General features: G+C 62.6%; 63 protein-coding genes and 1 tRNA gene (1 of these 64 running past the window's edge). 26 read left to right on the top strand and 38 right to left on the bottom strand.

The genetic code is table 11. The features are described 5' to 3' along the window. Nucleotides 1–702, bottom strand: partial view of a LacI family DNA-binding transcriptional regulator gene (locus AC1D2G_RS31725; protein WP_477397036.1) — the 5' portion only. The gene continues 297 nt to the left of window position 1, outside the view; the window shows 702 of its 999 coding nt (coding positions 1–702); the start codon lies at nt 700–702; its stop codon lies off the left edge, out of view. Between AC1D2G_RS31725 and AC1D2G_RS31720 the strand changes: the two genes are divergently transcribed. The 3 genes from AC1D2G_RS31720 to AC1D2G_RS31710 all read left to right on the top strand — a co-directional run bounded on the left by AC1D2G_RS31720 (nt 701) and on the right by AC1D2G_RS31710 (nt 3,164). Continuing rightward, nucleotides 701–1,186: a hypothetical protein gene (locus AC1D2G_RS31720; RefSeq protein WP_477418966.1), complete on the top strand. Its 486-nt coding sequence runs from the start codon at nt 701–703 to the stop codon at nt 1,184–1,186. The two genes, AC1D2G_RS31725 and AC1D2G_RS31720, sit on opposite strands and share 2 nt — an antisense overlap. Beyond that, complete coding sequence (locus AC1D2G_RS31715; protein ID WP_477418964.1) at nt 1,183–2,757, top strand: FAD-dependent monooxygenase; 1,575 nt, start codon at nt 1,183–1,185, stop codon at nt 2,755–2,757. The genes AC1D2G_RS31720 and AC1D2G_RS31715 overlap by 4 nt, the downstream gene beginning before the upstream one ends. Before the next feature lie 77 nt (nt 2,758–2,834). Next, nucleotides 2,835–3,164, top strand: coding sequence for a hypothetical protein (locus tag AC1D2G_RS31710; RefSeq protein ID WP_457150672.1), 330 nt, complete (start codon nt 2,835–2,837; stop codon nt 3,162–3,164). Here the strand turns inward: AC1D2G_RS31710 and AC1D2G_RS31705 are convergent. Continuing rightward, entirely contained in the window at nt 3,140–4,675 is a 1,536-nt protein-coding gene (locus tag AC1D2G_RS31705) for a winged helix-turn-helix domain-containing tetratricopeptide repeat protein (RefSeq protein WP_477418962.1), read from the bottom strand. The two genes, AC1D2G_RS31710 and AC1D2G_RS31705, sit on opposite strands and share 25 nt — an antisense overlap. A gap of 154 nt (nt 4,676–4,829) precedes the next feature. Between AC1D2G_RS31705 and AC1D2G_RS31700 the strand changes: the two genes are divergently transcribed. Further along, nucleotides 4,830–5,663, top strand: coding sequence for a GyrI-like domain-containing protein (locus AC1D2G_RS31700; protein ID WP_457150670.1), 834 nt, complete (start codon nt 4,830–4,832; stop codon nt 5,661–5,663). 6 nt (nt 5,664–5,669) lie between these two features. Here AC1D2G_RS31700 and AC1D2G_RS31695 read toward each other — a convergent pair whose 3' ends face one another. The 3 genes from AC1D2G_RS31695 to AC1D2G_RS31685 are packed head-to-tail and all read right to left on the bottom strand — an operon-like array spanning nt 5,670 to nt 9,289. After that, on the bottom strand, nt 5,670–6,815 hold the full coding sequence (locus tag AC1D2G_RS31695; RefSeq protein ID WP_477418960.1) for an alanine racemase: 1,146 nt from the start codon (nt 6,813–6,815) through the stop codon (nt 5,670–5,672). Next, nucleotides 6,812–8,092, bottom strand: a complete 1,281-nt coding sequence (locus AC1D2G_RS31690) for a D-arabinono-1,4-lactone oxidase (protein ID WP_477418958.1) — start codon at nt 8,090–8,092, stop codon at nt 6,812–6,814. The genes AC1D2G_RS31695 and AC1D2G_RS31690 overlap by 4 nt, the downstream gene beginning before the upstream one ends. 9 nt (nt 8,093–8,101) lie before the next feature. Continuing rightward, nucleotides 8,102–9,289 (bottom strand): MFS transporter, encoded by a 1,188-nt coding sequence (locus AC1D2G_RS31685; protein WP_477418956.1) that lies wholly within the window; start codon nt 9,287–9,289, stop codon nt 8,102–8,104. Nucleotides 9,290–9,413: 124 nt separating this feature from the next. Between AC1D2G_RS31685 and AC1D2G_RS31680 the strand changes: the two genes are divergently transcribed. The 3 genes from AC1D2G_RS31680 (at nt 9,414) to groL (ending at nt 12,228) form a co-directional block, all read left to right on the top strand. After that, nucleotides 9,414–10,040 carry a TetR/AcrR family transcriptional regulator gene (locus AC1D2G_RS31680; protein ID WP_095086073.1) on the top strand — a complete coding sequence of 209 codons (627 nt, stop codon included), beginning with the start codon at nt 9,414–9,416 and terminating at the stop codon, nt 10,038–10,040. A gap of 173 nt (nt 10,041–10,213) precedes the next feature. Next, entirely contained in the window at nt 10,214–10,510 is a 297-nt protein-coding gene (gene groES / locus AC1D2G_RS31675; RefSeq protein WP_006203049.1) for a co-chaperone GroES, read from the top strand. 62 nt (nt 10,511–10,572) lie between these two features. Beyond that, the gene (groL, locus tag AC1D2G_RS31670) at nt 10,573–12,228 is read left to right on the top strand and encodes a chaperonin GroEL (protein ID WP_095086076.1); all 1,656 of its coding nucleotides are present in this window, start codon (nt 10,573–10,575) and stop codon (nt 12,226–12,228) included. Nucleotides 12,229–12,398: 170 nt separating this feature from the next. On the opposite strand, the gene AC1D2G_RS31665 is transcribed toward groL, so the two are convergent. After that, nucleotides 12,399–13,007, bottom strand: a complete 609-nt coding sequence (locus AC1D2G_RS31665) for a TetR/AcrR family transcriptional regulator (protein WP_457150666.1) — start codon at nt 13,005–13,007, stop codon at nt 12,399–12,401. 101 nt (nt 13,008–13,108) lie between these two features. Here AC1D2G_RS31665 and AC1D2G_RS31660 point away from each other — a divergent pair, with 101 nt between their 5' ends. Genes AC1D2G_RS31660 through AC1D2G_RS31650 form a run of 3 tightly spaced genes read left to right on the top strand, consistent with a single transcriptional unit; the run spans nt 13,109 to nt 15,005 of the window. Beyond that, complete coding sequence (locus AC1D2G_RS31660) at nt 13,109–14,119, top strand: zinc-dependent alcohol dehydrogenase family protein (protein ID WP_477418954.1); 1,011 nt, start codon at nt 13,109–13,111, stop codon at nt 14,117–14,119. A gap of 34 nt (nt 14,120–14,153) precedes the next feature. Further along, on the top strand, nt 14,154–14,603 hold the full coding sequence (locus AC1D2G_RS31655; protein ID WP_477418952.1) for an OsmC family protein: 450 nt from the start codon (nt 14,154–14,156) through the stop codon (nt 14,601–14,603). Nucleotides 14,604–14,618: 15 nt separating this feature from the next. Beyond that, complete coding sequence (locus tag AC1D2G_RS31650) at nt 14,619–15,005, top strand: nuclear transport factor 2 family protein (RefSeq protein WP_477418950.1); 387 nt, start codon at nt 14,619–14,621, stop codon at nt 15,003–15,005. 20 nt (nt 15,006–15,025) lie between these two features. Here AC1D2G_RS31650 and AC1D2G_RS31645 read toward each other — a convergent pair whose 3' ends face one another. The 8 genes from AC1D2G_RS31645 to AC1D2G_RS31610 form a co-directional block, all read right to left on the bottom strand. After that, nucleotides 15,026–15,637: a LysE family translocator gene (locus AC1D2G_RS31645; protein ID WP_477418948.1), complete on the bottom strand. Its 612-nt coding sequence runs from the start codon at nt 15,635–15,637 to the stop codon at nt 15,026–15,028. Between the two features lie 139 nt (nt 15,638–15,776). Further along, on the bottom strand, nt 15,777–16,160 hold the full coding sequence (locus tag AC1D2G_RS31640; protein ID WP_477418946.1) for a YkgJ family cysteine cluster protein: 384 nt from the start codon (nt 16,158–16,160) through the stop codon (nt 15,777–15,779). 4 nt (nt 16,161–16,164) lie between these two features. Beyond that, entirely contained in the window at nt 16,165–16,320 is a 156-nt protein-coding gene (locus AC1D2G_RS31635; protein WP_477418944.1) for a hypothetical protein, read from the bottom strand. A 1-nt stretch (nt 16,321) separates the two neighbouring features. Continuing rightward, nucleotides 16,322–16,729, bottom strand: a complete 408-nt coding sequence (locus tag AC1D2G_RS31630) for a hypothetical protein (RefSeq protein WP_095086093.1) — start codon at nt 16,727–16,729, stop codon at nt 16,322–16,324. Continuing rightward, nucleotides 16,729–16,956: a hypothetical protein gene (locus tag AC1D2G_RS31625; RefSeq protein ID WP_095086096.1), complete on the bottom strand. Its 228-nt coding sequence runs from the start codon at nt 16,954–16,956 to the stop codon at nt 16,729–16,731. Before AC1D2G_RS31625 ends, AC1D2G_RS31630 begins: the two co-directional genes overlap by 1 nt. A gap of 383 nt (nt 16,957–17,339) precedes the next feature. Then, a complete protein-coding gene (locus tag AC1D2G_RS31620; protein ID WP_010915421.1) occupies nt 17,340–17,549 on the bottom strand; it encodes a cold-shock protein in 210 nt (69 codons plus the stop codon). Nucleotides 17,550–17,944: 395 nt separating this feature from the next. Beyond that, nucleotides 17,945–18,724, bottom strand: coding sequence for an SRPBCC domain-containing protein (locus AC1D2G_RS31615; protein ID WP_477418942.1), 780 nt, complete (start codon nt 18,722–18,724; stop codon nt 17,945–17,947). After that, a complete protein-coding gene (locus tag AC1D2G_RS31610) occupies nt 18,724–19,044 on the bottom strand; it encodes an ArsR/SmtB family transcription factor (RefSeq protein WP_095086102.1) in 321 nt (106 codons plus the stop codon). The genes AC1D2G_RS31615 and AC1D2G_RS31610 overlap by 1 nt, the downstream gene beginning before the upstream one ends. 80 nt (nt 19,045–19,124) lie before the next feature. Between AC1D2G_RS31610 and AC1D2G_RS31605 the strand changes: the two genes are divergently transcribed. Further along, entirely contained in the window at nt 19,125–19,289 is a 165-nt protein-coding gene (locus AC1D2G_RS31605; protein WP_477418940.1) for a hypothetical protein, read from the top strand. Between the two features lie 42 nt (nt 19,290–19,331). Here the strand turns inward: AC1D2G_RS31605 and AC1D2G_RS31600 are convergent, their stop codons facing one another. Further along, the gene (locus AC1D2G_RS31600) at nt 19,332–19,991 is read right to left on the bottom strand and encodes a glutathione S-transferase family protein (RefSeq protein WP_477305959.1); all 660 of its coding nucleotides are present in this window, start codon (nt 19,989–19,991) and stop codon (nt 19,332–19,334) included. 164 nt (nt 19,992–20,155) lie between these two features. On the opposite strand from AC1D2G_RS31600, the gene AC1D2G_RS31595 reads away from it, so the two are divergent. Continuing rightward, a complete protein-coding gene (locus AC1D2G_RS31595; RefSeq protein WP_167392156.1) occupies nt 20,156–20,344 on the top strand; it encodes a CsbD family protein in 189 nt (62 codons plus the stop codon). 50 nt (nt 20,345–20,394) lie between these two features. Here the strand turns inward: AC1D2G_RS31595 and AC1D2G_RS31590 are convergent, their stop codons facing one another. Both AC1D2G_RS31590 and AC1D2G_RS31585 read right to left on the bottom strand, forming a co-directional pair. Next, complete coding sequence (locus tag AC1D2G_RS31590) at nt 20,395–21,528, bottom strand: metallophosphoesterase (protein WP_477418938.1); 1,134 nt, start codon at nt 21,526–21,528, stop codon at nt 20,395–20,397. Nucleotides 21,529–21,623: 95 nt separating this feature from the next. Continuing rightward, nucleotides 21,624–22,184: a TetR/AcrR family transcriptional regulator gene (locus AC1D2G_RS31585; protein WP_477418936.1), complete on the bottom strand. Its 561-nt coding sequence runs from the start codon at nt 22,182–22,184 to the stop codon at nt 21,624–21,626. A 148-nt stretch (nt 22,185–22,332) separates the two neighbouring features. On the opposite strand from AC1D2G_RS31585, the gene AC1D2G_RS31580 reads away from it, so the two are divergent. Next, nucleotides 22,333–23,112: an NIPSNAP family protein gene (locus tag AC1D2G_RS31580; RefSeq protein ID WP_477418934.1), complete on the top strand. Its 780-nt coding sequence runs from the start codon at nt 22,333–22,335 to the stop codon at nt 23,110–23,112. A gap of 76 nt (nt 23,113–23,188) precedes the next feature. Here AC1D2G_RS31580 and AC1D2G_RS31575 read toward each other — a convergent pair whose 3' ends face one another. Together AC1D2G_RS31575 and choX are read right to left on the bottom strand one after the other, a co-directional pair. Beyond that, nucleotides 23,189–24,028, bottom strand: coding sequence for an alpha/beta fold hydrolase (locus AC1D2G_RS31575; protein WP_477418932.1), 840 nt, complete (start codon nt 24,026–24,028; stop codon nt 23,189–23,191). Then, nucleotides 24,025–24,963, bottom strand: coding sequence for a choline ABC transporter substrate-binding protein (gene choX / locus AC1D2G_RS31570; protein WP_477418930.1), 939 nt, complete (start codon nt 24,961–24,963; stop codon nt 24,025–24,027). The genes AC1D2G_RS31575 and choX overlap by 4 nt, the downstream gene beginning before the upstream one ends. Nucleotides 24,964–25,046: 83 nt before the next feature. Here choX and betI point away from each other — a divergent pair, with 83 nt between their 5' ends. The 5 genes from betI to AC1D2G_RS31545 all read left to right on the top strand — a co-directional run bounded on the left by betI (nt 25,047) and on the right by AC1D2G_RS31545 (nt 29,242). Further along, entirely contained in the window at nt 25,047–25,706 is a 660-nt protein-coding gene (gene betI / locus AC1D2G_RS31565; RefSeq protein WP_477226344.1) for a choline-binding transcriptional repressor BetI, read from the top strand. Nucleotides 25,707–25,773: 67 nt separating this feature from the next. After that, nucleotides 25,774–26,532: an SDR family NAD(P)-dependent oxidoreductase gene (locus tag AC1D2G_RS31560; protein WP_477418927.1), complete on the top strand. Its 759-nt coding sequence runs from the start codon at nt 25,774–25,776 to the stop codon at nt 26,530–26,532. A gap of 126 nt (nt 26,533–26,658) precedes the next feature. Continuing rightward, a complete protein-coding gene (gene fumC, locus AC1D2G_RS31555) occupies nt 26,659–28,056 on the top strand; it encodes a class II fumarate hydratase (protein WP_477418925.1) in 1,398 nt (465 codons plus the stop codon). 180 nt (nt 28,057–28,236) lie between these two features. Continuing rightward, a complete protein-coding gene (locus tag AC1D2G_RS31550) occupies nt 28,237–28,656 on the top strand; it encodes a DoxX family protein (protein WP_095086128.1) in 420 nt (139 codons plus the stop codon). Nucleotides 28,657–28,837: 181 nt separating this feature from the next. Continuing rightward, nucleotides 28,838–29,242 carry a DoxX family protein gene (locus AC1D2G_RS31545; protein WP_477418923.1) on the top strand — a complete coding sequence of 135 codons (405 nt, stop codon included), beginning with the start codon at nt 28,838–28,840 and terminating at the stop codon, nt 29,240–29,242. Nucleotides 29,243–29,245: 3 nt separating this feature from the next. Here AC1D2G_RS31545 and ppx read toward each other — a convergent pair whose 3' ends face one another. Together ppx and AC1D2G_RS31535 are read right to left on the bottom strand one after the other, a co-directional pair. Then, nucleotides 29,246–30,781, bottom strand: coding sequence for an exopolyphosphatase (gene ppx, locus AC1D2G_RS31540; RefSeq protein WP_095086131.1), 1,536 nt, complete (start codon nt 30,779–30,781; stop codon nt 29,246–29,248). Next, nucleotides 30,781–32,982: an RNA degradosome polyphosphate kinase gene (locus tag AC1D2G_RS31535; protein WP_477305941.1), complete on the bottom strand. Its 2,202-nt coding sequence runs from the start codon at nt 32,980–32,982 to the stop codon at nt 30,781–30,783. The genes ppx and AC1D2G_RS31535 overlap by 1 nt, the downstream gene beginning before the upstream one ends. Nucleotides 32,983–33,221: 239 nt before the next feature. On the opposite strand from AC1D2G_RS31535, the gene AC1D2G_RS31530 reads away from it, so the two are divergent. Then, a complete protein-coding gene (locus tag AC1D2G_RS31530) occupies nt 33,222–33,467 on the top strand; it encodes a zinc-finger domain-containing protein (protein ID WP_477418921.1) in 246 nt (81 codons plus the stop codon). 19 nt (nt 33,468–33,486) lie between these two features. Then, on the top strand, nt 33,487–34,725 hold the full coding sequence (locus AC1D2G_RS31525) for an FAD-dependent monooxygenase (protein ID WP_477418919.1): 1,239 nt from the start codon (nt 33,487–33,489) through the stop codon (nt 34,723–34,725). Nucleotides 34,726–34,753: 28 nt separating this feature from the next. Here the strand turns inward: AC1D2G_RS31525 and AC1D2G_RS31520 are convergent, their stop codons facing one another. The 7 genes from AC1D2G_RS31520 to AC1D2G_RS31490 form a co-directional block, all read right to left on the bottom strand. Continuing rightward, entirely contained in the window at nt 34,754–35,422 is a 669-nt protein-coding gene (locus AC1D2G_RS31520) for a TIGR02117 family protein (RefSeq protein ID WP_477418917.1), read from the bottom strand. 115 nt (nt 35,423–35,537) lie between these two features. Beyond that, complete coding sequence (locus AC1D2G_RS31515; RefSeq protein ID WP_184872215.1) at nt 35,538–36,287, bottom strand: amino acid ABC transporter ATP-binding protein; 750 nt, start codon at nt 36,285–36,287, stop codon at nt 35,538–35,540. Nucleotides 36,288–36,365: 78 nt separating this feature from the next. Continuing rightward, nucleotides 36,366–37,523: an amino acid ABC transporter permease gene (locus AC1D2G_RS31510; protein ID WP_477418915.1), complete on the bottom strand. Its 1,158-nt coding sequence runs from the start codon at nt 37,521–37,523 to the stop codon at nt 36,366–36,368. 4 nt (nt 37,524–37,527) lie between these two features. Next, on the bottom strand, nt 37,528–38,715 hold the full coding sequence (locus AC1D2G_RS31505) for an amino acid ABC transporter permease (RefSeq protein WP_477418913.1): 1,188 nt from the start codon (nt 38,713–38,715) through the stop codon (nt 37,528–37,530). A gap of 62 nt (nt 38,716–38,777) precedes the next feature. Beyond that, a complete protein-coding gene (locus AC1D2G_RS31500; RefSeq protein WP_095086162.1) occupies nt 38,778–39,806 on the bottom strand; it encodes an amino acid ABC transporter substrate-binding protein in 1,029 nt (342 codons plus the stop codon). 426 nt (nt 39,807–40,232) lie between these two features. Beyond that, entirely contained in the window at nt 40,233–41,123 is an 891-nt protein-coding gene (locus tag AC1D2G_RS31495) for a DUF2182 domain-containing protein (RefSeq protein WP_477418911.1), read from the bottom strand. 9 nt (nt 41,124–41,132) lie between these two features. Further along, the gene (locus AC1D2G_RS31490) at nt 41,133–41,768 is read right to left on the bottom strand and encodes a DUF1326 domain-containing protein (protein WP_477418909.1); all 636 of its coding nucleotides are present in this window, start codon (nt 41,766–41,768) and stop codon (nt 41,133–41,135) included. A 328-nt stretch (nt 41,769–42,096) separates the two neighbouring features. Here AC1D2G_RS31490 and AC1D2G_RS31485 point away from each other — a divergent pair, with 328 nt between their 5' ends. The 5 genes from AC1D2G_RS31485 (at nt 42,097) to AC1D2G_RS31465 (ending at nt 46,245) form a co-directional block, all read left to right on the top strand. After that, nucleotides 42,097–43,266, top strand: coding sequence for a cystathionine beta-lyase (locus AC1D2G_RS31485; RefSeq protein WP_095086170.1), 1,170 nt, complete (start codon nt 42,097–42,099; stop codon nt 43,264–43,266). 167 nt (nt 43,267–43,433) lie between these two features. After that, on the top strand, nt 43,434–44,519 hold the full coding sequence (locus AC1D2G_RS31480) for an HPP family protein (protein WP_477418907.1): 1,086 nt from the start codon (nt 43,434–43,436) through the stop codon (nt 44,517–44,519). A 101-nt stretch (nt 44,520–44,620) separates the two neighbouring features. After that, nucleotides 44,621–45,295 carry an RNA polymerase sigma factor gene (locus tag AC1D2G_RS31475; protein ID WP_477305928.1) on the top strand — a complete coding sequence of 225 codons (675 nt, stop codon included), beginning with the start codon at nt 44,621–44,623 and terminating at the stop codon, nt 45,293–45,295. Between the two features lie 106 nt (nt 45,296–45,401). Beyond that, nucleotides 45,402–45,926: a DUF4142 domain-containing protein gene (locus AC1D2G_RS31470; RefSeq protein ID WP_477418905.1), complete on the top strand. Its 525-nt coding sequence runs from the start codon at nt 45,402–45,404 to the stop codon at nt 45,924–45,926. Between the two features lie 10 nt (nt 45,927–45,936). Then, nucleotides 45,937–46,245, top strand: a complete 309-nt coding sequence (locus tag AC1D2G_RS31465) for a cupredoxin domain-containing protein (protein ID WP_477418903.1) — start codon at nt 45,937–45,939, stop codon at nt 46,243–46,245. On the opposite strand, the gene AC1D2G_RS31460 is transcribed toward AC1D2G_RS31465, so the two are convergent. Then, on the bottom strand, nt 46,191–47,087 hold the full coding sequence (locus AC1D2G_RS31460; protein WP_477418901.1) for a crotonase/enoyl-CoA hydratase family protein: 897 nt from the start codon (nt 47,085–47,087) through the stop codon (nt 46,191–46,193). The genes AC1D2G_RS31465 and AC1D2G_RS31460 overlap by 55 nt on opposite strands. A gap of 87 nt (nt 47,088–47,174) precedes the next feature. Between AC1D2G_RS31460 and AC1D2G_RS31455 the strand changes: the two genes are divergently transcribed. Continuing rightward, a complete protein-coding gene (locus AC1D2G_RS31455) occupies nt 47,175–47,762 on the top strand; it encodes a TetR/AcrR family transcriptional regulator (protein ID WP_477418899.1) in 588 nt (195 codons plus the stop codon). Nucleotides 47,763–47,857: 95 nt separating this feature from the next. Here AC1D2G_RS31455 and AC1D2G_RS31450 read toward each other — a convergent pair whose 3' ends face one another. The 9 genes from AC1D2G_RS31450 to AC1D2G_RS31410 form a co-directional block, all read right to left on the bottom strand. Then, a complete protein-coding gene (locus AC1D2G_RS31450; RefSeq protein WP_477418897.1) occupies nt 47,858–49,084 on the bottom strand; it encodes an anion transporter in 1,227 nt (408 codons plus the stop codon). A gap of 119 nt (nt 49,085–49,203) precedes the next feature. Beyond that, entirely contained in the window at nt 49,204–50,166 is a 963-nt protein-coding gene (locus AC1D2G_RS31445) for a glycosyltransferase family 4 protein (RefSeq protein ID WP_477418895.1), read from the bottom strand. 243 nt (nt 50,167–50,409) lie between these two features. Beyond that, entirely contained in the window at nt 50,410–51,192 is a 783-nt protein-coding gene (locus AC1D2G_RS31440) for a GGDEF domain-containing protein (protein ID WP_477418893.1), read from the bottom strand. A 178-nt stretch (nt 51,193–51,370) separates the two neighbouring features. Next, nucleotides 51,371–51,595, bottom strand: coding sequence for a hypothetical protein (locus AC1D2G_RS31435; protein WP_477418891.1), 225 nt, complete (start codon nt 51,593–51,595; stop codon nt 51,371–51,373). Between the two features lie 272 nt (nt 51,596–51,867). Further along, nucleotides 51,868–51,932 (bottom strand) — tRNA-Ser (locus tag AC1D2G_RS31430). A 252-nt stretch (nt 51,933–52,184) separates the two neighbouring features. After that, nucleotides 52,185–52,544, bottom strand: coding sequence for a DUF7674 family protein (locus tag AC1D2G_RS31425; RefSeq protein WP_457155689.1), 360 nt, complete (start codon nt 52,542–52,544; stop codon nt 52,185–52,187). A gap of 116 nt (nt 52,545–52,660) precedes the next feature. Beyond that, nucleotides 52,661–52,876, bottom strand: coding sequence for a hypothetical protein (locus AC1D2G_RS31420; protein ID WP_477418889.1), 216 nt, complete (start codon nt 52,874–52,876; stop codon nt 52,661–52,663). A 207-nt stretch (nt 52,877–53,083) separates the two neighbouring features. Next, nucleotides 53,084–53,290, bottom strand: coding sequence for a hypothetical protein (locus tag AC1D2G_RS31415; protein WP_477418887.1), 207 nt, complete (start codon nt 53,288–53,290; stop codon nt 53,084–53,086). 4 nt (nt 53,291–53,294) lie between these two features. Then, nucleotides 53,295–53,537, bottom strand: a 243-nt coding sequence (locus tag AC1D2G_RS31410) for a hypothetical protein (RefSeq protein ID WP_477418885.1), incomplete at its 5' end; no start/stop codon positions are given.

The raw sequence follows: 53,537 nt of genomic DNA, 5'->3' as shown, positions 1-53,537 counted from the left end.
AGGCAATGACAGGATGGCGTGGGTCGATGCCGTTGCGCTCGCCGTGTCGACGTTCTCCGGCGAGACATAGTGCGGCAGGCACTCGAGTCCATTGGCGGCCAGCGAACCGCGAAAAGCGTCGATGCGTTCGCGCGTCGTCGCCAGATCCGGCTGGCCGGCGATGTAGCCGATGCGCTTGTGGCCGAAAGAGGCGACGTGATCGATCAGCGCGCGCATCGACGACTGGTTCTCGACGCCGATCTGGTCGAAGCGGTCGTCGGCGAAGCGGTCGATGAGCACGCAGGGCAGCTTCTTCTCCGCCAGATAGTCGATGGCCCGCTGCGGCGCGCCCGACGGCGCCAGGATGACGCCGTCGACCCGCCGCTGGTGGAAGGCGCGCACCACCGAAAGCTCGCGGTCGGGATCCTCCTGCGTATCAGAGAGGAAGACCATGAGGCCAAGGCGTGCGCATTCGGCCTCCACCGCGCAGATGATGTCGGTGAAATAGGGGTTGGAAATCGCCGAGATCGCCAGGCCCACGCTGTTGGTCGAGGCTACTTTCAACGATCGCGCCAGCTCGTTGGGCTGATAACCCATGGCGGCGATCGCATCATTGATGAGCTGCGCCTTCTGCGGCGAGACAAAGCGGGTGCGGTTGATAACATGCGAAACGGTCGAAACCGACACGCCGGCGCGGCGCGCGACCTCAGCCATTGTCGGCATGGTCACTCAAACGGAGTGCTGGCAAGCGCTCCTCCCTGATGATGCGTTCCAGTCCGCTCTCATTGGTCTTGGCGGATTTTGGGAAACCATAGGACCATCGAAACGTTTGCGCAATCGCTTCGATAGCCTTTTCCGGCCCAATTCTCGTCGCCCCCAAAAGATGGGCGTCTTGCAGGATCGGCCGATCACCTTCGTTTCGATTTTGCTCGATGCGCATTCGATGAAACTGACCGGGGTATCCCTTGGCGCTGTCAAGCGACGCTCTTCCGAGGCTTGTCCGCTCAAGGCAACAGCGCCGTTCCGCCGTGTCGCGATCCTTGCCGCGCCGATAGCTCCAGGCGGTGGCAGTGCCCGCGCAAGCAGACGACCAACTCAACCAAACATCGGAAAATTTTCAGAAACGAATCGGGATTTTTCGGCCCCGAAATCGCAAGACCATGCGGCTGGCGAAAAAGTCCGCACTGTTCAAGGAGAAGAAAAATGAGCATGTCAAAGACCAAGGTCCTCATTGCCGGCGCCGGGCCGACCGGGCTGACGCTTGCGCTCTGGTTGACGCGGCTCGGCGTGCCGGTCCGCATCTTCGACAAGGCGTCCGGCCCGGGCGAAACCTCGCGTGCGCTGGCCGTCCAGGCACGTACGCTGGAGTTCCATCGCCAGATCGGCATCGTCGAGGACGTGCTCGCCGCCGGCGTGCGGATCGAACAGCTCACCGTGCACACGCCGGCCGGCATAGCAGCCAGGCTGCCGCTGGCCGACTTCGGCCGCGGCATCAGCCCCTACCCGTTCGCTTTCGCGTTACCGCAGGATATCCACGAGCACGTGCTGATCACGCACCTGGAACGTGCCGGCGTCGAGGTCGAGCGCGACACGGAGCTGGTCGCCTTCGAGGACAAGGGCGATGCTGTCGTCGTTACCTTGAACAGGGGCGGCCGCACTGAAACGGTCAGTGCCGCCTACCTGGCCGGTTGCGATGGCGCTCGCAGCGCCGTGCGCCACGGGCTGAACATCGGCTTTCCCGGCGGCACCTACGAACAATCCTTCTACGTCGCCGACGTCGACGGTCGTGGCGACGTCACACGCAATGGCATGGACACTGTCATCAGCGCCTATGGCTTCGCCATCGTCATGCCAGTCCGGCAATCGGGCTCCCTGCGCCTGATCGGCATCGTGCCGAAAGCGCATGAGGCCGACGAGTCGATCACCTTCGAGACGATCCGCGCCGGTGTCGAGCGTGACACCGGCGTCAAGGTTCATCAAGTCAACTGGTTCTCGACCTACCGCGTGCATCATCGAGTCGCCGAGAATTTCCGCATCGGCCGGGTGTTCCTCGCCGGCGATGCCGGCCACATCCACAGCCCGGCCGGCGGCCAGGGCATGAATACCGGCATGGGCGATGCGGTTAACCTCGCCTGGAAACTCGCTGCAGTGGTGCAGGGGCGCGCCGACCAGCGCCTGCTCGACAGCTACGAGCCGGAGCGCATCGCCTTCGCCCGCAAGCTGATCGACAGCACCGACCAGGCGTTTCGGGTCGCCACCAGCCGCTCGCGGCTGGTCGGGCTGTTCCGCCGCTACCTGATGCCGAAGATCCTGCGCATAGCGCTCGGGACGACGGTGGGATCGCGCGCGTTTTTCGGGCTGATTTCGCAGACCCGCATCCGCTACCGCGAAAGTCCGATCAGCAGCGGCAAGGCCGGTAAGATCGAGGGTGGCGACCGCCTACCCTATATCGCCGGCACCAGGGACGACAATTTCGAGCCGCTGCGATCGCTGGATTGGCAGGTGCATGTCTATGGCGAACTCAATGCCGAGTTCCGGGCGATGCTTGCGCCCGCCGGCATCCCAATCCATGCCTTCGCTTGGTCGGACATGGCCAAGGCCGCTGGCCTGCAGCGCGACAGCGCCTATCTGGTGAGGCCGGACGGCCATGTCGCGCTGGCCTCACCGGTCCAGGAAGCAGCCTCCTTCCAGCGGTACATCGCGGGCCTCGCCATCAGGCCTCGGATCGCCGAGCGCGCTCCCTATCGCATCTCAGGCACCATGCACAGCCTGGCTTGAATCCGCCAACGCAACGGCGTGCGCTTTCGCGCGTACTGAAAAGACGTTTCATCATGACCAAAATCAGGAGAGAGAAAATGCCTATAGAATCCGTGAATAAGATCAGCCTGATCGCCACGGCGGCCGCTATTGGCCTCGCCGTAGAGATCATCGGCAGCACCTTGCCGGCGCTGTCATTCATCAGCCAGGCCGAGGCGCGTATCGGTCAGCCCTGGACGCCCCGCAGTGCCGCAGGCGTGGCGCGGCGGACCACAGCATGGCGCGTTCTGAGACACACCACGGCTTGGGTCGCCACACTGCCGACAGGCTGCGTGCGCACCAAGGTCAACGGCTTCGATGTCTGGCGTTGCGGCGGCACATACTACCGTGCCTATCAGGGCCGCTATATCGTGGTGGTCGTCGATTGACCGGCCTCGGACGTGGTCTCGCCGAGTGCGAGTCTGACGCCTTCCGCAAGGTGCTCGGCGTCGACCTTGTTCTCGAATGGCACGCCGCGCAGCGCGTAGTCGATCGGCGAAAACGGATCGCCCTGCTCGATGAGGGCGATCTGCCGCCGCGCCCGCTCCATGTCGCCTATCTGGGCATAGCAGGCCGCCAGCCTGGTGCGTATCCAGGGCGCGGGACGCGTGGCTAACTCCAGCGCCTCCGCCGCCTGCCGGTATTCCCCCATCATGTAGAGTGCCAGAGCCCTGTCAAACTGGTACCAGTGCGGGTGCAAGGGATCGATGCGGATGCCGCGCGCCAGCCACGTCAGCGCATCCAGCGGCCGGCCGCGCATGGTGAGCAGCATGCCCATCTGCTCGATGCAGTCGGCATCGTAGGGATTGAGCTGCAGCGCGATGCGCATGTGATGCTCGGCCGCTTCATGGTCGCGCATATACAGCCTGATCAATGACTGCACACGGTGGCCGGTCGGCTGGTCCGGCGACAATGCCAGGCCCTTGTCGGCGAGATCGCGCGCATTTTCCAGCACTGCGTCGCTGGCGCGCCCGAATTCTCCATCCAGCGCCCGCGTCAGAGCGAGATAAGTGTAGGCCAGTCCATAGTTCGGATCCTTGGCGATTGCCGCCTCGAACAGAGCCTCCGCACCTTTCTGGTCGGTCTGGGCCGGGTCGCGCAACAGCGCAAAGCCGCGCAAAGCCAGTTCATAGGCGGCAAGGCTGGTGACCGGCTTGCGCGATGCCTGTTGCAGCCCTGCATTGGTGACCCGCGTAACCAGCCTGCCGACGATCTGCTCGACGACCTCCTGCTCGATGGCGAACAGGCCTGTGCCCTGCGACTGGTAGCGGTCGCCCCAGAGTTGGCTCGCAGTCGCGATATCGATCAGGTTCACGGCCGTTATCACTTGCTCGCCTTGGCGTCGCAGCGATCCTTCGACAAGATAATCGGCGCCGATGCGGGCGCGGATTTGAGACCACTCGTCGCGTCCGAAGGAGGCGAACGAAAAACTCGAATTGCGGGCGAGCACCGTGACCGTCCCAAAGCGCGCCAGGCCGTTGATGATATCCTCGGCAAAGCCGTCGACCACCGCCTCGTCGGCCGGATCACCGCTGTCGTTGCGAAAGCGTATCACGGCCACGACCGGTTGCGCCCCGATCTCCGGCGCGGTCTCGGCTTCAGCGGCGAGCATATAGCCGCGCTTGGATACAGTACGCACCATATCGTCGCCGAGCACCTTGCGGATTTCGCGGATCGACTGGGTCAGCGAATCCTCGGTGACGTAGACACCCGGCCATACGACATCCATCAGTTCCGATTTCGGAACGACGCGGCCCATGTTGCGGGCAAGGTGCGAAAGCAGCGCGTAGGCCTTCGGGCGCAGGAACAGCGGCTCGTTGACGCCACGCAACGTTCCCCTGTCTAGGTCGAGAGTGTATCCGCCGAACCGGAAAAGCTGACCGGCAGTCGCCGTCGTCATTGGGACCCCTCCCCGGACACTGCACATCATGCCGCGTCGAACCCACATCAACGCGGCACGGGATTTGGTGCATTATTGCCCAGTGCGCAATTTCAATCAAACTGGCCGCTTGGAGAGACAGCAAGATGATCTGGCCAACGCGGGAAGGAACTCGATGAATCCGACGGAAAAAGCGCTGTGGTTCGTCGAGAGCCATCTGCCCGAGGCGGTCTCGCTCGACGATATCGCCCAAAGCAGTGGCGTGTCGCGCTTTCATGTGACGCGGGCTTTCGGGGCCGCCACCGGCCGCTCGGTGATGGGCTACATGCGCGCACGCCGGCTGACCGAAGCGGCGCGCAAGCTGGCCCGCGGGGCGCCCGACATCCTCTCGCTCGCGCTCGACGCCGGCTACAACTCGCATGAGGCTTTCACCCGCGCCTTCCGCGACCAGTTCGGCACCACGCCGGAACTGGTGCGCGCGCGAGGCACGCTCGACAACCTCGATCTCGTGGAGCCGATCCTGATGGACCAGTCCTTCCTTGCCCACCTCGAACCACCGCGCTTCGAAACCAGCCGGCCGTTCCTGATCGCCGGCCTCGGCGAACGCTACAGCTGCGAATCGAGCGCCGCCATTCCCATGCAGTGGCAACGTTTCGGTCCCTATATCGGCAACATTCCGGGCGAGACCAGCGACGTCGCCTACGGCGTCTGCGTCAACGGCGACGATGCCGGCAATTTCGACTACATCGCCGGCGTCGAAGTGTCGGATTTTTCCGACCTGCCGAAGGAGCTCAGCCGGGTGCGCGTGCCAGCGCACAAATATGCCGTCTTTGCCCATCGCGAGCACATCTCGACCATCCGCCGGACCGTCAACACGATCTGGAACAAATGGCTGCCGGCCTCCGGTCACGAGATCGCGGATGCTCCCGAATTCGAGCGCTACGGCCCCGAATTCGATCCGCGCAGCGGCAATGGCGGGCTGGAGATCTGGATACCGATCAAAGCGTAGTCAGGATTACATCATCGGCAGTGCCGGCCAGCGATCGGTTATCCTGCCACCGGAGAACACCGCGATCGATCCGAACTGCTGTAGCACCGCCTCGCTCTGCGTCGGGCGCAGGAAGGCGTAGTCGCCGGGCCTCGCGGTCGCATCAGCCGGCAGGCCCATGAATTGCTGGTTCGAGGAGAGACCGAGAAGGCCGTTCGTCTTCATGCCTTCGGGAAAGGCCGGCTCGGCCATCCACTTGCCGCCATAGAGATAGCAGCCCTTGCGTGGAAAGCGGCCGAGCGCCTGCAGCAGGCGGGTGACGGCCGGCGGGCCGGGCAGCTTCGGCTCTACCACTTTCAGGATCGGCGTCGCGATAAAGGCCGCCGGCTGGAAGCCTTCGAGGCCGGGCGTATCGAAATCGCTCGGCAGCACAAAGGCCGAGCCCATCGACACCTCGTTGGCAGCGCTGCGATGGTGTAGCAGCGCGGTCTTGCTGCCGCCGATGTTGAGGATGCGGCGCTGGTCGGCGCCGAGGCACGCGACGAAGGCGGTGGCCCGTTCCGAAGCTTTCGCCAACGCCTTGGCCGGCCCGCCGAACAGGCCGGGGATGAGCGGCGCATGCGCCTCGTAAGCCATGACGCCTTCGCAATGCAGCCGTTGATGAGCCGGTAGCGCGCCTAATGCTTTCGACAAGGCCTCCGGGCTGGCAAAGCCGCCGCGATGCAGCCCGACATCGATCTCGAAGGCGATGCGCAGCTCGACGCCGAGTTCGGCCGCGAGTACGCCATACTCGGCCAGCCTCTCCTGGGTATCGATCAGCCAGCAGACACGCGACCAGTCGGCGTCCCCTTTCACCAGTGCCGCCCTTGCCGCTTCGACCAGCATCGGCTTGCCATAAAGCAGATCGGCATCTGGAAATGCCTTCAACACCGCTCCGCTGATCGGTGGATGGAAAGTCATGAATCGATTGGTGCCTAGAGCCTTGCCGATGTGCGACAGCAGCGGCAGGCAAGCGAGCGACTTGTCGACCAGCCGCACGGCAAGGCCGGCGTCAAGCCTCTCTTTCACCAGGTCAATGTTTCGGTCCAGCCGATCGCGATCGAGCAGCAGGCAGGGCTGGAAGATACCGGCTTCCTTCAACGCATCCGAAAGAGCGACGAAATAGGCGCTCATTGGTCGATGCCGAACAGGCCGGCCATGTAGGGCGATATAAATCGGTTTTGCGGGTCGATGTCGCGGCGCACCGCCATCGCATCGTCCCAGCGCGGATACAGCCTCTTCAGGTCCGCCGCCTTCAGGCTGTGCATCTTGCCCCAATGCGGCCTGCCGCCATATTTGCGGAAGATCGGCTCGGCCGCCCGCATGAACGGCAGCGGATCGCTTGCCGCGTCATGGTGGATGGCGATCGAGCAGGTCAGCCTGTTGTGGAATGGCGACAGCCAGAACTGATCCGGTGCGACGGAGCGAACCTCCATCGGGAAATAGACTTCGGGAAAGCGCTTCTCCGTCAGCTCGATGATCTCGGCCAGCGCCTTCGGCCCCTCCTCGAACGGCAGATGATATTCCATCTCGTTGAACTTGGTCTGCCGGTCGCTGGCATAGACGTTGAGCCAGTCCTGCACATAGTCCTCGGCAGGCACTTTCGCGACAGCGCCGCGGATCAGCCGGCGGCGGAGCGACGGCAGCCAGGCGAGCCCGGTGCGCAGCCGGCGCAGCGTCCTCAACCCGCCCTCGTCATCCTCGGTCGGGCGCGTGGTGGTCGCCGCAGTGCTGAAATCGCTCGCGATGAACTGCGCATAGCCGGAAAACGGAATGTAGTAGAATTCGGCCGAACGATGCGCGGCCATCATCGTTTCGAAATCGCGCAGCATGTCGGCGATCGGCAGCACCCATTTGCGGCGGCGCAGCCGGTAGGTCGCAATGTTGTTCAGCGACACCTCGGTCATCACGCCGAAGGCGCCAAGTGCGACGCCGACGGCATGGATCATCTCCTGATCCCCTGCCCGCTTGAAGTCGCGGAGTTTGCCAAGCCCGTCGACGATCTGCACCGTTTCAAGCTGCGTGTGGTAGGCACCGAGCGTCGGTCCAGAGCCATGCGTGGCGGTGCCGAGCGCGCCACCGATCGCCTGGCGGTCGATGTCGCCCATATTTGGCAGGCCCTGGCCGATGCCTTGCAGGATGTGCATGAGCGGGCCGAGCCGGGTCCCTGCCCGCACGCTTGCCTGATGTTTTTCGACGTCGTGCGAGACCAGCCCTTCCAGTCTCTCCAAGGACAGGATCGTGCCCTCGGATTTCACCAGCGGCGTAAAGGAATGACCGGCTCCGACGACGCGGACCGGACCGGGTGCGGTGCGAACGAGATCACCGAGTTCGCCAGCATCAGTTGGGGTGGCAATCAGCTGCGGTTCAGCGCTGACGTAGCCGGACCAGTTGCTCCAGGTGTTCGACATGTTGCCTCCTCAGGCAACGGCGCGGCGACGCCGGGACACAAGGATGAACAGGCCAAGCAGCGCCGCGCTGGCAATGGCGCTGGTGGCGGCGAATTCCGGCACGGGGCGAAAATCCTTGCCGTCGATGAGCAGCGACGCCGCGACCGGCCCGATCGCCAGGCCAAAAAGCTGCGCCGCCGGCACCAGCAGCACGGCGGTGCGCGTCTCATCGGCGGTGATCGCCAGCCGTATCTGGTAGGGCACGATGAACAAGAGGATGAAACCCATGACCAAGGCGGCAACCCAGAATGTGATGAGGTCAGGTCCGCTGGCGAGGACCAGGGAACTGACAAACGCGACGGCGCCGATCGCGGCGATGGCAAGGCGGTAATCGATGCGCGCCTCGAACACGGTCGCTGTCATCGCGCCCAGGACCTGAACCGCGAGGCTGGCCGAGACGATCAGGCCGACGGTGCGGCCATCGATGCCGTATTGTGCGCCAAGCGGCTCCAGAAAGGCCCACACCGCGCCGAAGAACATGAAGTAGCAGAAGACCGACAGCAGCGCGGTCATCGAAGGGACCGTCAGCACATTGGCCAGATTCTCTTCCTTGGGCAGATCGGCATAGTCACTGGGAACGGTGAAGGCGATCGCCACCGAGGCAACGCAGACGACGGCGAGAACGATGAAGCCGCCCGCCGACCCGGCTGCCGGGATGACATAGAGCGCCAGCATTAGGGCAAGCGCGCATTGCGCCAGCGTTTGCATGGTAACGAAATACCCGCCAATGCGCTCGGCCCGCCGCGAGCGGGCAATGAGTTCGGTTGCGACCGCCACCAGGCCGCCTTCGGCCAGGCCTGCCAGGGCGCGAGCCGCAATCAGCATGTTGGCGCCGGCGGCATAGGCCGTCCAAACATTCGCCATCGCCAGCAGGAGCAGAAGGGCCGCACTTTTCCAGCGCATGTTGTGGGCCGAAAGCAGCATCGCCACGATTGCCGAGCCGATGGCAATGGCGATCATCTCGGCGGTGGCGACCAGCGCCAGCTCATCGCCGCTGACATGGCCCTCGGTGAAAAGGGCGCCGAGCAGCACCGGCTGCAGTCCGAGGATGAGCAGGCCGACCGAACCGATCCACAGCGCCGAGGCAAGCTGCCGGCCGGTCGGATTGCCGACCAGCCAGTCGCCGCTTCCGGTGTGCCCGGTATCTGTCGAAGTCAAAGGCGTCTCCCAAGGTCCTTGCCGTGCGGCAAAAAAACTGACAACCTGTCAGCATTTCAGAAACTGATACTTGATCATATTTTTTGTCAATCAGAATTTGGAAACTCGTGCGAAAGACCCGTGCATGATGGAAGCAACGCGAACGGCCACCGAACCCAGGCGCAAACCCAAGCAGGAGCGCAGCCGCGAGCGCATTGACGCGATCCTGTCGACAACCATGCGGCTGATCGGCGAAAAGGGCATCGACGCCGTGACAATGAAGGAGGTCGGCATGCTGGCGGGCGGACCGATCGCCACCGTCTACCATTACTTCCCCAACAAGTCGGCGATCCTGGCAATGCTCTACGAGCGGTTTTCCGAGGTCAGCCGCACGCGGCTGACAGCGATCATCAGCGACATCCGCGAGGCCAAGGACGTGATCGTGGCCGCCGACCGGCTGCTTGACGACTATCACAGCCGTGTCGCCGGCGATCCGGCCATCCAGGATTTGCAGAACGCCATCCAAGCCGACAAGGCGCTCAAGAATCTCGACATCGCCGAAACCCGGCATCAAGCCAAGATGTTCTGCGACCGCGTCAGTCCCCTGCTCGCCCCCGAGAAGCGCGAGCAGTTCGAACGCATCGTTCTGCTGATCTTCCAGCTAGCCGGTGGTGTGGTGCGCCTGGCACTTGCCGAGGGCGAAGCGGAAAGTCGGCAAACCATCGAGGATTACCGGTCGATCATCCACACTCAGTTGCGGCTCTTTCTCTAGCCGCCGCCTCATGCGAATTTCGCGTGTTTCGACAGCGTGTCGCGCCTTGACTCTGGCAGGCCGGCGGCCTATTTCAGCGCCACGTTAGCACTCGCCATTGGTGAGTGCTAACCATATGTCCGGCGTCGCCGGACGGAGGAACTGTTCTCACCGTTCTCATCGAGGAAGAAAAAATGGCAAAGTCGAAGTTCCGCCCGCTTCATGACCGCGTGGTCGTTCGCCGGGTCGAATCCGAATCCAAGACCGCCGGCGGGATCATCATCCCCGATACGGCAAAGGAAAAGCCGCAGGAAGGCGAGATCATCGCTGTCGGCTCCGGCGCTCGTGACGAAGCCGGCAAGCTCGTTCCGCTGGACGTCAAGGCCGGCGACCGCATCCTGTTCGGCAAGTGGTCGGGCACCGAAGTCAAGCTCAATGGCGAAGACCTTCTGATCATGAAGGAATCCGACATCATGGGCATCATCGGCTGATATCAGCACTTTCCGTCAACTGAATTCCCGGGCTCAATCCAAGCCCTTGCCAGGAGTTAAAAATGGCTGCCAAAGACGTAAAATTCTCCCGTGATGCCCGCGAGCGCATGCTGCGCGGCGTCAACATCCTCGCCGACGCGGTGAAGGTCACGCTCGGCCCCAAGGGCCGCAACGTCGTCATCGACAAGTCGTTCGGCGCCCCGCGCATCACCAAGGACGGCGTCACCGTCGCCAAGGAGATCGAGCTCGAGGACAAGTTCGAAAACATGGGCGCGCAGATGGTCCGCGAAGTTGCTTCGAAGACCAACGACATTGCCGGCGACGGCACCACGACCGCGACCGTTCTGGCGCAGTCGATCGTCCAGGAAGGCCACAAGTCGGTTGCCGCCGGCATGAACCCGATGGACCTGAAGCGCGGCATCGATCTGGCCGTGACCGAAGTCGTCGCGGCGCTTGGCAAGGCTGCCAAGAAGATCAAGACCTCCGAGGAAGTTGCCCAGGTCGGCACGATCTCGGCCAATGGCGACGAGTCGGTCGGCAAGATGATCGCGGAAGCGATGCAGAAGGTCGGCAACGAGGGCGTCATCACGGTCGAGGAAGCCAAGACCGCCGAGACCGAACTCGAAGTCGTCGAAGGCATGCAGTTCGACCGCGGCTACCTCAGCCCCTACTTCGTCACCAACGCCGACAAGATGGTTGCCGAGCTCGAGGACGTCTACATCCTCCTGCACGAGAAGAAGCTCTCCAACCTTCAGGCCATGCTGCCGGTTCTCGAAGCCGTCGTGCAGACCTCGAAGCCGCTGCTCATCATCTCGGAAGACGTCGAAGGCGAGGCTCTGGCCACGCTGGTCGTCAACAAGCTGCGTGGCGGCCTGAAGATCGCCGCCGTCAAGGCGCCGGGCTTCGGTGATCGCCGCAAGGCCATGCTGGAAGACATCGCCATCCTCACCGGTGGCCAGGTCATTTCGGAAGACCTCGGCATCAAGCTCGAGAACGTCGGCCTCAACATGCTCGGCCGCGCCAAGAAGGTGTCGATCTCCAAGGAGAACACCACCATCGTCGACGGCGCCGGCAAGAAGGCCGAGATCCAGGGCCGCGTCGCCCAGATCAAGCAGCAGATCGAAGAGACCACCTCGGACTACGACAAGGAGAAGCTGCAGGAACGTCTCGCGAAGCTCGCGGGCGGCGTTGCGGTGATCCGCGTCGGCGGTGCGACGGAAGTCGAAGTCAAGGAAAAGAAGGATCGCGTCGATGACGCCCTCAACGCGACCCGCGCGGCCGTGGAAGAAGGCATCGTTGCAGGCGGCGGCGTCGCCCTGCTGCGCGCTTCGGCCAACATCAAGGCCACCGGCGCCAATGCCGACCAGGCCGCTGGCATCAACATCGTTCGTCGTGCACTGCAGGCTCCGGCCCGCCAGATCGCGGCCAACGCCGGTGCGGAAGCATCGATCGTTGCCGGCAAGATCCTCGAGAACAAGGGCGCGACCTTCGGCTACAACGCCCAGACCGGCGAGTATGGCGACATGATCGCCATGGGTATCGTCGATCCGGTCAAGGTCGTGCGTACGGCTCTCCAGGACGCGGCCTCGGTCGCCGGCCTGCTCGTCACCACCGAAGCCATGATCGCGGAGGCTCCGAAGAAGGAGTCGGCTGGCGGCGGCATGCCTGGCGGCATGGGCGGCGGCGGCATGGGCGGCATGGGCGGCATGGACTTCTAAGAAGTCCATAAAGCACGCCCATGAATCCAAGTTGCTCAAGCCCGCAAGCGGGCTTGAGTGGCGGCATGGACTTCTAATCCAGCCCCTATCAACCTTCAGATACGGAAAGGGCGCCGAAAGGCGCCCTTTCTGTTTGCGTGTACCTTAAATCGTCGCGCCTTGACCGGCCCTCAGACCGCGGCATCCGCGCGTCGCCGTGCCTCTCCAGCCAGCACCGCGCCTTCAATCAGTGCCGCGACTTCGTCGGCGACCGCCTGCAACGGGGCGCGGTCGCGGGTGGCGCGCGCGATCACCATCAGCCCTTCCAGCGACGATTCGACCAGCAGCGCCAAAGCATGCGCGCGGCGCTCGGGCACCCCTGCCCTGACGAAGGCCTCTCGCAGCAAGCCGATCCATTGCTCGAAGGCCGATCTGCACAATTCGGCCAGCTCCGGCACATCGACCGGTGAATCCAACACCACGGGTGCGATCGGGCAGCCGAGCGTGAATTGGTTCTCCTCGAGCATGTGTCCGACCTCCTGGTAGATATGGTGGACGGCCACTGCCGGATCCTGCTCGGCGGCCAATGCCGCGCCCAGCCTTTGCGTCACCTTGTCGACGCTGTCACGCGTCACCTCGATGACCAGTTGGTCCTTGCCGCCGGGAAAGTGGAAGTAGAGCGAGCCGCGCGGCGCACCGCTGGCGCTCAAAATGTCATTGAGCGAGGTGCCGTGATAGCCACGCTGCCTGAGCAGCAGCGCTGTCGTCTCGAGTATGCGGGTGCGGGTGTCGTTGGCCATGTCAACCTCTGTCAGTAGCAATCATTATAGGCCTTGCATCAAATATGACAATCGGTCTACATAATATGTAGATCAGTCTACATATTATGGGAAAAGCAGACATGCACGCCTATCGTCTTGAAGGATCCGGCGGGACGGAATGCCTGGTGATGCGCGACGAAGCGCGCCCGGAGCCGAAACCGCATGAGATCGTCGTGCGCGTTCGCGCCACCTCGCTCAACCGACGCGACACGATGATCCTCAACGGCACCTATCCGCTGACGCCGCGCCAGGGCGTCGTTCCCCTGAGCGACGGGGCTGGCGAGATCGTCGCCATCGGCGATGCCGTCACCCGCTTTGCCGTTGGCGATCGCGTCACCGGCAGTTATTTCGCCCGCTGGATCGACGGCCGCATCAACGCCGGCCTCATCGACCAGCTCGGCTGCACGCTTGACGGCATGCTGGCCGAGTATGCCGTTCTCGACGAGCAATGGGCCGTGCGCCTGCCAGATCATCTCGACTGGCATGAAGCAGCAACGCTGACCTGCGCCGGCCTGACCGCCTGGAATGCGGTGACCGGCGCCGGAATTCCGAAGCCTGGCCAGTGGGTTCTGGTCATAGGCTCGGGCGGCGTCTCGCTGTTTGCGCTACAGTTCGCCAAGCTGCTCGGCTGCCGCGTCGTCGCCGTCACCTCACGTGGCGAGAAGGCCGAGAGGCTGCGGATGCTGGGCGCCGACCTTGTGATCTCGACTTCGGAGATGCCCGAATGGGGTGCGACTGTCCGCGACCAGACCGGCGGCATGGACCTCGTCGTCGAGACCGGCGGCCCGGCGACATTCGCGCAATCGCTGATCGCCAGCACGCTCTACGGGCACATCGTGCTGCTGACGCTGCAGGACCAGCAAGGCAGGTCAATCGAGATGCCGGCAGCGCTCTACCAGCGCAGCCTCGCTACCATCGGCCGCCTGTTCGTCGGCAGCCGGACCAATCTCGAAGCCATGCTGCGCGCTGTCTCACATCACCGGCTGCGGCCCGTCATCGACAAGGTCTTTGCCTTCACCGAAGCCGGTGATGCGTACCGCTATTTCCAGCAGGGCGACGTCTTCGGAAAAGTGGTCGTCGACGGCGCCTGATCCATCCATTTCTCGGAACCAAGGAGTGCAGACAATGACAATTCGTAAAGCTTCGGCCGAGTGGCAAGGCACGCTGAAGGAAGGCTCAGGACGGCTACGGCTCGGCAGCGGTGTGTTCGAAGGCGCTTATTCCTTTCCGTCGCGTTTCGAAAACGGTCCGGGCACGAACCCGGAGGAACTGATCGCGGCAGCGCATGCCGGCTGCTTCTCGATGGCTTTGAGCGCCATACTGGGCGGCGCCAAGTACGTCCCGACAAGCATCAACACGATCGCCAAGGTGCATCTCGGCGCAACCGCTGCCGGGCCGACGATCACCCACATCGAAATTGAGACCCAAGCCGAGATCCCGGGCATTGCCCCGGACGAATTCCAGAACCTTGCAGAAACGGCGAAAGCGGCATGCCTTGTGTCGCGCGCCCTGGCCGGCGTGGCAACCATCACGCTGAAAGCCGAGCTCGTCGCGACCGCCGCTACCCAACAATGAAATCAGGAGGATGCGATGAAACAGGACAGCATCGTGACCGTTCATCCGGACGAACAGTCCAGGCAGACAGCTGAAATCATGCAGCGCTTCAACGACGTGTTCCAGCTGCATGATCCGTCGGCACTGCCAGGCCTGGTCGCCGAACACTGCGTGATCGAAAACACCGTCCCGGCACCGGACGGCGCCCGTCATGTCGGTCGGGAGGCGTGCGTCCAGCTGTGGTCGACGATCGCCACCCAGCCCGGCACGCGATTCGACCTTGAGGAGACATTCATTGCGGGCCAACGGGCGACGATCCGTTGGCGCTATTGGCTCGCCGATGGCAACTCCATCCGCGGCGTCAATCTGATGCGCGTCGAGGGCGGGCTGATCGTCGAAGCGATGGGGTACGTCAAGGGATAGCCGCCCCTGACCGCTCGCCGCTACCGGTCTGCCAACGCCAGTTTTGCGCCGAGCATGACAAAGGCGCCGGCGAAGGTCCTGCGCATCCAGGTCAGCACCATCGGCCGCGACACGACATGGCTGCGGATCGAGGCGGCGAAGATGCCGTAGCCGACAAAAACCACGAAGGTCAGGAGCATGAAGACGGAGCTGAGCTCCAGCATCCTCGACAGCGCATTCGGCTCGGTGGTGCTGACGAATTGCGGCAGGAACGCGAAGAAGAAGATCGACAGCTTCGGATTGAGCACGTTGACGAGGACGCCGGTCGCAATCACCTTGCCGGCGGAGCGGGGCGTCACATCCTGCTCGACGCTCAGGCCACCCTTCTCCTTCAGTGTGTTCCAGGCCATGTAGAGCAGATAGGCGACGCCGAGATATTTCAGCGTCTCGAAGGCAACCGCGCTGGTGTGCAGCAGCGCCGCAAGGCCGGTGATGGCGGCTGCCATGTGCGGAATGATGCCGAGCGTGCAGCCGAAGGCGGCGATGATCGAGGCGCGTGCGCCGCGCGAAAGGCCGGCGCTCAGCGTGTAGAGAACACCGGTGCCGGGCGAAGCCACGACGATCAGCGACGTCAACAGAAATTCGATGCTCACGGTGGTTTCCTCCGACGCCCTGCCCTGTCTCAGCGTAGCCAGCAAGGAGGTTGCACACAAGCCGCCGGCAGTCGGCGCCGGTGCGTGTCGTCCAAAAATGCGCAGCGGTTTTGCGACAACCTGCGCGAAAAGAAGGACTTTAAGACGTCGGCAGTCCGTGCGCGCGGCGCGCCATCAGGCAATCGTCGTCGCCCGGCATGCAGGCGCGGCAGACATCCGGGCGGACTTCATAGATGCCGCAAGCCGTCGACTTGCCGATCTCGCCGGAGAGCGCCGAGCAGCGCACGCCCTCGCAGCGCATGCCGGACAAGTTGGCCGCCACATATTTTTCCGGGATGCGGTCGAGCTGGGCGTCATCCTCGGTGGAAAAGCGCGGCCACTCCGCCGAATAGGAACAGCAGGCGCCGCAGCTCTGGCAGTCGAAGACAGGGCTGGTGCTGCGTTGCGACGACGAAAGACTTGCAGCGGCCGCCAAGGCGAACAGTCCCGGCTCGGCAGGGTCGTGATCGGCGTCTTGCGGCAAGGTGTTATTTCTTCTTGCCTGTCTTGCCCTTTGGCGCATCCACCGGCGACTTGAACAGATCGGTCGCGGCTTCGTCGGCTTTCGGCGCCGCAACCGGCTTGGCCGGTTTTGCAGCAGCTGGCGTTGCAGGCTGGTCCTTGGCGGAGAATTTTATGGCCATGTCAGTCCTCGTCGGCGAAACGCGATGATGGAGCGCGCGGATTGCGCAAGCGGCCGATCAGCGCCGAAACCGCCGTGATGTTCATTTCCTCGGGCGACCAGTTCTTCACCGCCTCGATGTGGTGGGGCGCAAGTTCGCGATGCGTGCTGCCGCTGTAGGCGGCATCCTGATAAGTCACCAGCTCATGCGTCTTGGTGTCTTCGCGGACATACTCGATCAGGTAGTTCGGGCACTCAGCCCGGCCACGCACGCCGACGCGCACCTGGGCGTCGCCATGGGCACGCTTGCAGCGTTCGAGTTTTTCCAGCACGCGCCGGACATATTCGACCGGCTTGTCGAGGCCTTCGACCATGTCGGCAATGGTCGCATCGGTCGCGATCGGAGTAGGCGGGACGCGCTTGGTGGCCATCAGCGTTTTCCGACTCGTTTCGGCAAAGCGGCGAGAGCCGCGGCCGCGGCCATCTCATCGGCCTCCTTCTCCAGGCGCTGTTCGCGTAGCCGCGCGGTCTTGGCTTCCCGCGCCTCGCTGACGGCATCGCGCTCGGAAATGATGCGGTTGAGTGACATCGACTGGGTCTGCGTCTTGCTGAACAGGGACACGGCCTGATCAGGGGCTGTCTTCGAATTGGCGGTCAAAATCTCTCTCCTGTCAGGAGCTGGTGCAGACATGGCGAGACCGGGTCTTCGGTCAGGACCACGCACAAAGCAATACGGCAGCGGATTCAAATTGCTGGAGCGTCCCTTAGCACGTTCAGGCCGACGCGCAGTGCACTTTCGGCGCCAAGACGCGCAAAATGAAAAAGGCCAGGCACCGCCTGACCTCCCCATGAGAGCGCCGCGCATCCAGTGACATCCAGAAGGATGCACCAGGTGACATCCAGAGGATGCACCAGGGATGCAAGGCAACGCCCTTCACATGCGCATGCCGTAGAAACTCAAGTCTCCGCGGCCAAGCGCCCGAATTCGCCATTCACCGGTGCCAGTACATCCGTGGTCACCGGGAAGGCTGAATTCTGTTTTCAGGCCGCCTTCAACTGGTCGGCGGACATCTTGCCCGACTTGTTGTCGCGGACCATCTCGTAGCCGAGCTTCTGGCCCTCGACGATGTCGCGCATACCGGCGCGCTCTACAGCCGAGATGTGGACAAAAACGTCGGCCGAGCCGTCGTCAGGCTGAATAAAACCAAAACCCTTGGTGGCGTTGAACCATTTAACTGTGCCGGTGCTCATGACGAACCCTTTCCATGGCAAATATTCGTTAATCGCGGTGCGAATGCACAACGATTTTTGTCTCGATTTTTGATGGGGAAGTTCGTCAAAGGCGCGCATGCGTGCGCGGATAACAAAAGTCGGTCAAACAAATATCGACGAAATTCTTGTAGGCTTCTTTTTGCGCCGTGTCAATTTCTGGTTTAGCCGCCATCGAGATCAGGCGCAAAGTTGTCCGGCGAGAAGGAAACGAAACGCCGCCGCTTCAAAAAAACGCAACATGCCGGGAACCAGATCGGCGCCCGTGCATTTCAGCTGTGTTGTCAGCAGTCCATGAGAGCAATCGAAGGAAAGGTTGACGGCAAAAGACGCCTCCCGCGCGATAAAAGGCGCGAGGGGCGTTTTTGTTTTTGCCCTCACATCACGGCGGTCATCATCGGCAGGATCTCGTATCGAAAGCCCAACCCGGAACGAACCGTCGGGTCCGCCTCGGTCAGCGCCCGGACGGCGGCCTCATCGACGGCACGCACGATACCGAGCCCCCAGGGACCGGCAGGATCTGCGACCGGCCCAAACAGGATGACACCCCCCTCACCCAATTTGCCGCGCAGATAGTCCGAGTGCTGCTTCATCAGTGTTTTTTCTGCATCGGTCAGGGTGAAGGCAAAGTCGGGCCGGGGCGGGATCAGCCGGCAGTGGAACACGCCTTGCGGCTTGCTGCCGGCTTCATCGGTGAGGAAAGTGGTCAGCCAGCCGAGCACGCGCTCCCATCCGGAGCCGTGATCGCGGCATGCGCCTTGACGGACGCCAAACCCTTCATGGCGTAAGGTCAGCCGCGTTCCGGCATCCACCGCCTCGAGCATGTAGGTCACGGTGGTGACGTTGTCGCCGTCCCATGGCGCTTTCCACGTCAGCACCAGAAGGTGCGGCGGCTCCACCCTGAGATACTCGCCCTGGACATGAAAGTCCTGGCCGTCGGCCCCCTTGCCTTCCGATCGCCACGCCCCGCCCGGCCGCAAGTCGGCGGTATGTCTCGTCGTCCGGTAAAGTTCGTCCGACCCCCACCAGAGCGGTATCTGGTCGTCCGCCGTCAACGCGCGAAACACTCGCTCGGGCGGCACCGCGATCGTTACCGTGGCGAGAATCGTGCCCGCCGACACATCGGCGATAGCGCGCGGTCTGTCGTTGTTGGCCATCATTCATTCTCCAGGTAGGATTTCAGGTTGCCGAGGCTCGCTTGCCAGAAATCGCGATATGGCAAGATCCAGTCGGCCACGTCCTTCAACTCCGCCGGTTCCAGCCGGTAGAGCCGCTCGCGGCCATACTTCTGTTCGGAGACGACCCGCAGCTCGCGCAGGACCCTGAGATGCTTGGAGATCGCTGGCCGGCTCTGCGAAAAGGCCGATGCAAGTTCGTTGACCGGCGCCGGCCCCTGCCGCAAGCGGTCGAGGATCGCGCGCCGCGTCGGATCGGCAATTGCCCGGAAAACGGAACGGTCGGGGTCAGCCTGCGGCATTATACGTATCCATTTGGTTACGTATTATTATGCCGCATTGCCACTCCGGTCAATTCCCGTTCGCAGCCGAATCCGGACGCATGTGGAGCCTGCCTCACTCCAAGCCAGACACGCTTGGCGTTGCCGCCGACATCCGCAAGGGTCATGCCCACTGGCCGCAGGAAGAGCCGGGTTGGGAGACAATCGCGGAAGGGGTGGCCAACTTCATCGACCAGCACCGGCCGGCACCCCTTAACATCGCCTGAAACCATATTTTGCGATTGCGAGGCTCGAACCCGCGTGCCAGGTCAGTCCTGTTCGTGCGGACCGGGCTCGGGCCAGGTTTCCTTGGCGGCCTCCGCGTACCAGTGACGCATTGCTGGCGTTGAAAGCACCGCATCGACATAGGCTCTGGTGTCGGGCGCCAGCGTGCCGCCATAAGTGTCGAAGCGGGTGACGATCGGCGCATACATGGCGTCGGCCGCGGTGAAGTGGCCGAACAGGAACGGGCCACCCTTGCCGTGTCCTTCCCGGCACTCGCGCCACAGGGCCTCGATGCGCTCCCGCTGCGCCTCGCCCTCGGCGTCGAGCGGCTTGTGGCCTTTCGGGCGACGCAAATTCATCGGCCAGCCATAGCGGACCTCGCGAAAACCGGAATGCATCTCGGTCGCCACGGAGCGCGCCAGCGCACGGGCGCCGATATCGGCCGGCCAGAGATTTTTCTCGGGAAACAGGTCGGCAAGATATTCAAGGATGGCAAGAGTTTCCCAGATGATCCTGCCATTGTGATTCAAGACCGGCACCAGCCCGGTCGGCGAAATCTTGCCGAGATTGGCAGCGGTCTCGGGCGTGCGCAGCCGCACGAACCCCTCCTCGAACGGAATCTCCAGATGCTTCATCGCCACCCAGGGCCGAAGCGACCACGAGGAGAAGCACTTGTTGCCGATATAGAGTGTGAATTCAGCCATTTTTCTCCCCGAGCGCACGATTGTCCTGAAATCCTTTAGCCTGCCAGCCTTACCGCCGAAAGCGGTTGCGCAACTTTGATTCGCGGCTGGGGAGGCTTGGAACCTAAACGACGCCGGCTCGTTAGCCTCCGCGGACGAATTCCCCGAATTCAAACTCCCAGGAGATGCGGAAAATGGTGAACAAGGATCAGGTCGCGGGCATGGCCAAGCAGGTCAAGGGCTCGGTCAAGGAAGCTGCCGGCAAGGCGACCGGCAACAGGCAGACCCAAGCCGAAGGCACGGCCGACAAGATCGCCGGCAAGGTGCAGAAGGCGTATGGCGACGTGAAGGACAAGGTCAAGAAGGCGCTCTGATACCCATTATCGCTTTTGTCCGGGAAGGGCGGCCGCCAGAGCCGCCTTTTTCATGTGCTCCAGTCCTTGCTGAAGGCGTTGGTGAAGGCAACCTCGCCATGATCACCGGTCGCCTCGCCCAGCACCACGTCCATGGCGTCGCTGGTCACCCTGGCCAGCGCGAAGCCACCCAGATAGGCAGCCTTCGGCTTGATGAGGTCGAGCCCGTCGCCGCGGTAGATCAGCGGTGTGTCGTGCTTGTGGCCGTGGAAGATGGCGACGACATTGTAGCCCTTCAGCGCCGCCAGCAGGGCCTGCCGGTCGGCCTCGCTCCACCAGTGCGGCGCGCCGGCACCGTCATCGTCATACGTCCTTTTGGCGGCATCCCACCGTTCTATCGAGAAGGTGTCCCAGCCATAGTGCTGGAACAGGATGACCGGGCGGCCATCCGCAGCGTAGGTGGCCAGATCCTGCTTCAGCCATGGCAGGCCGCTGTCGGCGCCGTGGCCGGTGTCGCCGGCGAAACGATGCGTCTGCACGAGATGCAGGCCTCCCCAGTCCCAGGAATAACAATCGCTGTCGACGTCGTAGTCGGTGGCCGGCACCGGCGGCTTGAAGAATACGCCGGCGCGGTGATTGACCTCGACATAGTCGCGCATTTCGCGCCGGTACCAGTCGACATGGTGCGGCGGGCCGTTCTGGTCGAGATCGTGGTTGCCGAGCCCGACATAGACAGGCACATGCACGCGATCGGAACCGACGCCTTGCTGGTAGCGCTGGCTGAATTGGAGCAGCTGGGTACCCTCGCTCGGCTGGGTGATCTGGCCGCCGCCATCGTCCGTGATGTCGCCGCCGACGACGAGGCCAAGCGGCGTGCCGATACGGCTGCCGGCCGAGCGCAGACCGGTGGCGACGCCGTTGATCTCGGCCGGCCAGTCCTTGTCGCTGAGGCCGTTCAGCGCTGCGATGTTGCGCAGCAGCGCAGCGTCGGTCTTGCCTTCCTTCAGGCAGTTGGGACTCAAGCCGCTCGCCATTCGACAGGCGTGGACATCTGCGATGAACAGGAAGGTGGCGTCGATCGGCTCGACGCGCTGCCCGGTCTGGCTGCGTGCCGGGCACGACATCACGCCGGCCGCGGCAAATCCCGCGGCCTGGGCCAGAAAGCTGCGTCGAGAAAACAAACCAGGCGAGCGGCGATTCATCATGAGGTGAATTTCAGCATGGGGAGCGGCCGGCCGTCCAGTTCAACGCGCGACATCGCGACAACAGCGTGACAGAACTGCTCGATCACGTTCCGGGATCATTTCCAGGCCTCGCCCTGCGCCGGCAGGCAGTCGCGCAGCACACCCGCATCCTGCGCCGCCTTGGCCATCGACATGGCGCCGGAATAGGTGGCCACGGAAAGTGCCGCAAAGCGCTGGGGGTCGATGCCTTGCTCCCTGCCCTCCCGCTGGTCGGCCCTGACCTTGTCGGCGATCGCCTGGCGCCATGCCGAAAAGATGCGGGCAAGTGCCGTCCGGAAATCGGGATCGGCGAGCGACAGTTCATGCGCCAGATTGTTGAGCGGGCAGCCGCGCACGAAACCCTGTTGTTCCAGTTCCGCCGCCACGGCCTCGAACACCGCGCGCACGCCATCGCGTGCCGAGGCGGCAGCCCGCATCGGCGCGATCCATGTCGCTTCTACCGCTGCCGCCACACGCTCGTCGATCACCGCCAGTGCCAGCGCCTTCTTGGTCGGAAAATGGTGATGCAGCGCGCCGCCGCTGACACTTGCAGCCGCCATCAGGTCGCCGAGGCTGGAGGCATGGTAGCCGCGCGCCTGAAACGCCGCCTCAGCGACATCAAGCACCTTGTTGCGCATGCCTTCGGGGTCGTTGATGCGTTTTCGCGACCGGAGCCTCGGTCGCGTTGTGATCTCTGCTGACATTGCCGAACAATAGCATGTTGACAAAACAGGACAACCGGTCTGTTTATAAACAGGACAAATGCCCTGTTTTGGAGACTGACGGATGAACCTGCCCCTGGATGCCACGCCGCAACCCGCGGCGCTCGGCTCGCCTGTGGTCGAGCTGCGGCAATACACGCTGAAGCCCGGCAAGCGTGACACGCTCATCGACATCTTCGACGGCAGGCTGATCGAGGGCCAGGAGGATGCCGGGATGACCATCATCGGCCAGTTCCGGGATCTCGATCGTCCGGACATGTTTGTCTGGATGCGCGGCTTCGACGGCATGGACGCGCGCAAGCATGCCCTAACCGCCTTTTATGGCGGGCCGGTCTGGGCGGCGCATAGCAATGCGGCCAACGCGACAATGATCGATTCCGACGATGTGTTGTTGCTCAAGCCGGCATGGCCAGGCGCCGGTTTCGACCTCTCGGGCACACCGCGGGCAGGCTTGACCGCTGACAAAAAATCAGGCCGGAACAAGCCCCTGTCGGCCATTGTTGTGATCCGGATTCATCATTTGCGGCCCGGCGCCGAAGCCATTTTCGCCAATCGCTTTGAGACCGAAATGGCGCCGCTGATGACCGCACCCGGCGCACGCCTGCTCGCCGCGTTCGTTACCGAACACACCGAAAACAGCTTTCCGCGCCTGCCGATACGGGCCAGCGAAAACGTCTTCATCAGCTTCATGGGATTTGACAGCCCGGAAACACACGCCCGCCACGAGGCCACGCTGGCCGGTTCGGCTGCATCGCAGGCGTTTTGGCAAGCTGCCCAGCAGGATCTGACCAGACCAACCGAGACTTTGCGCCTGTCCCCGACCTCGCGTTCGCGGCTTGGGTAACGGTCCGCTTGATCAGGGATAGTGATGGTGCCTAGGCCCGGCAGGACGTGCCACCGGCACGCGCATTGTTCGGGCGCTAATCGAACCCGAAACTCTTACCGATGGCGTTGGCAACAAAGGCCGGATCCTCCCAATGAGGATTGTGGCCACACTCCTCGGCGTGCACGAGGCTCGCCCCAACAAGGGCATCCAACAGCGCCCGCTGATGCGCCTCGCCGAACAGCGGGTCGTGCTCGCCGGCGATGATCAGCGTTCGAGCCTGCACGGCTCGCGCCAGGTCACTCAGATCGGTGCGGCGAATTTCCTTCAGGGTCGCTTGCCAGCGTGATGCCGGCATCTCCGAGGCGTCTTTCGCCAGGCCTGCGAGGAAGGGCTCGGGCACGCCAGGCCGGCAGGCATGCCACCAGGCATAGAACGGGTCTGCCGGCGATATCGGGTCGCGCAGAGACTGAACGCCCATGACCAATGGATGGTTCTGCTCCAGGTCGGGCTTCAAAGTGCCGGCCAATAGCACCAGCCCGCCGATGAGCTCGTTATGCCGCGCAGCCAACGCGATAGCCACCATGGCGCCCAGCGAATGGCCGACGAGCACCGGCCGGTCAAGCCGCAAGTGGACGATCAATCCGGCAATGTCACTTGCGAAATCGGCGATGCGGCAACCTTCGCCAGTTTGCGACCCGCCATGGCCGCGCAGATCCGGCATGACGAGCCGGCGACCGGCCAGGTGCGGCGCCAGGAGCGAAAAGCTGCGGCTGGTGTCGGTGAAGCCGTGCACCAACAGCAGCGCCGGCTCGGCGCCGGCGACCTCGACATAGGCGATGTCGAGATCGCCGCTATTGACGAATTTCTTGCGGCCAGCCCAGCCGTCCTGTTCCGCCCAGCCATTCGGAAAGGCATCAAATGCTGCCGGTCTCACAGGCCAAGCTTTTCCTTGACCGCCGCAAGGCCGGGCTTGCCATCGAATGTGGTGACGCCGGCAAGCCAGGTGTCCAGACGATCCTTGTTCAGCGTGATCGCCTTCAGCCCCGCCTCTTCCGGCTTCATGCCGTCATTGATCAGGTAGCCCATGCCGACATTTTCGAAACCGATGTCAAAGGTGAGGTTTTTCAACAATTGCCCGGCATTCGGGCACTGTTGCAGATAGCCCTTGCGCACCTGCGTGGTCACCGTCGCGGCACCGAGGTTGGGGCCATAAAATTTGTCGCCGCCGGTGAGATATTTGAAATCGTACATCGTGTTCATCGGATGCGGCGCCCAGCCCTGGAAGACGATGAACTGCTTTTCCTTGATCTCATAGCCGACCTCCGACAGCATGCCAGCTTCACTCGACTCGACGACCTGCCAGCCGCCGAGGCCAAGCGAGGGATCGGCAATGGCATCCATCATCAGCTGGTTCGAGCCGGGCTCGATGCCGTACATTTTCTTGCCGAACTTGTCGGCGAACTTGTGCAGGTCGGCAAAATCCTTGACGCCGGCGTCCCAGACGTAGGTCGGCACGGCGAAGGTGTATTTGGCGCCTTCCAGATTGACGCGCACGTCTTCGACCGAGCCATCCTTCTTGTAGGGCTCGTAATAGGTGACCATGGCCGGATTCCAATAGCCGAGGAACAGGTCGAGATCGTTGTTCTTCATGCCTTCATAGATGAGGTTGATGCCTAGCACCGAGCTCTGTGGCTGGTAGCCGAGTGCACCCAGCAGGACATTGGCAACGCCGGTGGTGAAGGCCAGATCGTTCCAGCCGGGTTCGGCCATACGGACCGCCCTGCACTGTTCGGCCTCGGCCGCTTCAGCCGCAGAACAGGCCAACGCCAGGGCAGCGAGACAGACGCCATTCGCAAGGATGCGGAACATTTCGGTTCTCCTCATTTTTCGAAAATTGACCAATTGGTCTTTTTATTGTCCCATTGGTCAATAGTTGATCTGCTCGGACGAAAATGTCAATGTGGAATCGCAATGCATGGATCGATCCGGTGAAACTCAAGCGTCTCAGCGAGATACGCCGCAAGGAACTGCGGCAGGCGGCGTTCGCGGTACTGGAGCGCGAGGGCATTGCCGGCGCGACGCTGGAAAAGGTGGCGGCCCAGGCCGGCGCCTCGAAGGGAATTGTGCTGCACTATTTCCGCAACAAGCAGGAATTGTTCGAGCACGCGATGCGCGAAGCCAACGCCGTCCTGTGCCAGGCGGTGATTGCGCGTCTTCGCCGGGCGATCACCCCGATGGAGCGCATGGATGCCGTGATCGAGGGTAATTTCGAACCGCATCTTTTTCAGCCTCCTCTCTGCCATGCCTGGCTTTCGCTCTGCGCCGAGGTGCCGCGCGACGAGAAGATGGCGCGTATCCAGAGAGTGATCCACGCGCGCATGCGCTCGAACCTGTTGTCCGGCCTGCGCGGCCTTGCCTCGCCGGCGGATGCCGACGACATCGCGCTTGGCGTCACCGCATTGATCGACGGGCTTTGGCTGCGGCTCGGCCTGCAGCCAGGCAGCGTCTCGCGCGAACAGGCGGTCCGCCAGGTCAAGAACTATGTCGCGGGACGGCTCGCCATTCGGGAACCCATGCGAGAGCCGGCAGTCGAAGTTCATACCGTCGGATAGGCCGATGGCTTGACCGCGGCCGCTTATATGCGGTGCTCTCGATGGCCGAGCTGCCTCGGAGCGTAGAATGAGACTTCACGACAAGCGCGCGCTGGTTACCGGCGGATCGGACGGCATCGGCCTTGCGATCGCCGAGGCCTTTTCGCGTGAGGGTGCGGATGTCCTGATCGTCGGCCGCGACACCGAAAAACTTGATGCCGCGGCCAAGCAGCTCGGCGGCAATGTCGAGACGCTGTCGGCCGATCTCGCCACCTGCGCCGGCATAGAAGCCGTGGCCGGGCACGTGAAAAAATCCGGTCGGCCGCTCGATATCCTAGTCAACAATGCCGGGGTGGCTTTCCTGGTGCCATTCGAGACCGTCAGCGAGGAGCAGTTCCAGCAATCCTTCGCACTCAATGTGACGGCGGTGTTCTTCCTCACTCAGGCTCTGCTGCCGCATCTGGTAGCAGGCGCGTCGGTGATCAACATCTCGTCCTATTTCGCCAACAAGATGATCCCGAAGCGGCCGTCGAGCCTCTATTCGCTGTCGAAGGGCGCGGTGAACTCGCTGACCAAATCACTGGCCTTCGAACTCGGCCCGCGCGGCATCCGCGTCAATGCCATCGCGCCCGGCACGGTCGACACCGCCATGCGCCGCAGCACGGTCGACACCCTGCCGGCCGAGGCAAAGGCGGAGCTGACGGCCTATGTCGAGCGGAGCTATCCGCTTGGCCGCATCGGCCGCCCCGACGATCTGGCCGGCATCGCGGTCTATCTCGCCAGCGACGAGGCCGCCTGGACCAGCGGCGGCGTCTTTGCGATCGACGGCGGATACACGGCCGGGTGAGCGTCCGGCTCTCCCATCGAGGGGGCAAGCGCTTCAACCGATTTGCATCCGCCCCGCCCGCAATCTCCGCTTGAAGCCGTTTGTGCAACGCGATACGCCGTTGCCGACTTCGACAAGGAGAGACCCGTGACCGCTGCAAAGACCAGAACCGAAACCGACACGTTCGGCCCCATCGAAGTCGCCGCCGATCGTTATTGGGGGGCCCAGGCCCAGCGTTCGCTCGCGAATTTCAAGATAGGTTGGGAGAAGCAGCCGGCGTCGATCGTTCGCGCGCTCGGCATCGTCAAGCGGGCCGCGGCGGAAGCCAATATGGAACTGAAGCGGCTCGACCCGGCAATCGGCAAGGCGATCATCGAGGCAGCGCAAGAGGTTATCGACGGCAAGCTCAACGACCATTTCCCACTGGTCGTCTGGCAGACCGGCTCGGGCACGCAGTCCAACATGAACGCCAACGAAGTGATCTCCAACCGGGCGATCGAAATGCTGGGCGGGGTCATGGGCTCGAAGAAGCCCGTGCATCCCAACGACCACGTCAATATGAGCCAGTCGTCGAACGACACCTATCCGACGGCCATGCACATCGCCTGCGCCGAGCGCATCGTGCACGATTTGCTGCCGGCCCTGAAGCACCTGCACAAGGCGCTGGACGCTAAGAGCCGCGCTTTCGCCCACATCATCAAGATCGGCCGCACGCACACGCAGGATGCCACCCCCCTCACCCTCGGTCAGGAATTTTCGGGCTATGCCGCGCAGGTCGCTTCGTCGATCAAGCGCATCGAACTGACGCTGCCCGGCCTGCAGGAGCTGGCGCAGGGCGGCACCGCCGTCGGCACCGGCCTCAATGCGCCGGTCGGCTTCGCCGAGAGGGTAGCGGACCGGATCGCCGCCATCACCGGAATTGCCTTCGTCACCGCGCCGAACAAGTTCGAGGCGCTGGCAGCCCACGATTCCATGGTGTTCTCGCATGGCGCCATCAACGCCTGCGCCGCCGCGCTGTTCAAGATCGCCAACGACATCCGCTTCCTCGGTTCCGGTCCGCGTTCGGGCCTCGGCGAACTGTCGCTGCCGGAAAACGAGCCGGGCTCGTCGATCATGCCGGGCAAGGTCAATCCGACCCAGTGCGAGGCAATCACCCAGGTCTGCGTGCAGGTGTTCGGCAATAATGCCGCGCTCACCTTCGCCGGCAGCCAGGGCCATTTCGAGCTCAACGTCTACAACCCTTTGATGGCCTACAACTTCCTGCAGTCGGTGCAGTTGCTCTGCGACGCTTCGGTCTCCTTCACCGACAATTGCGTCGTCGGCATCGAGGCGCGCGAAGACAACATCAAGGCGGCACTCGACCGCTCGCTGATGCTGGTGACGGCACTGGCGCCGACCATCGGCTACGACAATGCCGCCAAGATCGCCAAGACCGCGCACAAGAAGGGCACCACGCTACGCGAGGAAGCGCTGGCCACGGGGTTGGTCAGCGAAGCCGACTACGACCGGCTGGTACGGCCGGAGGATATGACGCACCCGGGGTAAGACGTTAGACGACGGGAGAATTTACTCGCGTCACGACCTCATTCGACGCGAATTTTGCGTAAGCCGCCCGCTCACGGAAACGTACGCACTGTGAACAATGTGTCGTCAATCTGGCGGCTTTGGTGAACAGTCAGCTTGCTCTATCTGGGTTGCATTGAACCCTTCCCAGAGAGAGCCACCATGTCCATCAACACTTCAGTCGCCGGTTCCGGCGCTTCCAATGCCTCAGCCACGATCCTCCTCGGCCGCGTCCTTCTTGCCGCCATCTTCCTGCTTTCAGGTTTCGGCAAGCTCACCGCGATCGCCGGCACAGCCGGTTATTTCGGCAGCCTTGGCCTGCCCGTACCGACCGCGACGGCCATCATCGTCGGCCTGATCGAGCTTCTCGGCGGAGCCGCCATCCTTGTCGGCTTCCAGACCCGGATTGCCGCCTGGGTGCTCGCGATCTTCACCGTCGCCACAGCGCTGGTCGCCCACACCGGCTGGGCCGATCAGATGCAGATGATCAACTTCCTCAAGAATCTGGGGATTGCCGGCGGCTTCATCGTGCTGGCCACCTCGGGTGCCGGCGCCTACTCGGTTGATGCCAAGCGCGGCTGATCCACAGCCAGAACACGAAAAACAAAAGCGGCGCGGAATTTTCCGCGCCGCTTTTTCGTTGTCGGTGCACAAGTCCATGTCCCGATTTGCCAGCCGGGATTTACGCCCGCATTGCTGGTAGGATCGACCTTCGGATGCGCAACAGGACCAGCCGGCCGGACTGACGACGGAGATGACAAGCATGCCTCGTAATGCACTGCTTCTGCTTTCCCGCCTGCTATTTGCCGCCTTGTTCGTACCCTCCGGCTTCCACGCGCTTTCCGACATTGTCGGCACGACAGGCTATTTCGCCAGCCTCGGCCTGCCGCTGCCGACGCTTGCCGCCTGGGGCACCGGCTTGTTCGAACTGATCGCCGGGCTGCTCATCCTGGCCGGTTTCCAGACCCGGATCACGGCGCTGCTGCTCGCCGCCTTCTGCATTGTCGCTGGTTTCATCGGCCATTACGGCCAGGGCGGTGACGACGCGATGCTTGCCTTCCTGCATTCGCAGATGCTGATGAAGGACATCGCCATATCAGGCGGCTTCCTGGCGCTGGCGATGGCCGGCGCGGGTGCCTGGTCGACCGACGGGCGGCGTTCGGCGTAAGGCCTACTTCACCGAAACGCTCGGGCCGCCCTCGACGGCCAGCACCAGCCGACGGTTGGTTATCCTTGCCAGTTGCGCCAGGCGGCCGGCCGGCCGTTCGCCATAGAGGTCGGCCAGAGATGCAGGCAGCACCAGAGCCAGCACGCCGTTGCCGCGCTGTTCCCATTTCAGCCGGGGCATGATGCCGGGCATCGATGCCGTGAGCAGGTAGACGACGCGCATCATCGCCGCCAGCACGCGTGCCCGCTCCAGGTAACGCGGCGAAGCCAGCGCCTTGATCTCGGGTGCGATGGCTTCGTTGAAGATGCCGTCGTGACGATAGGCGTTGGCAAGTGCCAGGAAGGCACGGCCGGGATGGTCGACGCCGAAGAAGGACGCGTGCGCGATAATGTTGAGCGACTGCTTGCCGCGATATTCGGGATGCGCGCGCCAGCCGATATCGGCCAGCAATGCGGCGGCGTGGCGATAGCGCGCCTCGTCCTCGGTCTCGTCGATGCCGAAGGCGGCAAAGGTCCTGGCGGTCCAATCGACAAGTTCATGCGCATGGGTGACGGAGCGTGAGCGCAGCCGGGCGAGTTCCTCCGACGCCGAAATCAATGGATCGGCCTTCTGCTCGGCCTCGTCGAGCAGCGAATAGAGAAAGCCCTCGCGCACGCCGAGCGCCGACACGATGACCTTCGACGGCTGCATCGCCGCCATGATCTCCTGCAACACGATGGCGCCATAAGGCAGCAGCGAACGGCGGTTCTTCGAAACGCCTTCGATGCCCTTGACCTTCTCGATCTCGGCCTTGGCCACCTGCTTGAGGAAGTTCGTCGCACTGTCGGCGCTGATCTCGTAATGGTGCATGACGCCGAGCGGATAATTTGTCATTTCCATGTGCAGCCGGGCGAGATTTCGCCAGGTGCCGCCGACAGCGTAGAAGGGCCTGCCCTGCCCGCCTTTCAACAGCTTGGCCCTCGACAGTTCGTCACGCGTGATCTTGGCCGCCTGGGTCAGCGAGTTCTTCGCCATGTCCTGCAGGCGCAAGCCGCCAAGCGGCAGCGTTATGCCGTCGCCGATCGCCTCGCCGTTGACGTCGACCAGTTCGAGACTGCCGCCACCCAGATCGCCGGCGATGCCATTGGCCGGATGGAAGCCCGAAATGACGCCGAGCGCCGAATAATAGGCTTCCTGGCGGCCACTGATCACCCGGATCTCGGTCTTGAGCACATCCTCGGCACGGTGGATGAAATCGGGACCGTTGATCGCCTCGCGGGCTGCGGCGGTGGCCAGAACATACATGTGCTCGGCGCCAGCCTGGTCGGAGAGCGCGCGAAAGCGGCGGAATTCCTCCATCGAGCGGGTCACCGCCTCGGGGTCGAGCTTGCCGGTGGAAACGATGCCGCGGCCGAGGCCGGCCAGCATCTTTTCGTTGAACAGCATGGTCGGCGAGCGCGCCAGCCCCTCATAGACGACGAGGCGGATCGAATTCGACCCGATGTCGATGATGGATAGCGGTCGGCGGTCCTGCAACCGGCCCTGGGAATCAGACAGCATCAGGTGGACGCTGCGGCGTTCTTCTTGCGGCGCTTGAACTGCGCGATACGCTTGGGCGCATGCGACTTCAGCGCGTCACCCCGTCCCGACAGGCTCGGATTGGTCATGAAATATTCCTGCGCGTTGAACGGTTCCTCGCCCTCTTCCAGCACGACGCGCCGGGAGGTTCCATCAGCCAATACGTCGAAACTTTGCTGATTGTCCATGATGTTGCCCAGCATGATCTGGCCCAGGATCTGTTCATGCACAGTTGGATTGGTGATCGGCACCATGGTCTCGACGCGGCGGTCGAGATTGCGCGGCATGAGGTCGGCCGACGAGATGTAGACGATCGCCTCGTCCGATGGCAGCCCATGGCCATTGCCGAAGCAATAGATGCGGCTGTGTTCCAGAAAGCGGCCGACGATCGACTTGACCCTGATATTTTCCGACAGGCCCGGCACCTGCGGCCGCAGGCAGCAGATGCCGCGCACGACGAGGTCGATCTCGACGCCGGCACGGCTGGCGTCATAGAGCGCGTCGATGATGATCGGATCGACAAGCGCGTTCATCTTCATCCAGATGCGCGCCGGCCTCCCGTCCACCGCATGAGCAATCTCGTCGGCAATATGCTTCAAGATGCGGCTTCTCAACGTGAACGGCGAGATTGCCAACCGCATTTCATCCGTCGGCTCGGCATAGCCGGTGATGAAATTGAAGAGCTGGGCGACATCGCGGGCAATCGTGGGATCGGTGGTGAAGAAAGACAGATCGGTGTAGATGCGCGCGGTGACCGGATGGTAGTTGCCGGTGCCGAGATGCACATAGTTGCGCAGCTTGCCGTCCTCGCGCCGCACCACCAGCGACATTTTCGCATGGGTTTTCAACTCGAGGAAGCCGAACACGACCTGCACACCGGCGCGCTCCAGGTCGCGCGCCCAGCGGATGTTGGCTTCCTCATCGAAACGCGCCTTGAGCTCGACCAGCGCGGTCACCGACTTGCCGGCCTCCGCCGCATCGACCAGTGCGCGCACGATCGGGCTGTCGTTGGAAGTGCGGTAAAGCGTCTGCTTGATCGCCACCACTTCGGGATCGGCCATCGCCTGGCGCAGGAACTGCACCACCACATCGAAGGATTCGTAGGGGTGATGGACGACGATGTCCTTCTCGCGGATGGCGGCGAAGCAGTCGCCGCCGTGCTCGCGGATGCGCTCGGGAAAGCGCGGATTGTAGGGCGTGAACTTGAGGTCGTCGCGCGGGACGGCGACGATCTCGGAAATCTGGCTGAGCGCCAGCGGACCGGTCAGAACGCTGATGCGGCTCGACGATACGCCTAGCTCGCCGGCAACGAAGTCGCGCAGTTCGGCCGGCATCAATACGTCAAATTCGATGCGGATCACCGACCCGCGGCGGCGGCGCTTCAGCGCCGTCTCGAACAGGCGCACCAGATCCTCGGATTCCTCCTCGACCTCGATATCACTGTCGCGGATGATGCGGAACGTGCCGGAGCCCTTGACCTCATAGCCTGGGAACAGCTTGCCGATATAGAGGCCGACTGCCTCTTCCAGCGGGATGAAGCGGACATGGTGCTTGCGGTCCGGCAAACGGATGAAGCGCTTCAGCGCCACAGGGAGGCGCAGAAGCGCGCTCATCTCTTCGCCGTTCTTGCGGTGGCGCAATTGCAGCGCCATCGAGAAACCGAGATTGGGGATGAACGGGAACGGATGCGCCGGGTCGATCGACAGCGGCGTCAGCACCGGAAACACCTGCTCCTGGAAATGGTCTTCCAGCCAGATCTTTTCGTCCTTGGTCAGTGCATCACGGGTGATGCTCTCGATGCCTTCCTTGTTGAGCAGCACGATGAGTGCCGAAAGGCTCTTCTGCTGGTCTTCCTGCAGCCGTTCGACCTCCCGCAGCAGCTGCTCGAGCTGCTGTTCGGGGGTGCGGCCGTCAGGGCTCTTCAGCGTGATGCCCTCGCGCACCTGGCCGGCAAGACCAGCGACGCGGACCATGAAGAACTCGTCGAGGTTGGCCGCCGAGATCGACAGGAAACGGACGCGCTCCAGCAGCGGATGATTGAGGTTCAGCGACTCCTCGAGAACGCGCCGGTTGAACTGCAGCCAGGAAAACTCCCGGTTGACAAAGCGATCCGGGTTGCCGCCCTCCGGGCGAGCCACCTCGACATTCACGAATTCGCTCTGCACCGGCTTCAGTTCGTTCATTTTTCCTGCTCTTCCCGCATGCTCCGCCGCCGAGCGACACAACCTTCCCGGATGCGCCGCAGGTGACCTGAAGCGAGGCCTGACCCTCTCCGTAACCCGATTCCGTTTTCGGGGTCATTGCCTTAACCGGCTTAACTTATCCTCTGACAGGCTTTTGCGACAGTTTGATTTCATCGAACTTGCAAAGAGACCGGTTATGATCCAGATGCAGAAGAGACTGCGTTAAGGAGACGACGACGATGTTAGGCGGTTCCATTCCCCATTTCCAGAACGATGCGGGCCACCCGGCGATCGACATCGGCGTCAAGGAATTCATGTGCACGGGCGCCAACCCGCCTTTCGACCACCCGCATGTGTTTCTCGACATGGGCGACGACAAAGAAAAGGTCTGCCCCTATTGCTCGACGCTCTACCGCTATTCGTCCAAGCTGAAGGCGACAGAAACGCTGCCGGCAGGCTGTATCTACATCGACCAGGCCGCCTGATTCCTTCGCGGCAAGCCCGATGGACAACACGCGGTCCCGGCAAATCGTCATCGCCGGGGCGGGTGTCGCCGGGCTGACCGCCGCGCTGGCGTTCGCCGAACGCGGCTACCGCGTGCAGGTGTTCGAACAGGCGCAGCGCCTGGAAGCCGCAGGCGCCGGCATCCAGCTTTCTCCCAACGCAACAGGCATTCTTCGCCAGCTTGGCGCGCTCGACCGGCTGCTGCCGGCAGCGGTGCGGCCGGAAGCGGTGGTGTTGAAGGACGCCGCGACGTTGCGCGAACTGGCACGCGTGCCGCTGGGACAAGCCGCCGAAGCCCGCTGGCAGGCACCCTATCTCGTTGCTCACAGGGCTGACTTGCAGAGCGCACTGACTGCGCGCGTTGCCGAAATGCCGAACATTCATCTGACTTCCGGCGCGCATGTCAGCGGCGTTGCCAAAGACAGCCATGGCATCACCGTGGCTGCCGAGATGGCCGGCGAGACCGTCGAGGCCGAGGGCTTGCTGCTGGTCGGCGCCGATGGCGTCTGGTCATCGGTGCGCGGGCTTGTCGACACAACCAGGGGAGCGGCCTCGCCGAGAAGTCACTTTTCGGGCGAACTGGCCTGGCGTGCCACCATTCCCGCCGACAGCGCTGCCGGAAAAGCCTTCGCCGCGATCGGCGCCACCAATTGCGTCACGACCTTCCTGCATCCCGGCTTCCACATGGTCGCCTATCCCGTCAGCAAGAGTGCTGCCTTCAATCTTGTCGCCTTCACCAAAGGCGAACGCATTGCCGAGGGCTGGTCCGGGAACGCCGACACCAGGATCTTGACCGGTGCCATGCGCGGTACGGCAGCAGCACTTGCTCGTCTGATCGAGGAAGCCGGCCGGTGGACGGCGTGGCCGATCCATACGGTCGAGAGTAAGCAGCCTTGGACGAACGACCGCATCGCGCTGATCGGCGATGCGGCGCATGCGATGACGCCGTTCGCGGCGCAAGGTGCCGCCATGGCGATCGAAGATGCGGCCGCACTTGCGGATGTCGTTGCGGACTTGCCCGGCGATCCGGGACAAGGTCTTCAAATCTGGGAGAACCTGCGGCGGCCGCGCGTTGCCAGGGTCGCCCGTCGCGGCGCCCTCAACCGCCTCGCCTGGCATGCCGCGGGTCCAGTCTCCATCGCACGCAATCTGTTCCTGAAAATGCGCTCGTCTGAAAAACTCGCCGCCGATTTGGACTGGCTTTATGGCTGGCAGGCGCAGAAAATCATCCGGCGCTGAAAGCTGGGGCATAGCCCGTTGAGCGGTGCTAATTGTAAAGCCGCAGCGACAGACCGAGCGAAGCCGGCAGCGGGTTCCACCAGCCGGTGCGCAAGCCGGCGGTACGCAAGGCCGCCGCGGTCCAGGTGTTGCAGCCGACCAGCGCGTTGAAATGGCCGTTGGCTTCATAGAAGCGGTCGAAGCTGGAATAGGCCGCGCCCGGAACAAGAAGCGGGCCTTGCGGCCCCCGTTGGAAACTCGCATCGATGAAATCGAGCAGTGCTGCAAAACGCTCCTCGCCGATGTCGAAGCCGGCGACATCCGGATGCGGTTCGACTATGGCGCCAGCAACATCGACATGCATGACCGACGCGTCGAGGGTCAGTGCCTTCATCACCGGGACGGCCTTGAGTTCGGACCACGTCGGCGTCTCCAGGTAGAAGGCGCGACCGCCCCAGCCGAAGACGAAGTAGCGAACTTCCGGACCATCGGCTTGGATGCCGGCGTCGACCAGGAAATGGAACCGCTGGCGCACCCTGTGGTCGACCGGGATGGCGATGTCGGTGTGGATCGGGTTGTTCAGCACCAGGATATGGCGCGTGTTGGCGGGATTGGCGGCGGCCGGCGGCCACAGCGGCCGCGGCACAAGAGTGCCCAGCGTCACAGCGAACGCAACGACGATCAACGGCAGGCCTAGAAAACGTCCCAGTTTTTTCATGAATGGCGGCCTTGCAAACGCACCCCGGCGCGACACAGACCGCCCGCCCCCTGCTCATCCATACGCAAAAGAGCCCGGCACTGTTTCAGCCGGGCTCTTCCTGGTTATCGAAGGCCTAGTGCAGGATCTGCGACAGGAACAGCTTTGTGCGTTCGTGGCGCGGATGGTCGAAGAACTCGGCCGGCGTGTTCTGCTCGACGATCTGGCCCTGGTCCATGAAGATCACGCGGTTGGCGACCTTGCGGGCAAAGCCCATTTCGTGGGTGACGCACAGCATGGTCATGCCTTCTTCGGCAAGGCCGACCATCGTCTCCAGAACTTCCTTGATCATTTCCGGATCGAGCGCCGAGGTCGGCTCGTCGAACAGCATGATGCGCGGGTTCATGCACAGCGAACGGGCGATCGCCACGCGCTGCTGCTGGCCACCGGACAGCTGGCCCGGATATTTGTTGGCCTGTTCCGGGATCTTGACGCGCTTGAGGAAATGCATGGCGATTTCCTCGGCCTGCTTCTTCGGTGTCTTGCGCACCCAGATCGGCGCCAGCGTGCAGTTCTCCAGGATGGTCAGATGCGGGAACAGGTTGAAGTGCTGGAACACCATGCCGACCTCGCGGCGCACCTCGTCGATCTTCTTCAGATCGTTGGTCAGTTCCTTGCCGTCGACGATGATCTTGCCCTTCTGGTGCTCTTCCAGACGGTTGATGCAGCGGATCATCGTCGATTTGCCGGAGCCCGACGGGCCGCAGATGACGATGCGCTCGCCGCGCATCACTCTCAGGTTGATGTCCTTCAGCACATGGAACTCGCCATACCATTTGTGCATGGCGACGATGTCGATGGCGACATCGGTGTCGGAGATGTGCATCTTGGCGGCGTTGACCTTGATCTCTTCCGCGCTGACAGCATTTTCGGTTGTCATGACAGGATCCCCTTGTTCTTTTGTTTAGCGTTTGTGGCCGGTGTCGAGCCGGCGTTCAGTGTACATTGAATAGCGCGACATGCCGAAGCAGAACAGCCAGAAGACAAAGGCGGCGAAGATCAGACCCGACTTGGCCGTCTGCGCCGTCGCCCAGTTGGCGTCGGAGAAGTTCTGCTTGACGATGCCCAGCAGGTCGAACATCGAAATGATCGTGACCAGGCTGGTGTCCTTGAACATGCCGATGAAGGTGTTGACGATGCCCGGGATGACCAGCTTCAGTGCCTGCGGCATGACGATGAAATACATCTTCTGCCAATAGCCAAGGCCAAGCGAATCGGCGCCTTCATACTGACCCTTGGGAATCGCCTGCAGGCCGCCTCGCACCACTTCAGCCATATAAGCGGCGGCAAACAGCGACACGCCGATCAGCGCACGCAGGTACTTGTCGAAGGTGACGCCCGGGGGCAGGAACAGCGGCAGCATGACGCTGGCCATGAACAGAACGGTGATCAGCGGAATGCCGCGTACGGCTTCGATGAAGATGACGCACAGCATCTTTACGATCGGCATTCTGGAGCGACGGCCAAGCGCCAGCACGATGCCAAGCGGCAACGACACGACAATGGCCACGAAAGACAGGGACAGCGTCACCAGCAAGCCGCCCCAGCGCGCCGTTTCGACATGTTCCAGACCGAACGCGCCACCGACCAGCAGGAAGAATGACACAATCGGGAGACCGACGATCAGCAGCAGGGCGTTGAGACCCTTGCGCGGCACGCTCGGCATCAGCATCGGCACCATGAGCACGACCAGCAATATGCCAACCAGGATCGGCCGCCAGCGCTCCTCGACCGGATAGGTGCCGAACATGATCTGACCGAACTTGGCGTTGACGAAGGCCCAGCAGGCGCCGGACCAGCCATCCGGCTGGATACCGCCCTGCGCCACCGTGGCGCACACGGTCCGGTTAGGTCCCGTCCACACGGCGTTGATGAAGGCCCAGTTGATGATCTGCGGCAGGATCATCACCACCAGCGCGAAACCGATGATGGTCAAAATGGTGTCGCCCGTCGACGCAATCAGGTTCTTGCGCACCCATGCGCTGAAGCCTGTGACGCCGGCCGGCGCCGGCTGCGCCAGTGCCATTTCGGTGCGAACCCAGGACATATCATGTTCTTGCATGTCCTTACCTCTCCACCAGCGCCATCTTGGCGTTGAACCAGTTCATGAATAGCGAGGTCAGAAGGCTGATGGCCAGATAGATCACCATCATGATGACCACGCATTCGACCGCCTGGCCGGTCTGGTTGAGCACCGTGCCGGTGGTTGCCGTCAGGTCGGGATAGCCGATGGCGATGGCGAGTGAGGAATTCTTGGTCAGGTTGAGATACTGACTGGCCAGCGGCGGAATGACGATGCGCATGGCCTGCGGCACAACCACCAGCCGCAACGCCTGGCCGGCACGCAGGCCAAGGGCGGCCGAGGCCTCGCTCTGGCCCCTGGCAACACCGCGAATGCCGGCACGCACGATCTCGGCGATGAAGGCGGCGGTATAGAAGGACAGCGCCAGATAGAGTGACAGGAATTCCGGCTTGACGACGAAGCCGCCAGTCAGATTGAAAGTCGATTGCTTAGGAAAATCAAAGGTCACCGGGAAACCGCTCAGCACATAAGCGAGCAGCGGAAGCCCGATGATCAGCGCCAGCGACGTCCAGAACACCGGGAATTGCTGCCCGGTCGCCATCTGCCGCTGGTGCGCCTTGCGGGCGACGAACCACGCCATGGCGATGCCGACAAGCAGCCCCACTGGGATCAGCCAGGAGCCGTCACCCCATACGGCGCGCGGAAAATAGAAGCCGCGCTGGTTGAGGAAGGATCCGAACGGCAGGTTGATGCTATCGCGCGGGGCCGGCAGCACGGCCAGCACGCCGGAATACCAGAAGAAGATGACCAGCAGCGGCGGAATGTTGCGGAACACCTCGACATAGACTGTGCAGATCTTCTGGATCAGCCAGTTTTTCGACAGCCGGCCGATGCCGACAATGAAACCAATGATGGTGGCGGTGATGATGCCGACAAACGCGACGATCAATGTGTTGATCAAGCCGACGATGATGGCCCGGCCATAGGTGGAGTCCGACGTATAGGCGATCGCCGTATCGGAAATGTCGAAGCCGGCGCGGCCTCTCAGAAAGGCGAAGCCGGAGGCAATGTGCAGGTTCGTCAGGTTCACGATGGTGTTGTGAACGATCCACCAGACCCCAGACACCAGCAAGGCGACGACCAGGCATTGATAGAAAATGCTGCGGACTTTTGGATCATTTATGAGAGAAGCGCGACTTGGCTCCTCGCGAAGAACTTCCTGCGATGCCATTCGACCGTCCCCTGAAAGAGAAACCGGAAGGCAGACGATCTGCCTTCCGGATCACATTTCGATCAGCGGATCGGTGGAGCGTATTGCAGGCCGCCCTTGGTCCATAGCGCGTTGATGCCGCGGGCGATCTTGAGCGGGCTCCCCGAGCCGACATTGCGGTCGAACATTTCGCCGTAGTTGCCAGTGGCCTTGACGATGTTGACGACCCAGTCATTTGAGACGCCAAGATCGGTGCCGATCTTGGTATCGGCTTCCTGGCCGAGCACGCGCTTGATCTCCGGGCTGGCGGAGTTCTTCATTTCGTCGACATTGGCCTTGGTGATGCCGAGCTCCTCGGCGTCGAGCAGCGCAAAATAGGTCCACTTGACGATGTGGTACCACTGGTCGTCGCCCTGGCGCACGGCCGGTCCGAGCGGCTCTTTCGAGATGATCTCGGGCAGCACAACGTGGTCGGCCGGCGCGCCCAGCGTCAGGCGAATACCATAAAGACCCGACTGATCGGTGGTGTAGACGTCGCAACGGCCGGCATCATAGGCGGCGTTGACCTCTTCCAGCTTCTCGAAGACGACCGGGTTGTACTCCATCTTGTTGGCCTTGAAATAGTCGGCGAGATTGAGCTCGGTGGTCGTGCCGCTCTGCACGCACACAGCGGCGCCGGAAAGCTGCAGCGCGGAATTGACGCCGGGCAGCTTCTTTGCGTTGATCATGAAGCCCTGGCCGTCATAGTAGGTGGTGCCGACGAAGTTCAGGCCAAGGGCGGTGTCGCGATTGATGGTCCAGGTGGTGTTGCGCGACAGGATGTCGACCTCGCCGGACTGCAGCGCGGTGAACCGCTCCTTGGCGCTGAGCGGCGTGAACTTGACCTTGGTGCCGTCACCAAAGACGGCGGCCGCGACTGCGCGGCAGAAATCCGCGTCGATACCTTGCCAGTCACCCTTGTCGTCCGGCGCCGAGAAGCCAGCCAGGCCGGTCGAGACACCGCACTGGATGAAGCCTTTCGCCTTGACGGTGTCGAGCGTCGTTGCCGAGGCGGCTGACGCCATCAACCCAAGCGTGGCGGCGCCAAGAATGCTGATAGCAATATGTTTCATGACCCACAGACCCTTTTCTCTGTTTTTCAGGCAAACCCTGATCTTTTCCCGTGTGAACGCAGCTCCCATTCCGGCCCATACCCGGAACCCCACATCGCAACCGACGCGCCGCCTCCCATTCACGAATGGCATCGAAGGCGATAATTCCCGTGAGGTCAAGGAAAATGACCGAATTCGAAAGAGTTTGAAAACCAACGGCCGCAAATGCCTGAATTGCAGCCAAGAGCGTCATGAAATTAGCAAGCCGCGCAAACAAAATCGGCAAAGTCGGGTCGCCCGCGTATCCGGACTACGCCGGCGAAATCTGTCCCGCGGATTTACTACGCGCCACCAATATCCCGGAATGAATTGGCGTACCCAAAGACTAAATGCATGACGAGCAACCCGGTCGCATGGCATTGCCGCCGGAAACGGGAGGAGCGCAGTTCAGGATGCTTGGACGAGCAGCCAGGCGCCGATTGCCGCCATCAGCGTGCCAGAGATGCGCGGGATCAACTGCCCGGTCGGGACGGTTTTTTCCAGGAGAACGACGATGGCGATGCCGGCGATCCACAGCACGTTCATGACGCCGCCGACGAACAGGAGTGCCATCAGCGCCCAGCAACAGCCGAGGCAATAGGCGCCATGAACGATCCCGAATCGAAGCGCACCAAGCGGATCGGAGCGGAACCCGCCATGACTGGCCAGAAATGCGATCGGTGCCTGGCATTGCTGCAGGCAGACGCCCTTCATCGGCGTCCATTGATAGAGGCCGGCCGCGATCAGGACGAGGCCGCCGAGAACCGTACTGTTGGTTGCCATCAACGGGCTCAGCAAGGCCTGACTGGCCAGCAGCCATTGCGCGGCGGTCGCGACCACGCTGAAGGCAACCCAGACGAGCAGATAGCCGGTGAAAAACCATGCAGTCGATGCGATGGGCCGCCCACCCGCCCGCGCCTTGCGACCGACCCCTGCGTAAAGCAGCACCATTGGCGCCACCGAGGGCGTCATCATGCCAACCATCATGACGGCCCACATGGCGAAGATGAAAGCGAAATCGGCTGGCGCCCAGGCCCGGAAGCCGGGCGCCATCGTGGCGCCCATGTCCATGCCACCCTTATCAATGCCGGGCATATCCATATTGCCCGCATCGGTGCCTGACATGCCCATGCCAGCCATGTCGCCACTTGCGGCGCTCGGCGTGGCAGCATCCTGCATGGTCATGTCGGCGGCGAGCCACAGCACATAGGCCCATGCGAGCACGGCAATGATGACGAGCGCGGCCGTCACGACTGTGCGGTCGCGCCGCAGCACCGCCTCGAGAGCCGTGTCGCTCATTGGATCAGCTCAATGCACGATGCCGCTTTGCGAGAGGTGCAAATTGGCGAAATGGCTGTGCGAGTCCGCCAGTTCGAACTTGATCGGGCCGGTCGCCTTGGTCCAGCCACGCCCGACCTCGGCAAGCGAATATTCAAAACCATGCGTGAGGTCGATGCGCGCCCGATGCTCCGCACCGGTGACGGGATTCTTGATCGGCTCGCCGCGACCCGAGGTTACGCCCGGCACGTGCAGGCGAGCGGCTCGGGCATCGATGTCGACTTCGAAGTCTATTGCCGCGAAGATCGGATCGTGGACCGTCTCCAATGTGGTCGAAAAGACCTGGAATATGGTCGCGCCGGGTTCGGTGTCCTCACCGCTGAGAATGCGAAGCAGCGCTCTGCGCTGCGCCTCGGTCGCCCGCTCGTCAATGACCACTGCCGCCTCACCCCTGCCGTGGTGAATTGCGCCGGGCCAGCGGAAGACACCGGCAAAGCGCAAGCCATCCAGCTTGGTGTCGCCGTGATAGCCGCTCTCGATTTCCACGCCGACCACCGCGCGGCAGAATCCATTCGTCGGCAAGGCGTTGAACTGGCAGGGGCAGCCATACGCGCAGTTGCAGTTGACGAACTCGCGCGCCTTGATCATCCACTTGACGTTCGTCATGGCATTCCTCCCCTTGGCTGCATTCACTGCTCTGCAAGCGAGATGCCCGGATCGCAGGGGATCAGGAGGTCAACCGGGAAGGATCATCCGGCAGCATCTGATCGAGGCAGTCCGGGAAAATATTAGGAATCAATCATATATCTTTCCCGGCCGTCCTCAATAGCCGAACGGCCAAGAGCGCAATGCGTTCGGACCGGGCAAGACTGTGCGCCCCTTCACCAGACACGACTTGGTACATCCGAAGTCGGTTGCCTGGCGGGTGCAGGCCGGTTGCACGGCCAAAGCGGTCGCACTATGGCTAGCGCCTTGTCGAACAAGGCGAAGAAGAATGGCGAAAGACGGCGACCGACTGGGTATCAACACGCGGCTTACCCATTCGGGCAACAACCCGCATGACTATTTCGGTTTCGTCAATCCACCGGTGGTGCACGCCTCGACCGTTCTTTATCCCGACGCGGCGTCGATGGCTGCACGCAGCCAGAAATACACTTATGGCACGCGTGGCACGCCAACGACCGATGCCCTTGCCCATGCCATAGATGCACTGGAGGGGTCGGCCGGCACGATCGTGGTGCCATCGGGCCTTGCGGCGGTGACCGTACCGCTGCTCGCCTTCGTCTCGGCGGGCGACCATCTGCTGATCGTCGATTCCGTCTATCACCCGACGCGCAACTTCGCCGACACCATGCTGAAGCGACTGGGCGTCGAGGTCGAGTACTACGCCCCCGATGTCGGCGCCGGCATCGCGGCGTTGATCAAGCCCAACACCAAGGTGGTGTTCACGGAATCGCCAGCGTCCAACACGTTCGAGCTGCAAGACATCCCGGCCATCGTCAAGGCGGCTCACGCCGCAGGCGCCATCGTCATGATGGACAATACCTGGGCGACGCCGCTGTATTTCCGCCCGCTCGACCATGGCGTCGACATCTCGATCCACGCGGCGACGAAATATCCGGCGGGCCATTCCGACGTGCTGCTTGGCACGGTCTCGGCCAACGAAGGCTGCTGGAAGCATCTTTACGAAAGCTTCTGCACGCTTGGCTGCTGCGCCGGGCCCGACGATGTCTACCAAGTGCTGCGCGGCCTGCGCACCATGGGCGTGCGCCTCGAGCACCATCAGCGCAGCGCGCTCGCCATCGCCTCCTGGCTTGAGGGCCAGAAGGGCGTGGCGCGCGTGCTCCACCCTGCCCTTCCCAGCCATCCGGACCACGGCCTGTGGAAGCGCGACTTCTCCGGCTCGAGCGGCATCTTTTCCATCGTGCTTGCCGGCGGCGGCCAGAAGCAGCAGCACGCCTTCCTCGACGCGCTGCAGATCTTCGGCCTCGGCTATTCCTGGGGCGGCTATGAGAGCCTTGCGGTGCCGGTCTGGCTCGCCGACCGCGTTGTCGCAAAGGGCCCGTATGAAGGCCCGTTGATCCGCCTCCAAATCGGCCTCGAGGACGTCGACGACCTGAAGGCCGACATTCTACGCGGCCTGACCGCCGCGGCTTCTGCCTGAGCGATCGGGGCACCGCCCAACTGATTCGGCAAATCACGGAATTCTATTTCTCAAAGCCGCGCCTTTGCGGATCAATTTGGCTTTCAAATCCGACAATGCCGCGTCATTGCGGTGCGATCATCTGGTTTCGACTTCCCTCTGGCATACCGGCAGAGTTTCCGACTCCCATGGCCTTTCGCCTTTTTGTTCCGATTCTTGCCGGCGCGACGCTGCGCGAGCGCATCATCGCCTGCATCGGCGCGACGATCGGCATTGCACTGACCGGCGCGATCGGCGGTCTGGTGCTCGGCAACGGCCCGCACGTGCCGCTGCTGGTGGCGCCCATGGGAGCCTCGGCCGTGCTCCTGTTCGCGGTGCCGGCCAGCCCGTTGGCGCAGCCATGGTCGATCATCGGCGGCAACACGATATCGGCTCTGGTCGGCGTGATCGTGGCGCATTTCATCCACGAAACCGCCCTTGCCACCGGCATCGCGGTGGCGCTTGCCATCGCCGCCATGTCGTTCACGCGCTGCCTGCATCCGCCGGGCGGGGCGGCTGCCCTGACGGCAGTGTTGGGAAGGCCTGCCGTCATCAGCGCCGGCTTCCTGTTTCCATTCGTGCCGGTGGCATTGAACTCGCTTCTGCTGGTGGCGCTGGGCTACGGCTTCCACAAGCTGGCCCGTCGCAATTACCCGCACGTGCCGATGTCCCCGACGAACAGCCACGGCACCATCGATCCGCCGGCGCGGTTGCGCGTCGGCTTCCAGCCCGAAGACATCGATGCCGCGCTTGGCGCGCTCGACGAGACGTTCGATATCGATCGCAACGATCTCGACCGGCTGCTGCGGCAAGTCGAATTGCAGGCGATGGTGCGCGCGCACCAGAGCCTGCTGTGCGAGGACATCATGTCGCGCGATGTGATCTCGGTCGACGAACACACGTCCACCGAGTCAGCGCGCCAATTGCTGCTTGACCACAACATCCGTACCTTGCCGGTCGTCAACGCGGAGACAAGGCTGGCAGGCACCGTGGGATTGCGGGAACTGGCACTGGCCTCCGGCACGGTCGGATCCGTGATATCGCCCGCGGCGACAGCCGCCGCCGGTTTCGCCGCCATGGGTCTGCTGCCGGTACTCACCGACGGCCGCAGCCATGCGGTCATCGTCGTGGACGACGACAAGCGCATTCTCGGACTAATCACACAGACCGATCTGCTGGCGGCCACCGCGCGTCTGCAGGCTGCTGACAAGTCCTCGCCGGAAGCGGTACGGTAGCCGCCGCCGGACCCGGCAAAAATGGCCGGGAACCTTTTGCCGGCAATGCCATCCAATCTCTCAATCGGGTTTCGGTCCGGGATTGGGTTGAGGAACTGGCCATGCCTGCTGTCTTGACGGCCATGCCTTCTGTCGCTTCAGGCGACATGCAGCTCGTGCGCCGCGCCTTGGCGCGCGAGGGCGACGCTTTCCGCACCATCATCAAGATGCACAACCAGCGGCTCTATCGCATCGCCCGCGGCGTGGTGCGCAATGACAGCGAGGCCGAGGACATCGTGCAGGAGGCCTATGTCAGGGCCTTCGCCCATCTCGATGCGTTTCGCGGCGACTCCTCGCTTGCCACATGGTTGTCGCGCATCGTCATCAACGAGGCGCTCGGCCGACTGCGCAAAAGACGCAGGACGGTGGCAATGCCGGAAAATCCGCAAGCCGAGATCATCCGGTTCCCCCTCAACCCCAGCGACGATCCGGAACGGACGATGGCGCAACGGCAGATCCTCCAGCTGGTCGAACGGGCCACCGACAGCCTTCCGGATGTCTACCGGACTGTGTTCGTGGCGCGGGTGATCGAGGGGCTGAGCATTGAAGAGACCGCCGATCTCCTCGGCGTCCGGCCACAAACCGTCAAGACAAGGCTGCACCGCGCCCGCACCCTGGTACGCAAGGCACTGGACGACCAGATCGGGCCGGTGCTGCTCGATGCATTCCCCTTCGCCGGCCGACGTTGCGAAAGGCTGACCAGCGCCGTGATGCGGCGGCTCGGCCTCGAAAGCTGACCTTTCGCCGATTTCCTTGGGAACGTTTGCCGCGGCCCCGCATCCAATGACCGTCAACCGAGAAACACTGACCGGCGCGATTTCCGCTCCGGGCGAAGGAGATGCCATGCCTATCCGACACACCGCTGCCCTGGCCGCCATGCTGCTGCTTGGCACTGCCCCGTTCGCGCAAGCGGCCGACAAGCCGACCGACCCACAGATCGCCCACATCGCCTACACGGCCGGGGTCATCGACGTTGAAGCCGCCAAGCTGGCGATCGAGAAATCGAAGAACAAGGACGTCGTCGATTTCGCCAACGACATGGTGCGCGACCACGAAGCCGTGAACGTGCAGGCGCTCGACCTGGTCAAGAAGCTCAAGGTGACGCCGGAAGACAACGCCACCAGCCAGGCGCTGAGCAAGGCGGCCGGCGAAGAGAGGGCCAAACTGGCCAAGCTCGAGGGTGCCGCCTTCGACAAGGCCTATGTCGACAACGAGGTCGCCTACCACAAGCAGGTCAACGGCGCTCTCGAAACGCTGCTCATCCCGTCGGCCAGCAATGCCGAACTGAAGAGCCTGCTAGAGACCGGCCTGAAGATCTTCCAGGGCCATGAGCAGCATGCCGAACATGTCGCCGGCATGCTGAAGTAGGACAGGCAGCATGTCGAAACGCCATCTGTGGATCGCGCTGACGCTGGCCATCGGCATCGTTCCAGCACAGGCTGAAACTATCCAGGTCACCATCAACAAGCTGGTGTTTTCGCCAGCCACCGTCGGGGCCAAGGTCGGCGACACGATCGAGTGGGTGAACATGGACGTGTTCGCCCACACGGCGACCGTCAAGGGCGGGTGGGAGGTGACGATCCCGCCGAAAAAGTCCGCGAGCCTCACCCTGCAGAAGGCAGAGACGGTCGATTATTTCTGCCGTTTCCACCCCAACATGAAAGGCCGTTTGGTGGTGGCGCCCTGATCCAGCGCCAACGAGGCCCGCCTGGCCTCGTCAGGCCGCGCGATGTGCGTCCATGAGCCGTCATAGCGGGGCTCGCGGCGGGTCAGCCAGGCATCCAGCCCTTCGCGCAGGTCGGCGGTCGGAGCCATGCGGGCAAACTGCTCGGCTTCGACCAGCAGGCCTTCCGCGATGCTCAGGTCGAGGCCGCGCGCCACCGCTGTGAGGATGCCCGCGATCGCAAGATCGGAGTGCCGCAGGATACGCTTGGCGAGGCCAATTGCGGCCGGCATCAAATCGCCATGCGGCACCACCTGGTTGACGAGGCCAAGTTCAAGGGCGCGCTGCGGCGGAAACCAATCGCCGGTCAAAAGAAGTTCGAGCGCCCGCTTGCGCCCGGCGAGCCTGGGCAGGCGCTGCGTTCCGCCAAAGGTCGGCGGCATCGCAAGGCTGATTTCCGGCTTGGCGAACAGGGCGCGTTCGCTGGCGATGGCCAGCGGCACGGCCTCGGTGATTTCGCAGCCGCCGCCAAAGGCAATGCCGTTGACGGCGGCGATGACGGGTTTGCGGAATGCTTCCAGCCTTGCCGTCAGCCGCTGCCCGCGCATCACAAAGTCACGGATCGCGACATCGACGCCAAGCGCCACACTGGCCGAGAATTCGTGGATGTCGCCACCCGCCGAAAACGCCCGCTCCCCTGCTCCGGTAAGAATGACCGCCCGAACGCCGGCATCGACTTCAATGTCGTCGAGGACCGCGAGCAGGCGATCGACCAAGGCATAGTTCAACGCGTTGAGCTTCTCCGGCCGGTTGAGGGTGAGGATGGCAATCCCATCCCTGGTTTCGTTGAGGACAAGATCGGTCATTTGGCTTCCTTCTCCAGCGTACCCATGGCTGGGAAGGTTACGCCCTTCGTCGCTTGTGTATATTCACTAGTCGGTATACATAAGCGAATGCCTGAAGCGCAAAGCCCCACCCGCAAACGCATTGTCGATGCCGCAACAAGACTGTTTTACGCAGAAGGAATCGGCCGCGTCAGCGTCGATGCCGTTGCCGAGGAAGCCGGGCTCACCAAGCGGACGCTTTATTACCACTTCAAGAGCAAGGACGACCTGATCGCCGCCTATCTCGATGGCCGCGACCAACCCAATCTGAAGCGGATGGCCGGCTGGTTCGATGCCACCGAAGGCGGAGTGGATCGCAAGGTCGAGGCGATCTTCACCAATCTGGCGAAGGCCGCCCACCATCCGAAATGGAAAGGATGCGGCTTCCTGCGCACGGCCGCGGAACTCGCCTCGATGCCTGGACACCCGGCGATCAAGGTCGGGTCGCGGCATAAGTCAAATTTTGAGACGTGGCTGGCCGGTGCGTTGTCCGTCCGGGGCGTCGAGGGGCCGCAAGCCTTGGCACGCGAGATCGTGCTCCTGATAGATGGCTGCTTTTCGATCATGCTGATCCACCGCAATCCCGATTACATCGAGGCAGCAGGCCGCGCCGCGGCGACGCTTGTCCGGGCCCGAATTGCAAGCAACCAGGTCTAAAGCGCGTCGCGTTTGAACGGATTCAGGCAACGCGCTTTAGGTCTTTTCATGCATGTCGTTCTCCCAAAACCGGGGCCACTTTTGAGCGACATGCATTAGAATCCAAACGCCAGCCATGCCGTGCCGACCACCAGCGTTATCAATGTCAGCGGCAAGCCGACCTTGAAGAAGGCGCCGAACGACAGCTGCGTGCCGGCGGTCCTTGCCTGCTCGGCGACAATCAGGTTGGCGACCGAACCGAGCAGCGTGAAATTGCCGGCCAGCGTCGAGCTCATGGCGACCACCAGCCAGGCACGTTCGGGATTTTCAAGGCCGGGTATGAAGGGCCGCAGCGCCAGCACGGCCGGGACATTGCTCATGATGTTGGAGAGCACCGCGGTGAAGCCGGACAGGCGCCAGACATCGTTGAGCCCAAGGTTCTTTGCCGAGGCGATCATCTCTGGCGTCAGCAGCGTCTTTTCCGCGCCGGCGACGACCACGAACAGACCGGCGAACATGAACAGCAGCGGCCCGTCGATCTCGCGGTAGATGCGTTCCGGTTTGATGGCACGGGTGAGCAAGAGGATGGCACCGCCAATGAGTGCCGCCTTGGCGACGGGCACGCCGGCGAAGAAGGCGATGGCCAATCCGATGCAGACCACCACCGCCTTCAGCACCTGTCCCTTGTGCATGCGACCACGCGAGACTTCTGGGGTCAATTGGGCCGTGCGGGCGAATTCGACCCTGTAGACGATGCGGATGATGACAATGACCGCGACCAGGCCAAACAGAGCGACCGGAGCAAGGGCCGCCGAAAAGGCAGGATAGGAAATGCCCGACAGCGCGCCGATCACCATGTTTTGCGGATTGCCGGTGATGGTGGCGACGCTGCCACAATTCGACGCGGTGGCGGTGGCGATCAGATAGGGGATGGGGTTGCGCTTGATGACGCGGGTGACGTGGACGACGATCGGCGCCATGACCAGGCAGATGGCATCGTTGACCAGGAAGGCCGACAGCACGCCGGTCAGCAGCGTCACCATGACCAGGAGCATGAAGGGCGCGTGTGCATGCTCGATGGCCACGGCGCCAAGACCGCGAAAGGCGCCGGAGACCTTCAGATGCGCCACCACGATCATCATGCCGAGCAGCAGCGTGATGGTGTCGAAATTGATCGCGCGGTAGGCATCCTCCATGCTGAGCGCGCCGACGGCGATCATCGCGGCCCCACCGAGCAGCGCGATCCCTGCCCGGTCGAGGCGCAGGCCCGGGATGCGGCCAATGGCGACACCGGCGTAAGTGAGGATCAGGATCAGCAGTGCCGCCGCGCCCATCAATGTCATCGGTAAGAAGTCCTGCTCAGTCTGTGGCGCGCCGCTGCCCGTCCGCCCGATGGTTCGTTTGCATGCCAGCTTTAGCGCGATGCCGAGGGTGTCCGCAAAGCCCAGGGGACGATGTGCCGCTAATGCAGATAGAAATCCAGCCGCCGTCGAAGCGCCTGCGAAGAAAACAGCTGCTCAAGGGTCCGCCGCGCCTCGCGACCCACCGTCGCCCGCAGCTCCGGATCGGCTTTGAGGTCGGCCAGGATCTGCCGCGCCTGTTGCGTCGTCTCGAACAGGAAACCGTTTTCGCCATGCCTGATATGGTCGGCATAGCCGCCATGCGAATGGCAGACCACAGGCAAACCACAGGCCATCGCTTCGAACACCACCCGGCCGAACGTCTCCACATGCGAGCCGGTGCGATAGTAGAACACGTCGAGCGTCGGCAGGAACTCTTCGGCCGCAAACCGGCCTTGCGGAAGGAGTTCGAGTTGTGGATGCGGTTTGAGCCTGTCCTTGAGCGGCATCCCGCCCTGAATCCGCAACGCGGCGCCATCCGCCAGCAATGCTTCGTAAAGCGGCACATCGTCCGCATGATGTTTGTCCGTGGTGTCGCGGCTCAATCGTCCCAGCGTGAACGGACGACCGGGCTTGACTGGTTTTGGTGAAAAACGTTCGATATCGATCGGCGACGGATGCACGACGCCATCGACCCGCAGCATGCGTTTTTGAAAATCGGAAATCAGCACCAGTTCGGCGTCGGGCCAGCTGAGCCTACGGGGCATGCGCGTCGTCAGCGCGATGACTTTCGGATGAAAGGTATTGAAGACATAGATCAGGCGGCGCGGTCGCGGGATCAGGTAGGGCCACATTTTGTTGCGCCAATGCGCGCCGAAGAAGACGTAGGTACCGCCGTCCGGCACATTCCACTTTGGCAGCGAGATGCGGCGAATCGGAAATTGCCGCATCAACTCGCCGGACACCCTGGAGGACGTTGCCCACAGACGCACCTCGGAGTCAGCGCTCAACAGCCGGTACAGCTCCAGGGTTTCGAGGTCACTGCCGCCAAAGGGGTTCTGAAAGCCATTGAACAAATGAATCATAGTTGCCGCGCTGATCTTGCACTGAACCGTCCCGCCATTCGTTCGCCGGCATTGAGAAAGGCCGTGGCTGGACCGGACCGGACGCTTGCGAAACTCGGGAAAGCGGTAACGTTTTTAGCGTGATCAGCAAAGCGAAAGCATCGCCGCGCGACGCTTACTCAAATCAGGGTGCTGTGCCCGAGGTTTTCGTGCCCAACTGTGACAGGACGCGACGGTTCAAGCTTGCGATGAACATGCTTGCTGTCAATGCACGATGGCGCCGCTGGGCACCAGAGAAGCCCCTGACGGATCGAAGCTGACTTGATCGCGCCCGTTCGATTTGGCCGCGTAAAGCCGCCTGTCGGCCGCCACGAAAATCTCTTCGAAGGTTGTCGGCCCGGAAAAGCTTGTGCCGCCGATGCTGACGGACAATGGGCATGGCCGCCCGCCCGGAGAGAAGTCCATCTCACGGATGCGCCGGCGAATGCTTTCGGCAACCACCCACGAATGCGAGGGATCGACGCCAGGCAGAAATACGCCGAACTCTTCGCCACCGATGCGGCCAACGATGTCGCCGCCGCGCAGCTGGCCTTTGATCGCCTGCGCGATCAGCTTGAGCGCCTGGTCTCCGCAGTCATGTCCGTGCCGGTCGTTGATCGACTTGAAATGGTCAGCATCGATGATCAGCAGCGCCCCCGAATGGGCCTGCTCCTGCTTGCGGGTCTGCTCGAGATAGGCTTCGACCAGCATCGAGAAGGCGCCGCGGTTCAGCACCGCCGTCAGGCTGTCGGTCGCGGCAACGATGCTGAGATCACGCTGGGCGATGGCCAGCTGGCGGATCTTCCACATCAGGAAAAACAGAAATGAGCCGCCCAGCACCAAAGGCAACATCAGATCGGTCAGTTGCGCCCGCCACAGTGCCTCGGGTGAAAGATAGGGGAAATTGAAGGAATCAACAAAGAACGCCACGGCGATGAAGAATGCCGTACCGGCTGCCGTGACAGCGATAACCCTGCCCCAGCTCGTCGGCGACAGATCGAGCCTCATCGCGTTCCACTCCGTTAGCCGCGGCTACTATGACGCAGCAACGCAAACAAATTGATAAGACTTTCCTTCCAATTCGATACCGGCAGACACGACAACGCAACGGCCACCGACGGCAGCCGTGCTCGCTCCCGCGGTGAAAACCGTCGCTCTGCTGGACTTCGTGCAGGACTCCTGAATGTCAGCGGTTGGGCGCTGGTCCACCCAGCGCCTCGGCAACGAACGATGCCGCGATCAAGTCGTCGGCATCCAGTCGTAGGGAGCCGTCGCCTGCCCCCATGATGGCGGCGACCTTGTGAAACGTTTTCATCTCATGGTCGGAAATTTCGGCATCCTGCATTCTGGCCTTGAGTTCAGCGATACGCCGCCCCAACACGGGGGACGTTCCAATCTCACGTTTCGACATAACCTGGCTTCTCCTCCCCCAACCCGCGCTTGTTTTACCCCACCCCATTCGTCGGCCCACACATTGCCTTTTTATGAGGCACCGCGAATACAAGGCCCCGAACGCGTGGTGGGAGCTATGGTTCCAACCCCGCTGGATCACGAAATAATTCCGGATCGCTGCGCCGAACCCAGGCACAACTCCTTGTTGCACAAGGTGGTGGCGCTGGCAGTCGCGAGATGGCAGATTTAGCGGCCCTGATCAGGATAAACGGTACAAGCCTTTGAAATTATTGGCGATCCCGACAGGATTCGAACCTGTGACCATCGGCTTAGAAGGCCAGTTTTGTACCGCTTCCCTTTGCTGACAAAAAGCGTGCCGCAATATCTGTAACAGTTACGTACTTTCTCGGCTCACCATTGCCGGCGCTAGTGTAGCGGCATGAGGGGCGAACTGTATTTCTGGCTAGGTCTCGCGTGTGGCGTCGGCGTCATCGCGATGTTGTTGTTGTTGCTCGCGATGCTTAGCTTCGGTTTCGGCTTATACGCCGTTCCCGCTTAGTCGGCTATGTCTCGCAGCGATGGGTAGTGTCTCAGTTTGAAATTTGGGGCTAGAGGCCCGCAGTTGTCGATCCATAAAAGCGGTCCATGCCTCTGCAATATTCTTTAGAGGCTGGCCCCAGAAACTCGACAATCGTAGCGAAATCGAAGTCACCCCGGTCAGCGGCGTTCTGTAAGGCCTCAAGAAAGGTAGCAATGTCAGCATTGTCTTTGGCCGAGCTCTCTCGCAAGCCCTCTTCGCATAATTGGAAAACGCCTTTGACAACGTTCTCTGGGGTCTTCCCCAGATTCGATATCAAGGTCTCCGCCAATTCTGCGGCGGCAATTGTTGATGGAAATGCAGAGGGGGCCCATTGAGCGGCGAAGTCGCGGAGCGTATGGCGCAACTCTGGTGTCTGATCGGCGATCATATCTATGTATTTCCGACTGGACATGCCCGCTCGTCAGTTCTCCAAAGCTTTCTATATGGGCGTGCCACCCCGGCTTCGGCGCGACGGCGTCCATCTTCTCGCAAACAGGTAGTGTCTCAGTTTGAAATCTGGGGGCCGTTCGGCTCCAGCTTTGACCGGATTTGATGAATAGCGCTCACGATGGCGTTGGCTGACTGAACGTCCAGCGCAATATCTAACAGACCTTCGGTTGTGTGAATTGAGAGAACCCCAATCACACCCGCATTGTGCGTGATGGTGCCGACGTGGATTTCAGTCGGTACGAAGGGCCGCGCCTTTCCCTTGCGTTGCATTGCTCACACTCCCCTCGCGGCGACAGTCGCGCAACGCCGTGGCACATTCAAGCTGGCCTTAGGGTCATGTAACGGGCGGGAAGTGTTCTTAGGTTAGCGAGTGCTTAAAGCCTTACCTATTCGCCTATTTCGGCAGCTTCTTGTAGGGACCGCGCGCTGGCTTCGGCGCAACGGCGCCGTGCTAAAAACAAAATTCTCCCAGGCTGGCTACCCGGCGATCGCCATTCCAATACCGACACCAAGGCCGATAGCAACGCCCATGAGCAGCTTGCCGGCAAAGTCTAGGGCGAAGGCGCGGACAGCGCTCCAGGCATCCCCACGGGGCCCCCTGATGGCGTTCGACAGGTCATCGAAGATCGCGTCCATGCCGGCAATATAGATCGAAACCGCGATTCTGTGAATCCCCACCTTCATGGCGTTATCGCACCAGTAGATTGTAGCTCGGTTCCTCACAGTGATAGACGCGGCATTGGCCGTCGCGGGTTGGAACGGCGGCGGACATCGGCACGTCGGGCCAGTCGCACTCATTGCCGAACTGGCGCACATAGCGGTCATATGTGTTGGGGCCGGTGGTCAGCACCACGGCGTGCCGGCTCTGGATCAACTGCTGAAGCTGCTCGCAGCTCATCGTGCGCGTGTCGGGCCGAGCCTCGGCGACGCT

This window comes from Mesorhizobium sp. P2_C7, assembly GCF_056404515.1.
The sequence above is the reverse complement of the archived record's forward strand: the minus strand, read 5'-3'. Positions and strand labels throughout refer to the sequence as shown.

Excerpts from the sequence above, each read along its gene's own strand:
- AC1D2G_RS31505 (WP_477418913.1), bottom strand. The coding sequence starts at position 38,715 with ATGGCATCGCAGGAAGTTCTTCGCGAGGAGCCAAGTCGCGCTTCTCTC.
- AC1D2G_RS31480 (WP_477418907.1), top strand. The coding sequence starts at position 43,434 with ATGGCCTTTCGCCTTTTTGTTCCGATTCTTGCCGGCGCGACGCTGCGC.
- AC1D2G_RS31515 (WP_184872215.1), bottom strand. The coding sequence starts at position 36,287 with ATGCACATCTCCGACACCGATGTCGCCATCGACATCGTCGCCATGCAC.
- ppx (WP_095086131.1), bottom strand. The coding sequence starts at position 30,781 with ATGCTGTCTGATTCCCAGGGCCGGTTGCAGGACCGCCGACCGCTATCC.
- AC1D2G_RS31590 (WP_477418938.1), bottom strand. The coding sequence starts at position 21,528 with ATGATGAATCGCCGCTCGCCTGGTTTGTTTTCTCGACGCAGCTTTCTG.
- AC1D2G_RS31600 (WP_477305959.1), bottom strand. The coding sequence starts at position 19,991 with ATGGCTGAATTCACACTCTATATCGGCAACAAGTGCTTCTCCTCGTGG.
- AC1D2G_RS31420 (WP_477418889.1), bottom strand. The coding sequence starts at position 52,876 with ATGCAACGCAAGGGAAAGGCGCGGCCCTTCGTACCGACTGAAATCCAC.
- AC1D2G_RS31720 (WP_477418966.1), top strand. The coding sequence starts at position 701 with ATGGTCACTCAAACGGAGTGCTGGCAAGCGCTCCTCCCTGATGATGCG.
- AC1D2G_RS31585 (WP_477418936.1), bottom strand. The coding sequence starts at position 22,184 with ATGCGCAACAAGGTGCTTGATGTCGCTGAGGCGGCGTTTCAGGCGCGC.
- AC1D2G_RS31490 (WP_477418909.1), bottom strand. The coding sequence starts at position 41,768 with ATGACGAACGTCAAGTGGATGATCAAGGCGCGCGAGTTCGTCAACTGC.
- AC1D2G_RS31425 (WP_457155689.1), bottom strand. The coding sequence starts at position 52,544 with ATGATCGCCGATCAGACACCAGAGTTGCGCCATACGCTCCGCGACTTC.
- AC1D2G_RS31525 (WP_477418919.1), top strand. The coding sequence starts at position 33,487 with ATGGACAACACGCGGTCCCGGCAAATCGTCATCGCCGGGGCGGGTGTC.
- AC1D2G_RS31485 (WP_095086170.1), top strand. The coding sequence starts at position 42,097 with ATGGCGAAAGACGGCGACCGACTGGGTATCAACACGCGGCTTACCCAT.
- AC1D2G_RS31700 (WP_457150670.1), top strand. The coding sequence starts at position 4,830 with ATGAATCCGACGGAAAAAGCGCTGTGGTTCGTCGAGAGCCATCTGCCC.
- AC1D2G_RS31535 (WP_477305941.1), bottom strand. The coding sequence starts at position 32,982 with ATGAACGAACTGAAGCCGGTGCAGAGCGAATTCGTGAATGTCGAGGTG.
- AC1D2G_RS31435 (WP_477418891.1), bottom strand. The coding sequence starts at position 51,595 with ATGTCGAAACGTGAGATTGGAACGTCCCCCGTGTTGGGGCGGCGTATC.
- AC1D2G_RS31605 (WP_477418940.1), top strand. The coding sequence starts at position 19,125 with ATGTGGAGCCTGCCTCACTCCAAGCCAGACACGCTTGGCGTTGCCGCC.
- AC1D2G_RS31705 (WP_477418962.1), bottom strand. The coding sequence starts at position 4,675 with ATGACGACGGCGACTGCCGGTCAGCTTTTCCGGTTCGGCGGATACACT.
- AC1D2G_RS31595 (WP_167392156.1), top strand. The coding sequence starts at position 20,156 with ATGCGGAAAATGGTGAACAAGGATCAGGTCGCGGGCATGGCCAAGCAG.
- AC1D2G_RS31455 (WP_477418899.1), top strand. The coding sequence starts at position 47,175 with ATGCCTGAAGCGCAAAGCCCCACCCGCAAACGCATTGTCGATGCCGCA.
- betI (WP_477226344.1), top strand. The coding sequence starts at position 25,047 with ATGTCAATGTGGAATCGCAATGCATGGATCGATCCGGTGAAACTCAAG.
- AC1D2G_RS31520 (WP_477418917.1), bottom strand. The coding sequence starts at position 35,422 with ATGAAAAAACTGGGACGTTTTCTAGGCCTGCCGTTGATCGTCGTTGCG.
- AC1D2G_RS31415 (WP_477418887.1), bottom strand. The coding sequence starts at position 53,290 with ATGAAGGTGGGGATTCACAGAATCGCGGTTTCGATCTATATTGCCGGC.
- AC1D2G_RS31580 (WP_477418934.1), top strand. The coding sequence starts at position 22,333 with ATGAACCTGCCCCTGGATGCCACGCCGCAACCCGCGGCGCTCGGCTCG.
- groL (WP_095086076.1), top strand. The coding sequence starts at position 10,573 with ATGGCTGCCAAAGACGTAAAATTCTCCCGTGATGCCCGCGAGCGCATG.
- AC1D2G_RS31545 (WP_477418923.1), top strand. The coding sequence starts at position 28,838 with ATGCCTCGTAATGCACTGCTTCTGCTTTCCCGCCTGCTATTTGCCGCC.
- AC1D2G_RS31620 (WP_010915421.1), bottom strand. The coding sequence starts at position 17,549 with ATGAGCACCGGCACAGTTAAATGGTTCAACGCCACCAAGGGTTTTGGT.
- AC1D2G_RS31680 (WP_095086073.1), top strand. The coding sequence starts at position 9,414 with ATGATGGAAGCAACGCGAACGGCCACCGAACCCAGGCGCAAACCCAAG.
- AC1D2G_RS31665 (WP_457150666.1), bottom strand. The coding sequence starts at position 13,007 with ATGGCCAACGACACCCGCACCCGCATACTCGAGACGACAGCGCTGCTG.
- AC1D2G_RS31450 (WP_477418897.1), bottom strand. The coding sequence starts at position 49,084 with ATGACATTGATGGGCGCGGCGGCACTGCTGATCCTGATCCTCACTTAC.
- AC1D2G_RS31465 (WP_477418903.1), top strand. The coding sequence starts at position 45,937 with ATGTCGAAACGCCATCTGTGGATCGCGCTGACGCTGGCCATCGGCATC.
- AC1D2G_RS31470 (WP_477418905.1), top strand. The coding sequence starts at position 45,402 with ATGCCTATCCGACACACCGCTGCCCTGGCCGCCATGCTGCTGCTTGGC.
- AC1D2G_RS31550 (WP_095086128.1), top strand. The coding sequence starts at position 28,237 with ATGTCCATCAACACTTCAGTCGCCGGTTCCGGCGCTTCCAATGCCTCA.
- AC1D2G_RS31635 (WP_477418944.1), bottom strand. The coding sequence starts at position 16,320 with ATGGCCATAAAATTCTCCGCCAAGGACCAGCCTGCAACGCCAGCTGCT.
- AC1D2G_RS31560 (WP_477418927.1), top strand. The coding sequence starts at position 25,774 with ATGAGACTTCACGACAAGCGCGCGCTGGTTACCGGCGGATCGGACGGC.
- AC1D2G_RS31615 (WP_477418942.1), bottom strand. The coding sequence starts at position 18,724 with ATGGCCAACAACGACAGACCGCGCGCTATCGCCGATGTGTCGGCGGGC.
- AC1D2G_RS31460 (WP_477418901.1), bottom strand. The coding sequence starts at position 47,087 with ATGACCGATCTTGTCCTCAACGAAACCAGGGATGGGATTGCCATCCTC.
- AC1D2G_RS31715 (WP_477418964.1), top strand. The coding sequence starts at position 1,183 with ATGAGCATGTCAAAGACCAAGGTCCTCATTGCCGGCGCCGGGCCGACC.
- AC1D2G_RS31440 (WP_477418893.1), bottom strand. The coding sequence starts at position 51,192 with ATGAGGCTCGATCTGTCGCCGACGAGCTGGGGCAGGGTTATCGCTGTC.
- AC1D2G_RS31500 (WP_095086162.1), bottom strand. The coding sequence starts at position 39,806 with ATGAAACATATTGCTATCAGCATTCTTGGCGCCGCCACGCTTGGGTTG.
- AC1D2G_RS31530 (WP_477418921.1), top strand. The coding sequence starts at position 33,222 with ATGTTAGGCGGTTCCATTCCCCATTTCCAGAACGATGCGGGCCACCCG.
- choX (WP_477418930.1), bottom strand. The coding sequence starts at position 24,963 with ATGTTCCGCATCCTTGCGAATGGCGTCTGTCTCGCTGCCCTGGCGTTG.
- groES (WP_006203049.1), top strand. The coding sequence starts at position 10,214 with ATGGCAAAGTCGAAGTTCCGCCCGCTTCATGACCGCGTGGTCGTTCGC.
- AC1D2G_RS31710 (WP_457150672.1), top strand. The coding sequence starts at position 2,835 with ATGCCTATAGAATCCGTGAATAAGATCAGCCTGATCGCCACGGCGGCC.
- AC1D2G_RS31445 (WP_477418895.1), bottom strand. The coding sequence starts at position 50,166 with ATGATTCATTTGTTCAATGGCTTTCAGAACCCCTTTGGCGGCAGTGAC.
- AC1D2G_RS31610 (WP_095086102.1), bottom strand. The coding sequence starts at position 19,044 with ATGCCGCAGGCTGACCCCGACCGTTCCGTTTTCCGGGCAATTGCCGAT.
- AC1D2G_RS31690 (WP_477418958.1), bottom strand. The coding sequence starts at position 8,092 with ATGTCGAACACCTGGAGCAACTGGTCCGGCTACGTCAGCGCTGAACCG.
- AC1D2G_RS31630 (WP_095086093.1), bottom strand. The coding sequence starts at position 16,729 with ATGGCCACCAAGCGCGTCCCGCCTACTCCGATCGCGACCGATGCGACC.
- AC1D2G_RS31650 (WP_477418950.1), top strand. The coding sequence starts at position 14,619 with ATGAAACAGGACAGCATCGTGACCGTTCATCCGGACGAACAGTCCAGG.
- AC1D2G_RS31695 (WP_477418960.1), bottom strand. The coding sequence starts at position 6,815 with ATGAGCGCCTATTTCGTCGCTCTTTCGGATGCGTTGAAGGAAGCCGGT.
- AC1D2G_RS31660 (WP_477418954.1), top strand. The coding sequence starts at position 13,109 with ATGCACGCCTATCGTCTTGAAGGATCCGGCGGGACGGAATGCCTGGTG.
- AC1D2G_RS31510 (WP_477418915.1), bottom strand. The coding sequence starts at position 37,523 with ATGCAAGAACATGATATGTCCTGGGTTCGCACCGAAATGGCACTGGCG.
- AC1D2G_RS31475 (WP_477305928.1), top strand. The coding sequence starts at position 44,621 with ATGCCTGCTGTCTTGACGGCCATGCCTTCTGTCGCTTCAGGCGACATG.
- AC1D2G_RS31655 (WP_477418952.1), top strand. The coding sequence starts at position 14,154 with ATGACAATTCGTAAAGCTTCGGCCGAGTGGCAAGGCACGCTGAAGGAA.
- AC1D2G_RS31495 (WP_477418911.1), bottom strand. The coding sequence starts at position 41,123 with ATGAGCGACACGGCTCTCGAGGCGGTGCTGCGGCGCGACCGCACAGTC.